This window comes from Anaerobacterium chartisolvens (assembly GCF_003337415.1).
GTDB lineage: Bacteria > Bacillota > Clostridia > Acetivibrionales > DSM-27016 > Anaerobacterium > Anaerobacterium chartisolvens.
In genome coordinates this window covers 57,672-115,342 of the sequence record NZ_QPJT01000009.1, presented here as the reverse complement: position 1 = coordinate 115,342, position 57,671 = coordinate 57,672, and the positions used below count along the sequence as shown (strand labels likewise).

Here is a 57,671-nt window from a genome sequence, read left to right as displayed (position 1 = left end):
ACTTCCTTCATACGTTGTTTAAAAAGCTGTAAATTTGCAGGCTTGTAAGCTCCGCCATATCCTGTTTCTGATGCCATGACCTGTACCACTCTACCGTTTTGTCAACAGCGTCATGGATTGTCCACACCGGCTTCCACCCTAAAGCAGCCTTGGCCTTGGAGCAGTCAAGCTTTAAAAGGGAAGCCTCATGGGGCCCGTCAATGCCGGTGCTTTCCCATGTCTGTCCTGCCCCCCATTTCCGGCAAAACATACCGACAAGCTCTCCTGTTGTTATACAGCACGTATCATTGGGGCCGAAATTATAGCTTCCCGCATATTTATTCTTGTCCTCATACTGCTTCTGTGCTAAAAGCATATACCCATGCAGGCATTCGAGAACATGCTGGTAAGGTCTTGTTGAATTGGGGTTTCTTACTGCAATTGTCCGTTGCTTATGAGCCGCTCTTACGCAATCGGGTATAATTCGGCCGGGGGAAAAGTCTCCTCCTCCTATTACATTTCCAGATCGCGCGGTAGAGATTGCCGCTGCTTCGTCAGCATAAAAAAATGAATCAATATAGCTGCGCGTAACAAGCTCGCTGCAGGATTTACTGTTTGAGTAGGGATCGTGCCCACAAAGCCGATCATTCTCTCTGTAGCCCCAGTGCCATTCTTTATTTAAGTACACCTTATCGGTCGTGACGTTTACGATAGACCTTGCTGTACCGTAAATACGCGCACATTCCAATATATTTACCGTCCCCATTACATTTGTTTCATAAGTATAAACGGGGCTTTTATAGGACTCTGTGACAATGGGCTGTGCGGCAAGGTGAAAAATTATCTCGGGGCTTGAGCTTAAAAATACTTTTTTTAATGCATCTAAATCCCTTATATCTCCTGTTACGGAGTTAATGTGACGGGATAAATTCAAAAGCTCAAAAAGGCTGTCTTTGGTGCAGGGCGCAAGGGAATAGCCCGTTACGTCGGCACCGGCATCAAGCAGAAGGCTCGAAAGCCATGATCCCTTAAAGCCGGTATGTCCCGTCAAAAAAACTTTTTTACCCTTCCAGAAATGCTTATCAAGCATTTTAACCTCCCGGTGCTTTTTCTATGTTTTTCCGTTAAAACAGCTTTTACAGCTTCCAAGGCGCGGTGCCGTTTTTCCACAGCTCTTCTAGGTAAAATTTATCCCTTACGGTATCCATGGGGCTCCAGAAGCCGTGATGCTTATATGCCATGAGCCTGCCTGTAGAGGATATCTTCTCTAAGGGATCATGCTCCCATATTGAGTCGTCTCCGTCTATATAATCAAATACATCGGGCTGGCATACAAAGAAGCCTCCGTTTACCCAGCCCATATCCCCCTTTGGCTTTTCTCTGAAGGAGGTGACTATGCCGCTAGAGTCCACGTCTATTGCGCCAAAGCGTCCTGACGGCTGCACGGCTGTGAGGGTAACAATTGCGTTGTGCTGCTTATGGAACTCAACCAGATCGTTTAAATCCACATTGGAGAGTCCGTCTCCGTATGTAAGCAAAAACGGCTTGTTTTCGGTATATTTGCATATGCGCTTAATACGTCCTCCCGTCTGGGTATAAAGACCTGTATCTATAATGGTTACACGCCATGGCTCCGCAATATTGCGGTGAACCGACATGTTTCCGCTGTAGCGGAAGTCAAAGGTTACATCGGAGGTGTGGAGAAAATAGTTTGAGAAATATTCCTTTATTATGTTTGCCTTGTACCCGCAGCATATGATGAATTCGTTAAATCCATAATGCGAGTAATATCTCATAATGTGATGAAGTATGGGATACTCGCCTATTTCAATCATGGGCTTGGGCTTAAACATTGATTCCTCACTTATTCTTGTACCGTATCCTCCCGCCAGTATTACAACCTTCATACCTTTACACATCCTGTCTTTACACATTCTGCTGCATAATTAAGATACTATGAGCTTAAGGATCTCATAATATCTTTAAACCCATTTTATGCAGCGGCAGGTTAAAGAGTTACAATGTTTTATTTTTATATCAAACACGCGGGGAAAGTATAGACTTAACTAAAATAAATACGGCCCTCCCGTTAGGGAAGGCCGTATTTATAAGTGTTAGGAGATTGGGATTTCTTCAATTGCGGAACCGATTATCACTCCATCCTCTATAAGTGCCACAGCCAATGTCAGTGATGATCCGGGAGGAGCGGCCAGCACCCCTATGGAGATTTCTCTTACCGGAGGTACTATGGGAAGATTGAAAATGAATCCGGTGCTGCCGGGGCCTGCTATAATTTCTCCATCCGCAGGACCAACATCGGGATTTCCGTTTTCAATAATCTGAATTGTCACTCCCTCAGGAATATACAGTGTGATATATAACGGATCTATTGCGCCGCTTTCTTCCGATCTTGTGAATGAAAGGACTTCCTCAAGCCATGCCTCTTTGTCGAATGAGTCGGAATCTATGACATGAGCCTCAAACTTTCCTGCATTCACTACTACCTGGGCAGGCCCTACTATTGTAGTTGTACGTGTTCCGCATTGATTTAATACAGAGTCTACGGTCATATTATTGCCTCCTGTTTATAGGTTTCATTACATAATATAAAAAAACACAAAATATAGTTACATATTATTGAGTATTTACATAAAATGTTACTGAGCTTATGCTCCCATGGATAGCGAGGCGTGTAACAAACAAATTAGATTGACATAATATGGATTAGGGTGTTGTTTTTATAGCATAAAACTAAGGAAAGGATAAGTAAAATGATGCCGCCATTTGTTAACTATGTCACATTTAACAGACTGGGCCTTACGGAGAGGAGTCTTAGATCCATACTGAATACTCCCGAGGATTTTGAGATGCATATAATCGACAGCAACTCAAAGGATGACACATGGAGCTATATTCAGTCTCTTTCGGACAGCCGCATAAAGTCTAAAACACGATTTCCTCTGAACAACGGCCCCATCCTGCCGTCTAATTTCAACCTTACTAAAAGAAGGCCTGAGCAATATTTTATAACAATTGACAGCGATGTGTATATGAAAACTCCCAACTGGATATCCAAATTTATGGAGGTTTTCAATGCCTTTCCTGAGGCAGGTCTTCTCGGTGTGCACAAAGGGCCTCCGTATTGCGAAAAGGGGCCCGAGGTTATTGCCCGGTACAGCAACGGAATATCGTACCTTGAACTCAAGCACGGCAAGCTGGGAGCCCCGCTTGACTTTGTTCCGGGCTGCTGCCAGTGTCTCCGGCCTGAGCTTATAAGGGAAATGGGGTATTGGAGTGAAGAAAACGGCTATGGAGACGCTGAGCTGTCTTTGAGAGTAAACAACCACACTTCCTTCAGGGCAGGCTTTGTAACGGGAATTCAAATAGATATGACTCAAAAAATACATTGCAGCGAATGTCGTGCAAAGCAGTGGTGCAAGCTTGACCGCAGCAGTAACACATGCTTTACAATACACCAGAAGGGGCATAAGAATATTGAGGCTGCACAGCTTTTCATGCCTAAATATTATGCCACCTTTAAAGAACTTGAGGAGGGAAAAAGGACTGCCTACTGCGCGTCGATATTTGATCCCAAATCGTATGAAACCCATTTCTACAACATGGAATGGGCTATGGAAAACTTTAACTACTTTATACAAAATACCAATTAATTATTTGACACCAATTTATATGAAAGGAATGATAAGATGACACCTCCATTTATTAATTATGTTACCTTTAACAGAGTGGGCCTGACAGAGAGGAGCCTCGGTTCTATTCTCAGCACCCCTGAGGATTTTGAAATGCATATCATCGACAGCAATTCAAAGGACAATACCTGGGACTATATACAAGGGCTGAATGATCCCCGTATTAAGTCCAAGACAAAATTTCCTTTAAATTGCGGAGCCATTCTGCCTGCCAATTTTAATTTGCTGAAAAGGAGGCCCGACCAGTTTTTTTTCAACATCGACAGTGATGTGTATATAAAAACTCCCGACTGGATCACAAAGTTCATGCAGGTATTTGATGCTTTCCCGGAGGTGGGGCTTCTGGGTCTTCAAAGAAGCTATCCGTATCCGCAGTATTTGCCCCCTGTCATTGACCGGGTGAATGGGGATGTTAGCTACCTGCAATTAAAGAATGGATTTGTCGATACCATGCTTGACTTTATTCCGGGGCACCTTCAGTGCCTGAGACCCCAGCTTATAGAGCAGATAGGCTATTGGAGCGAGGAAAACTATTATGGAGATGCTGAGCTGTCAATAAGGGTAAATAATTACACCACCTTCAAGGCTGGCTTTATGAAAAATATAGAGATTGATATGGTACAGGAAATACCCTGCCAGCAATGCAAGGTAAGGCATTTATGCAAGCTTGACAAGCAATTGAACACATGCTTTACAATACGTAACAGGGGGCATAAAAATGAGTCGGCAGCCGATAAGTTCAAAGTCAAATATCTGGCTACCTTCAACGAGCTTGCAAACAGACAGAGAAGTGCCTACTGCGGATCGATTTATGATGCGGCGTCGCAGAAAAAGAATTTATTCCATTTGGATTGGGCGCAGGAAAATATATTGTTTTTCATCGAAAATGGCAACTGATTCTGAGACGTATAATTATCATATTTCAAATATCCTTTTAGTCAAAGCAAAAGCAGCCTGATCGGCTGCTTTTGCTTTGACTAAAGACTTTATTCCTTAAACCAATCGGGATTGCTTTTATACCACCTGACACAATCCGTAAGACCGTCTTCTAACTTAATCTTGCTTGACCAGTTAAGGTTGCTTTTAATTTTATAGCTGTTAAGGGCATAGCGCTTATCGTGCCCCGGCCTGTCTTTGACCATGCGTATAAGCTCCTGGGGCTTATCGAGTATTTTTAGGATTCTTGCCGCCATTTCAAGGTTGGATACCTCTTCCCCGGTGCCTATATTATATATTTGCCCCGGCTTTCCGTAAAACAGCGCACGTATTATGGCTATACAGTGATCCTGCACATGTATCCACTCTCTGACATTTGTGCCGTCTCCGTAAATGGGTATTGAGTTGTCCTGCAATGCGTTTAAAACACAGGTAGGTATAAACTTTTCACTATACTGGTACGGCCCGTAATTGTTACAGCATCTTGTAATTATGACAGGCAGTCCATAGGTCTTTGCAAAAGCACCCACCATGAGATCCGCCCCTGCTTTGGAAGCTGAGTAAGGGCTGCTTGGGTCGAGGTTTGATTCCTCCAAAAAGTAATCGTTGCTGTTGTCTAAGCTTCCGTACACTTCATCTGTGGATACCTGAAGAAACCTGTTTCCCTGAAAACCGTGCCTGCCCCATAAATGTCTTGCCCCCTCGAGCAATGTCATGGTTCCTAATATGTTTGTGCTTACAAAAACGGAAGGGTGGCTTATACTCCTGTCAACATGGGATTCTGCGGCAAAGTTTATTATGTGATCGGGCTTATATTTTCTGAATACATAATTCACCAGCTCATAATTGCAGATATCACCTTTTATAAAATGATATCTGGGATTGTTTTCAATAGATCTTAAATTGTTAATGTTTCCCGCATAGGTCAGCTTATCTATGTTTACCAAAATATAATTTTTATTCCTCTTTAAGAAATAAGTTATAAAGTTACTGCCTATAAAGCCTGCCCCCCCTGTAACCAGCAAGACCTTCATTCTGAACATCTCCTTTCCTTAAAGCTATTTAAATTCCCTCTGCAAAGTTACCCCTGCTTCCCGATTGTATATATATTTCGCTGTTATCTCCGATTAAAAAGCATATTGAATCGGGCCTTTGGGAGGTTCCCTTTACCACTGTATTTTTTCCAATAAGGCTTCCTGAAACTCTTTTGCCTATATTACGCAGCTTTGAGCCTTCCATAATTATGCTGTTTTCAACCTCACAGCCGTCTACCTTCACAGAGCTGCCTATAGAGGCGTAGGGGCCTATATAGCTGCCCTTTATTATTGAATTGCTTCCGATTGCAACAGGGCCTCTTATAATACTGTCAGTGATTAAAACACTGCTGTCGGCAATGATTTTACCTGTACATAAACAATCATTATTTCTATTAATATACGTGGAACTTTCCAGCCCGTCAAGCATTAATTGATTGGCCTCCAGCAGATCAGGCAGCTTTCCTGTATCCTTCCACCAGCCCTTTGTAATTTCGTAGCATATGCTTCCCCCCATATCAAGCATTACCTGCATGGCATCTGTGATTTCAAGCTCTCCTCTTTTTGAGGGAGCGGTTTTGGCTATTGCATCGAAAATCGTTTTATCAAATGCGTATATCCCTGTGATAATGAGATTGCTTATGGGCTCCGGGGGTTTTTCGACCAGCCTCACAATATGGTTGTTTTCAACCACTGCCACACCAAAGCCTGCCGGATTATCCATCCTGTGAAGCAGAACCGAGGCGTTTGACCCCGAGGCATAAAACCCGTCAATGAAGCTGCCAAGACCCATATCAAACAGGTTGTCTCCTAAAAGCATTATGAAATCACTGTCGCCTATAAAATCCGCAGCCGTTTTGACAGCGTGCGCAAGTCCGAGCGGCTCCTTCTGATGAATGTAGCTGATACGCGCATTCCACCTGCTTCCGTCTCCGACTGACGATTGAACCTCCTTATGAGTGCTGCCCACAATTATTCCTATATCGGATATGTTGGCGTTTACTACCTTTTCTATTATATAAAACAATGCAGGCTTGTTTGCGACGGGTATAAGCTGCTTGGCATTGGTATATGTCAGCGGCCTCAGCCTGGAGCCCGTTCCTCCGCTTAAAATAAGTGCTTTCATCATATATTCCTAAAAATCTTTATGTCTACTATATAGTATTTTAAACGCTCTCCGATTGTGTACATAAAACCCAAAAAACTAATTAATGCTCGTACGGTCAGGCCCCTGTGCCTGACCGCGCCCCTGTGCCCATATATCAAATAATACGGTGTCAACATATCGGGTGCATTGACATAATATAAAAGAGGCAATTTTAATAGAGAGGCCGCAGGCGATATTTATGATACCTCCTCTAGTCAGCTTCGTGGCATGGAACAGGCTTGGGCTTACGGCAAGAAATCTGATGGCACTTCTTGCTACGCAGGATGATTTCGAGCTGTATATTATTGATAATAATTCCACCGATAACTCCTGGGATTTCATTTGGGACTTAAGGGACGAAAGAATAAAAGGCAGAAAAAGGTTTGAGCTTAACAGAGGCCCTGTCTATGCCTCAAACTATAATCTATCACTAAGAAAGCAAGGACAGTATTTCATAACGGTTGACAGTGATGTAAATATACATACCCCCAATTGGGTAAGTGTTTTTTTGAACGCCTTCTCGCAGTTTCCCGAGGCCGGGCTTCTGGGGGCGGTGAGCAAGGAGTATTACGACAGGTATAACCAGACTATTATAAGGAAGGAGGGGAGAGGCATTTACTATTTGCAGCTTGTAAGAGGGTTTGTAGAGGGCTGCTGCCAGTGCCTGCGGCCTGAGCTTGTTGATATCCTGGGCTATTGGAGCGAGGAAAGCTGCATGGGTGATACCGAAATTTGCAGCAGGATATGCACAGGCACCCCCTATAAGGCGGGCTTTCTTCCCGCTGTTGAAATCGACCAGCTTCAGAAGGTGGATTGCAATGAGTGTGCGGCACAAAAATGGTGCCGTCTCGACAGGGACAAAAAAACCTGCTTTGACATAAGGAATGAAAAGTATTCCAATCCTCAGTTCCGAGCCGTAAACGGATGGAAGAACAACAAATGCATAAAGGAAATAGAGCAGGGCAGAAGGCCGGTATTTTGTCCGTCTGTACATGATGCCCAGTCTCTGGAAGCGGCCTTTTACAACAGAGGTATGGCAGAGGAAAATTTTCGGTTCTATGAGCTGCATGGTAATTGATAATATACATATGTAGCGATAAAGATTTTACATGGAGGATATAGTTTGATGGAAGAAATTTTTTTGACCCGTAAGGAATACATCTAAGAAAAGCGCCTGATGACATACCCGGGAGACATTTCCCCGCAAGGCGTCTTTTCGTTGCTATTAAAAATTTCTGTAAGCAATTATATCCTCTATGTTTGTAAAATCTTTATCGCGTCCTATCTACATAAAAAACAATTTAAAACTTTAAAGGATGTGTTTTTATGGCTAAAGCAAAAGCATTTTCGCAGCCGGTATATGTCACCAGCCCCCTGCTGCCTGACCTTGACGATATGAATAAAATGCTTTCCTCGATATGGCGGAGCGGACAGCTTACAAACAACGGCAGTATGGCTGTGAGGCTTGAAAAAGAGCTTGCAGACTTTCTGGGGGCGAACAACCTCTCTCTGTTTTCAAACGGCACTGTTGCTCTTCAGCTTGCGTGCAGGCTTTTGAGACTGTCGGGAGAGGTAATAACCACACCTTTTACGTTTGCGGCCACCTGCCACGCCCTGTCATGGAGTAATCTCACTCCTGTTTTCTGTGACATTGAGGAGGATACCTTTAATATAAATCCCAAGGAAATAGAAAAGCTAATAACCGCCAATACCACTGCCATAATGCCTGTGCATGTTTTCGGCAACCCCTGCAGAGTGGAGGAAATTCACGGTATTGCAAAAAAACATGGGCTAAGGGTAATATACGATGCTGCCCATGCCTTCGGTGTTGAGGCAGGAGGGAAGCCTATAGGCTGCTTTGGAGACATATCCATGTTCAGTCTTCATGCGACAAAGCTGTATCATACCATAGAGGGCGGTGCCTTAACCTTCAATGACCCATATTTGAAGCAGAGGGCCGACTCGCTTAGAAATTTTGGGATATTAAACGAGGAATTGATAATTGAGCCTGGAACCAACGCCAAGCTGAATGAGGTTCAGGCCGCAGTTGGAATATTACTTCTTGCGCAGGTAGATAAGGAAATTGAAGGAAGAAAGGCAATTACCGGCATATACAGAAGCCTTCTTAAGGATGTGCCCGGCATCAGGTTTTTTGAAGAAGCAGAGGGAGTAAAATACAACTATCCCTATTTTGTTATAGAGGTAAACGAGAATGAATTTGGCATATCACGCGACATGCTTTACGAAAGGCTAAAGGAGCATAACGTTTTTGCAAGAAAATACTTTTATCCCCTCTGCAGCCGGTTTCCATGCTATAAAAGCCTTCCTTCTGCAGCTCCCGGAAGGCTTCCTGTGGCTGAAAAAATTGTTGAAAGGGTAATGTCGCTGCCTCTTCATGGCAGGCTGCCCCAGGAGTATGCCGAAAGAATATGTGCAATAATAAAAGGAGTGTGATGATTCGTTCCTCTGCATTATATATCTGTATTATATATAAAATGTAAAAAATAATTGACAGAATATTTGGTAAAGGTTATTATTAAAACAGTCAAATATACTTAAGTATACCATGAAAGGAATGAGTTGCCATGAAAAAAATACTCGCATTTACATTGGCGGCAACGCTGATGCTTGGTTTTACAGGGTGTAACAATTCTAAACCTGTGGGAGGAGAACAGAAAGGCATAAAGGTTGGCGTGGCTATGCCCACAAAGTCTTTGCAGCGCTGGAATCAGGACGCTGAAAACATTCAGAAAAAGCTGACGGACAAAGGCTATGAGGTTGATATTCAGTTTGCGGAAAACAAAGTAGACGCTCAGGTTTCACAAATTGAGAACATGGTTACAAAGGGTGCTAAGGTGATTGTGGCTGTTGCCATTGACGGAAGTGCACTTTCTTCCGTGCTGGATGACGCTAAGGCCACGGGTGTGAAGGTGATATCATATGATCGTCTGATTATGAATACCGATGCTGTGGACTATTATGCTACCTTTGATAATTACAGCGTGGGACAGATTCAAGGACAGTACATAGAGGAGAAGCTCGGACTGAAGGAAGGCAAGGGGCCGTATAATTTCGAGATTGCAACCGGTCCTCTTGATGATAATAATGTAGTGTATTTCTTTGGCGGTGCAATGGACGTTCTGAAGCCGTATGTCGATAAGGGGCAGCTTGTTGTCCGTTCAAAGCAGACGACCAGAGAGCAGTGTGCCACTCCGAACTGGGAGGAAAACAAGGCACAGGAGCGTATGGACAATATTCTAACGGCAAATTACACATCTGAGAGGCTGGACGCCGTGCTTTGCTCCAATGATTCCGTTTCTCTGGGTGTGCAGTCGGCATTAAAGTCGGCCGGTTATGGCACTTCTGACAAGCCTATGCCTATTCTGACGGGTCAGGATGCCAATATTGCAAATGTAAAGGCAATTGTTGCAGGGGAGCAGTCCATGAGTGTGTTCAAGGATACCAGAGCGCTTGCCGACAAGGTGGTGGAAATGGTTGATGCTGTCGTACAGGGAAAAGAGCCTGACGTAAACGATACCAAAAGCTACAATAACGGTAAAAAGGTGGTTCCTTCCTATCTTCTCAGGCCGGTCGCGGTTGACAAGGATAATTATAAGAAGCTTTTGGTGGAGTCGGGCTATTACACCGAAGATGAACTGAAATAACGGTCATAGAAAGTCCGCGGTTTTGAACAACAGGCAGGGGGCGGAGTATGAGCAGGATTTTGCTGGAGATGCAGGATATCGTAAAGGAATTTCCAGGCGTAAGGGCACTCGACCATGTAAATATTCAGGTTGCGGAGAAAAGCATACACGCGCTGGTAGGAGAGAACGGAGCAGGGAAGTCTACCCTGATGAAGGTTCTCAGTGGAGTTTATCCATATGGTACATATGAGGGAAGTATTTTATATGACGGCATAGAATGTAAATTTAATAACATCAGGGAAAGTGAGACGAAGGGCATTGTTATTATCCATCAGGAGCTGGCCTTAATCCCGTATCTTTCCATTATGGAAAATATTTTCTTAGGGAATGAGCAGGCGGTACGCGGAGTTATCAATTGGGATAAATGCCGTTGTGAGGCCATGCGTCTGATGGAGGTTGTCGGCCTGAACGAAAGGCCGGAAACGCCCGTTAATAAAATCGGCGTTGGAAAGCAGCAGCTTGTGGAAATCGCAAAGGCACTGTCTAAGAACGTACGCCTGCTGATTCTGGATGAACCGACTGCGGCATTGAATGATGAAGACAGTGCCAAGCTGCTGGATTTGATTCTGCGCCTGAGAAAAGAGCGCGAAATGACCGGTATTATTATATCTCACAAGCTGAACGAGGTGACCAAGGTTGCCGACAAAATTACAGTTATCCGTGATGGAGCTACCATTGAAACGATTGACTGTCATATGCAACAAATTACCGAGGAACGTATCATCAAGGGTATGGTTGGACGCGAAATTACTAATCGTTACCCGCGCCGTGAGAATAAGGCGGGCGAGGTTCGCTTTGAGGTAAAGGACTGGGTAGTGCATTCCCCTGAGTACAGGGAACGGTTAATTGTTGATCACGTTAGCTTTCAGGTTCGCCGCGGGGAAGTAGTGGGAATCGCGGGGCTTATGGGTGCGGGCCGTACCGAGCTGGCTATGAGTATTTTTGGACGCTCTTACGGCGCAGGGATTAGCGGCAGAGTGTTCAAGGACGGTAAGGAAATACAGGTGCGCAGCGTGTCGGATGCCATTGAAAACGGCATTGCCTATGTTACTGAGGACAGGAAGTCACAGGGCTTAATCTTAATCGACAGTATCCGTGCCAATATTACGCTTCCCAGCTTAAAAGCACTCTCCAGACTTGGCATTGTTAATGAAAATGAAGAGGTCAAGGTGTGTGAGGAATATTTTAACAAGCTGGTAATTAAGGCGACGGATATACACCAGCTTACAGGAAACCTTTCGGGAGGCAACCAGCAAAAGGTTATGCTGGCGCGCTGGATTTATGCCGACCCCGACGTGCTTATTCTGGACGAGCCGACCCGCGGCATTGATGTGGGGGCGAAATATGAAATTTACTGTATTATTAACGAATTGGCTGAAAGCGGGAAATCGGTAATCGTAATATCCTCCGAGCTTCCGGAAGTGCTTGGTATAAGCGATCGCGTTTATGTTATGAATGAAGGGCGATTTGTCGGTGAGGTTTCAGGAGAGGAAGCAACTTCGGAAAATATTATGCATTGTATTATGCAAAGCAACTGTTGAGCCTTCGGCCAACAGTTGCTTTCATCTATGTGAAAGGACGGTCATTGGAATGCCAACCATAGAGAGAAAAGTGGTTTCATTAGAGAAGAAAGCCTTTTCATTGGATATTAAGAAATACGCCATGTTTATTGCACTGATTGTCATTGTTCTGTTTTTTCAGGTGACAACCGACAAAATTCTTTTGGTGCCGATGAATGTATCCAAGCTGGTGATGCAGAACAGCTACATACTTATTCTGACAATAGGGATGCTGCCTTGTATCCTTACAGGGAATATCGATCTTTCGGTTGGCTCTATTGTAGCTGTCATCGGCGCCGTGTCGGGAACCATGATTATTTCAATGCACCAGCCTGTGTGGCTCGCAGTATGTGTCTGCCTGCTGCTGGGGATTGCCATTGGCGCATGGCAGGGCTTGTGGATTGCATTTGTACGTGTACCTTCGTTCATTGTGACTCTCGCGGGAATGCTGATTTTCCGCGGACTGACTATGGTAATCCTCGACGGAAACACGCTTGGCCCTTACCCGGCCTCGTACCAGTTTGTTGCGCAGGCTTTTCTGCCTGATATTCCCGGCACTGAGGGGCATATCACTACTATGCTGATGGCAATACTTCTGGCGGCGGGTTTTGTATTTTTGGAATTCAGAAAAAGAAAGCAGCAGATCAAATACGGAATACAGGTTGGGGGAAAGATAGCTTTTTCCTTTCGTCTGGCGGCCATGGCAATAATTATTCTGTTCGTATCCTATTGGCTTACACTGTTCAGAGGAATGCCCATTATACTTGTTCTTTTGGGTGTTCTCATAATATTTTATTCATTTGTAACGACAAAAACCGTTATTGGGCGGCATATTTACGCTCTGGGCGGGAATGAGCGCGCCACTGAGCTTTCGGGAGTAAAGACAAAATGGGTTAAATTTGCCGCCTATGTCAATATGGGACTTATGGCGGCGGTTGCCGGACTGGTGTTTTCCGCCCGCTTAAATTGTGCCGGTCCGACTGCGGGAAACGGCTTTGAATTGGATGCAATTGCCGCCTGCTATATAGGAGGGGCTTCTGCTACCGGCGGTGTTGGGACTGTTGTTGGGGCTATTGTCGGAGGACTTGTTATGGGTGTGCTGAACAACGGCATGTCCATTATGGGCATCGGCATTGACTGGCAGCAGGCAATCAAGGGCTTTGTGCTTCTTGTCGCCGTAGCTTTTGATATTTACAATCAATCAAAGAAATAATGTGATGCAAAGGACGGCTGCCCTGCCCCAATAAGTTGGAGCAGGACAGCCGTCTTTTGCATCGCCCGGTTTAAACCAAATTTGACAACCAATTTTAAAAGGAGTATCATATAGAACGTGGTTTTAAAATTGGGGGTCAGGTTATGCCTTTAGACGATATAGCCCTGTTTTCAGGGTATGAATATATATTTGCAGCTTTGCTTATACTGTATTTATCGGGTGCCTTGCTCAGCTTGCTGGTATGCAGGAGCCAAAAGGGCTCTAATGCTGTTGCAAATGTTGCAGCCGCCGCAGCTTCTTTAACAGGAATAATATTCTGTGTCTGCAAGCTTTTGATATATAATGGGAGATCCTTTGATATAAATCTGAAAACGGGGATTTATCCTATATCAATAAGCTTTCACATTGATAACCTTTCTGCCTTTTTTGTACTGGTAATATCTCTTCTGGCCTTTGTGGCTTCAATATATTCTATGGGTTACCTGAAGCATTATTACAATAGCAGGAATATAGGGGTGTTCGGGTTTCTTTACAATCTTTTTATAGCGTCCATGATTATGGTTGTAACCTCAGGGAATATTTTTTTCTTTTTGGTTGCATGGGAAATCATGTCTATGGTTTCGTACTTTCTTGTTGTGTTTGAAAATGAAAAGCCCGAGACGCAAAGAGCCGGTACTATTTATATAATTATGACACACATAGGCACTGCATTTATTATAGCGGCTTTTGTTCTCATTTACCAGTATACGGGAAGTGCAAGCTTTGCGGAAATAAATGCCTCCGGCATACCCTATGCTGTAAAAAATGTCATATTTATATTTTCACTGATAGGCTTTGGCACAAAGGCGGGAATAATTCCACTGCATATATGGCTTCCAAAGGCCCATCCCGCTGCACCCGGAAACATATCGGCGCTTATGTCGGGGGTTATGATAAAAACCGCTGCCTACGGCATTATAAGAATAGTTTTCGATATACTTGGGGGAGGGTATCTGTGGTGGGGCACGGCAATACTTTTACTGGGCGGCATTTCCGCTATTGTCGGTATAGCCTTTGCATTTATGGAAATCGATATAAAAAAGCTACTGGCATACTCCAGTGTAGAAAACATGGGTATTATATTTATAGGCATCGGCCTTTCTTCAATTGCCTGTTCAAATGGAAATACAGTGCTGGCAGTGTTCTCGCTGACTGCTTCTCTTTTACACATTTTTAATCATTCAGTCTTTAAAGGGCTGTTGTTCTTAGGAGCGGGCTCGGTTCATTATTCAACCGGAACCAGAAATATGGAGAGGCTGGGGGGATTGATAAGGAAAATGCCGTACACCGCCATGTTTTTCCTTGCGGGGGCATTATCCATATCGGCACTGCCCCCATTTAACGGCTTTGTAAGCGAATGGGCCATATATCAAGCATTATTTGCCTCTGCCGGAACAGGCGGCTCATGGATGAAGATTATTATTATCGTCACGGCGGCACTTCTAGCAATAGCAGGTGTTTTGGCGGCGGCAAGCTTTATAAAGACCTTTGGCACGGCATTTCTCGCACTGCCCAGGACAAGCGCGGCGGAGGAAGCGAAGGAGGCACCCCGGACAATGCTTGCGGGGATGGGGATTCTGGCGGCGCTATGCCTTGCCGCAGGAATTTTTCCTGTGCATCTGTTAAAATTGCTGGACGGAATTAATAGAGAAATGCTTAACGCTTCAATTTTCCAAGGTGCGGCGGGATATTCAAGCCTTGTATTGCACTCGTATGAGGGAAATACATCAATATCTCCTGCGGCACTTGCAATAATAGGCTTGCTGTTAATACCGGCGGTGCTTTTGGCGGTAAGGTATATGAGCAAAAATTCAAGCTTCAGAAATTATGGAACGTGGGACTGCGGATACAGACGGCTTGACTCCAGAATGCAATACACCGCCACAGGCTTTTCCAAGCCGGTAAGAATTGTTTTCAGGGCTTTTTACAGGCCGCAGAGAGAGCTTCAGATAGAACGGGGAAGCAGCCGGTATTTCTTTAAGAGGGCCAGATATAAGGTGTCTACCGTATCTGTTTTTGAAAAGTATCTTTATGAACCAATTGTAAGAAGTGTTGTAAACTTTGCAAGAAGAATGAGGCTGCTGATACAAACAGGCAGCATACATACATATTTGATTTATATATTTGTCGTGGTTATAGCCATGCTTATTTATTATGCGAGGGCATAAATTTTTATACGAGGGCTTGAGGTGCGGGAATGTTTCAGGGAATTGTGAAAATTGTTGTGCAGCTTATTATAACGGCTGCATTGGCTCCATTGGTAAGCGGCATTATAAAAAAGCTCAAGGCGAGGGTCCAGCACAGAAAGGGCGCATCTGTATTTCAGGGGTACTTTGATTTGCTTAAGCTTTTTAAAAAGGATGTTGTTGTGTCACATAATGCCTCGTGGATTTTTACCGCTACACCGTATATTTATTTCGTGTCTATATTGGCTGCATCCCTGTTTGTGCCAGCAATACCGCAGCTGTTTTCCTTTGGCTTTATCGGTGACGCCGTGCTTGTGGTTTACCTTATTGCCATAGGCAGATTTTTTATGGCACTTTCGGGAATGGATACCGGGAGTACCTTCACAGGAATGGGCAGCAGCCGTGAAATGATGATTTCCGCATTGATAGAGCCATCCATGATGCTTGTGCTGTTTACCGTCGGCTTAAATCCCCTTGTCGGCTCATTGAGCTTTCAGGCCATATATAAGGGCTTTGCAGCTCCGGGCTGGGGCTTCGTCAGTCCCAGCTACCTGCTGCTGCTTATATCCATGCTTATAATTGTTATTGCCGAGACTGCCAGAATACCTGTGGATGACCCGTCAACCCATCTTGAGCTCACTATGGTGCATGAGGCAATGCTGCTTGAATATTCAGGGAGGCATCTTGCACTGATGGAGATATCGGCATCAATCAAGCAGCTTCTGTTAATTACTGTTATTTGCAATGTTTTTATTCCGTTCGGGAGCAATGCAGGCGTTATACAAGCACTTGGACTATACGTTTTAAAGGTGTTGGTTATTTCCGGCGTAATAGCCGTTATAGAAATAAATTCCGTTAAGCTCAGGCTTTTCAGTGTGCCTAATCATGCGGCACTGGCATTTATACTGGCTGTTTTGGGCTTTATGTCTTCATTTGTATTCGGGAGGTAGCTGTAATGTTTAAGCTTGAGGAGATTTTGAATATACTGTCCATGCTGATTTTAATTTCGGCTTTTATCCTTGTTGCCAATAAGAGGGTTAATTCCTATATAAAAACCTTCAGGCTTCAGTCAATGCTGCTTGCCGCAGCTGCAGGCACCCTTGGGATTTACCACATGGCAGCCGAACGGAAATTTGACAGTGCCATAATAATGTGCCTGCTTATAATATTGCTCAAGGTTATATTTATACCGGGGATGCTGAACAGGATATGCAAAAGGGTGGAGTACAAGGTTGAAAAGGATTTCTTCATCAATATACCGATATCCATTATAATATGCTGCGGGCTTGCAATACTGGTGTGGTATGTTATATCCCTGATACCTGACATAAAGGGGGCATATGAAATCATGTTCCTCACCAATTCGATATCCCTTGTTATGATAGGGCTGTTTTTTATGATTAGCAGGAAAAAGGCCATAGGCCAGATAATAGGCTTTCTGGTTATTGAGAACGGAATGTTCATGGCTGCGCTGCTTACAACCTTCGGTATGCCTATGATTGTTGAGATAGGAATATTTTTTGATGTGCTTGCGGCTGTGCTTATAATGGGTGTGTTTGTTTTCAGGATAAATGAGAGCTTTGATTCAATAGACATTGATAAATTAAGGAACTTGAGGGGTTAATTATGTATATTCTGCTTCTTATGATTATACCGCTTATTTCTTGCGGACTGTTCTGGACTACGAATAAAAAAAATGTTATCAACACAATAAATGCTTGCGGTGCTGCCTCTCTTCTTGTGGTATCAATAATTGTTATTTGGGATGTGCTCCGAAATGAATTTGTTTCGCCCGCTTTTTTCAATAACATTTTTTACATTGACGCTCTCAGTGCTTTAATTCTTTTTGTCACTGTATCGGTAGTATTCCTCGCATCTGTTTTTTCAATAGGGTATATGAATGAAGAGCTTAAAAGAGGCGTGATAAATATAAGAAGGCTGAAGCTGTATTATTCTTTGCTCCATGTGTTTGTTTTTACAATGATATTGACTGTGTCAACACAGAATATGGGCTTAATGTGGATTGCGGTAGAGGCTACTACCCTTGCGTCAGCGTTTCTTGTGGGGTTTTACAGCAATAAGAAATCCATAGAGGCGGCATGGAAATACATAATAATATGCTCTGTAGGAATAGCCTTTGCCATGCTGGGGACGGTTATGCTTTATTATTCATCGGTGCATTCTCTGGGGGAGTCTGCGCAGGGGCTTAACTGGCAGTACCTTTTTCAGAGCTCGGACAGGCTGCAGGGAAGCATTTTAAGGATATCGTTTATTTTTATTCTTGTGGGGTTTGGCACAAAGGTGGGTTTAGCACCTATGCACACCTGGCTTCCGGATGCACACAGCCAGGCGCCTTCTCCCATAAGCGCGCTGCTGTCAGGAGTGCTTCTGAATACAGCAATGTACAGCATTATAAGGGTAATGGCGATAGTAAACAGAAATGCAGGCAGCAATATGTTTACCGGAAGGCTCCTTATGGCGCTTGGAATTATTTCTATAGGAACTGCCGCCGTATTCATACTGGTACAGAAGGATTTTAAGAGAATCCTTGCTTACTCAAGCATAGAGCATATGGGAATTATAGCACTGGGGCTGGGAATGCTTTCCCCGTTAAGTGTATTTGGCGCATTGTACCACGTATTAAATCATGCCTTTACAAAGTCAATGCTGTTTCTGGCTTCGGGAAGCATATACTTAAAATATGAAACCAAAATAATTAATAAGGTTCAGGGCATATTTAAAATCATGCCGGTGACAGGAACCGCATTTATGCTGGGGCTGTTTGCAATTACAGGAATGCCGCCCTTTGGCATATTCAGCAGCGAATTAAATATAATAATGGCATCCTTTAACGGAAAGAAATATATAATCGCCGGTCTGCTTTTGCTGTTTCTGGCATTAATTTTTGCAGGCTTTGCCGCCCAAATGTTCAGAATGTTCTATGGCAGGCCTTTGAGCAAGGAAACACATCAGGGGGAAATTAACTGGCCGGGGACAGCGGTACTGGTTATACTGCTGCTTATAATAACCGTGACGGGGCTATACCTGCCTTACCCTGTTAATGAGCTTATTAACCGCGCAAGGGATATTATACTGCTGCCGGCGGGAGGCTGAAGAATTGACAGGTGAGTTTATCGTTAAAAGGGGGAGTGAAGGGCCAATGATGCTAAAGCTTATGGATTCTATTAAAGAAGGCTTTTGTAAAGACATAATAAAGACCTATACTGTTAACAAAAATGAAACCTATATAGAGGTATCTAATGAAGCTGTAAAACGACTGTGCATGTTTATTTATAAAAATATAGAATGTTCTCTCATAAACCTGTTTGCAAATGATGAAAGGGAGGTTAACGACGGATTTTCCGTATACTATTCCTTTGCGGCAAAGAAAGAGGGCGAGTTGATTACAGTAAAAACCACTATCAGCGACACAAGCGTCATTATACCGTCCGTCACTCTTGAGATACCTGCCGCCAACCTCTATGAAAGGGAAATCCGGGATATGATGGGGATAGTATTTGAAGGACATCCCGACATGAGGGAATTTGTGTTTCATGAGAATTGGCCTTGGGATCTCCATCCCCTGCAAAAGGACTTTAGTGCATCCCGAAAGCCTCCGTTTGAAAACAGAAGGCAGGATTTTGTCAGGATAGAGGGCTCTGGAGTTTTTGAAATACCTGTGGGGCCTGTACACGCCGGAATAATAGAGCCTGGGCATTTCAGGTTCAGTGTTGCGGGAGAGCCTGTTATAAACCTTGAGGCCAAGCTCTTTTATGTGCATAAGGGAATTGAAAAGCTTTGCGAGGAAAAGCATTTTGAAAAGGTGTTTTTTATGTCCGAGAGAATATCGGGGGACGAAAGCTTTTCAAATTCTCTTGCGTACTGTCAGGCCATTGAAAGGATTGCGGGAATTTATGATGTTCCCGAAAGAGCGGCATATGCAAGGACAATTTTTTGCGAGCTGGAGAGGCTGTATAATCACATCGGAGATATTGCCGGAATATGCTTAGATGTTGCTTACATATTTGCAAACGGGCAGTTTGCAATGATGAGGCGGTGGTGCCAGATGCTTAATGAGGAGCTGACGGGAAGCCGGTTTTTAAGGAGCGTGAATTTTCCCGGCGGGGTACGGCGGGAGTTTATTAAGGATAAGGAAAAGATAGTCCTGCCTGCTATGGACAGGCTTGAAAAGGAATTTTCTGAAACGGTTGACATAATTAAATCCAACGCTATGTTTATAGACAGGGTAGAGAATACTGGAGTCGTAAGCCATACGCTTGCGGTGGAGCTAAACTCTGTAGGGCCTGCTGCCCGTGCTGCGGGAGTGCATGATGACGCAAGAGTAAATTTCCCGTATGCAGCCTATGACAAAATAAAGTTTGAAGTACCCAACCACAACAACGGGGATGTTAACTGCAGGATGAACACAAAGATTGAAGAGGTGGCGCAGTCAATAAGCATAATAAGGCAGGCTGTGGAGCTTATGCCCTCAAGCGGAGGCATAATTGAGCCTGTGGAAAGCCTTGAGCCGTATAAGCATGCCTTTGGGATAACCGAGGCTCCCAGAGGAGAAAACTGCCATTGGGTGATGTCGGGGGAGAATAATAAAATATTCAGGTATAAGGTCAGAACGCCGTCCTTTTGCAACTGGCCGGTTTTATGCCATGCCGTCAAGGGGAACATAATTCCTGATTTTCCTCTTATAAACAAAAGCTTTAATCTTTCTTATTCGGGGAATGATTTATAGAAATAATAACAGCCTTAAGGAGCAATAAGCATGTTTAATATTATAAAAAAGTCCATACAGCATGGAGTTGTTACTGTCGACTATCCTAAAAAGCCCATAAAAACCGACTTTATCACAGGTAAGCCCGAAATAGACATTACAAAATGCAATGTATGCGGACAGTGCATAGAAAGATGCCCTAGCGGAGCGATTGTGAAGTATTGCCGCCGTGACGGACAACAGTCCATAGGGATAAATGTGGATGAGTGTATATTCTGTTCTTTGTGTGCCGATATATGTCCCCAAGGGGCTATTGCAATGTCAAAGGAATTTGAGCTTGCTAAAAAATCCAGAGACGAGCTGAGGGTAACAGAGGCCGGTATTAAAGCGGGTGACGAGAGGAAGGATTGTGAGCTTATAGGAAAGCAGCTTAAGCATAATATAAATAAGTATTTCGGAAGGAGTCTTAATATAAGAGAGGTTGATGCCGGCTCCTGCAACGGCTGCGATAATGAGGCCAATGCTCTGAACGGTCCGTACAATGACATAGAAAGGTTTGGGATAAGCTTTGTAGCATCTCCCAGACATGCCGATATGCTGCTTGTTACCGGGCCTACGACCCGAAATATGGAGCTTGCGTTAATTAAGACATACAATGCAACCCCTGATCCAAAGCTGGTTGTTGCGTTGGGTGCATGTGCATGCAGCGGGGGCATTTTTAAAGACAGCTATGCAACAAGGAATGGAATTGACTCTATAGTGCCTGTCGATGTGTATATACCCGGCTGCCCTCCAAGGCCCCAGGCTATAATATACGGAATACTGAAGGCTGTGGAAAAACATGCTCGCCTTTAAAAAAATAACCTTCACTTGGTTTATTACCATTAAATTCCTGTATTAGAGTATTTATTATTTTACTTTTGGATTTGGACATATTATAATTATGGTTAATACTATATATAGGACGGGATAAAGATTTTACAAACATAGAGGATATAATTGCTTACAGAAATTTTTAATTACAACGAAAAGACGCCTTGCGGGGAAATGTCTCACGGGTATGTCATCAGGAGCTTTTCTTAGATGTATTCCTTACGGGTCAAAAAAATTTCTTCCATCAAATTATATCCTCCATGTAAAATCTTTATTGCATCGTATATAATATATGAAAGAGGGATGCTGGTAATGGATGATTGGTGTCAACTGTATGACAGAGAGTGCATTGATTGCGGAGAGTGCGAGATATGCGATCTGGACAGCAGTAAGAGATGCGACAACTGCTGCAGGTGTATTGATGAAGATATAGAAAGCCATAGAAGCCTCAATATAAAGGAGTTTATGGACAGGGGAAAGGATTTGGACAGGTTTAAGAGCAAGGGCGTATAGTGTAAAAGCAGGCAAATGCTTTAGTGAACAAGCACTTTTAGCCGGTATGCTCTTTATTTAACTGAGGTAGTTAGCTTTTTATCAATATCCTCAAGCTTTTTCTTTATATCCTTGCTGTCATTATAATCGTTATACTCCAAAAACCTTTCATAATAGAATTTGGCATTTTTATAATCCTCTTTCTCACAATACAAATTTCCGAGGGCTTTTAATATAAATGTGGACTTATCATTGACCTTGTAGCCGTCTAAGTATTCATCAATGGCTTTATCGGGTTCATTCAGCTTTTCGTAGGCGGAGCCTAAATTAAAGTATGCATACTCGGATTTTCTTATGCGGTTGGTTATATTTGCTTCATCTATGCACTTTTGATATTCCTTTTTTAAGAGATACACCTTTGAGAGGTTGCAGTGGGCGGTATCATTCCTGGAATAAAGCTCAATTGCCTTATTAAACTCCTTTTCGGCTATATCGAGATATTCAAAGGTGTCGGGGTCTTTTTCGTCATACGCATTCATATAATTGGTTGCCAGAACACAGTGCGCGCGGTCGCTCCTCGGAGCCTTGTTAACCACGTCGCTCCACAGCCTTATACCGCTGCCAAAAATATAATTCCTGTGCAGGGTGAGGGCTGAGTTCATGGAGATATAAAAGGTCATCACAACGATAAAAAACAAAACGGGCTTTTTAAAATTATATCTTCCCCTCCCCCCACGGGACCGTGAAAATATAATTCCTGCAATAGCCATTATAAAGCCCGCTATAGGGAAGTAAAGCCTGTGCTCAAAGTACACATCCTTTATTGAAATAAACGAAGATTCAACTGACAGGCCTATAAAAAACCACAATATCCCAAAGGATAAAAGCTTGTTTTTCCTTACATTGAGCAGCGAAATAAACCCTATAAATAAAAGAATCAGAAAGGATATATATGAGTTGTTTTCCCATATGGTTTTAGATACAGGGAAGTCGTTGCTGTAGTCAAAGTTTAGGTCGTCGGGTATAAACAGCAGCTTTATATATTTTACTATCACATTCATTTGAGTATAAAAATAGTGAAGCCTGTCCATTGAGGTGCTGGCCTTGAAGCTTACATTAGGGTCACTCTGGCTGTAGCCTCCCCAAAAAAGTGTTGTGGACGGTATGATAGGTATTGTGGCTAAAAGTATAAAAATAAATAGAAGCCTTTTTTTCCAGCTCGTTTTTCCGTCCTTTAAGAAAAACATAAGCTCAATTAATATAAGCATAAATGGAATTGTTATAGTATTTTCCTTTGTAAACATTGCGAGGACAGTAAACAGAAGAGTAAGTGCAAAGTGGCGTATCTTGTCATGAAGCCTGAATTTGATAAAGAAGAATACCGCTATCATGTAAAACAGCGAGGCAAGAGAGGCGGTACGCTGAACAATATAGGTAACGGCATTGACCTGTATGGGATGGGTTATAAATGCCGCGGAGCATATCACAGAAATTATATTGCGGTATTTCCCCGGTATTTTCTTATTGAAAAAGCCAAGCCCCAGTATGCTCCTGATAATCAGAAGCACAAAAAAGCCGTTTAAAATGTGTATCAAAAGGTTTACTATATGATAGCCCACAACACCTGTCTGATGTATAAAGTAGTTTAGCGAAAAGGTAAAATAGAGGACAAACCTGTTGGAATAAAACTTCCAGATAGCCGCTATGTCCCACGGGTGACGGATGGAGATGTTGTTGGAAATAGATCCGAAATCGTCCAGGGTAAAGGGAGCGGTGAAGCTGTTTGAATACACAATCAGAGCCAGTGCCGCAATTATACCCAGAGCTATTAACTTATTTTCAAGCCTTTTGTCAATCTTCTGTATCATCTTTTCCACCGGATAAATTTAGTATTTGCTGCCATACATCAAGATATGCACCCTTTTCGATATCGCCGTCATAGTCGGGGATATTCCCAAGTCGCCACAGTGAAATGCCGTATATTCCAAACATGTTTGCAAGCTTTATTTTTGCATGTACGCTTCTGCTGTCCTCATACCATATTCTATTATATACATTGTCCTTTGGATTAAGGTATGTAATATATGGGTTTTCACTTGAGGCAGAATAATTGACCCTTAAGTCCTTCATGCCGTCACTGTTTAAAACCCTGTCTCTTATTTTGTCAGATGAGGTGGTGTACACCCTCTTATTTATAACCTTATTATCTTTGGACTGCCACTGCGCGGTTCCAAAGGAGATTTGAAGCCATATTTTGCTTGTGTCCTCCACCCCTGAGGCTTTGTCGGTTATGGTTTTTAATGCATAGTATACCTGATCGATAGGGGTAACGGGAGTAAAGGTGACATTCCTGTCCATGTCCGACTGCGTAAGCACCATTGCGTTATAGTCATGGGCCATTAAAATTACCTTATCGGCAAGGCTTCCTATTGTTTTATAGTCGTATCCGTCATAGCAGACCTGATTTTCCACTCTTGGGTGTACTGCTACATACAGCTTTTTCTCAGTCTGTGAAAGCTCCTTTTTCAGTTCCGCAAGAAAGGTGTTTAAGCCTTCGGAGGAGGCTTCTCCCTTTAGCCCCTCAAAGTCGATAACCACACCGTCAAAGGATATGGATTGCCCGTTTTGAGAGTATGTTGAGGAAAGCTTCTTTATAATGCTGTCTATTATTGCTTTCCGTCTCTGCGGCTTGCTTGTTACGAAATCAACTATGCCCACATATTTTTGCTTTTCCTCCTCCCACACACGTGTGTCCTGAGATGCGTATACATTAAGCTGTGTGGAGACACCGGCCTTAACCGCTGTATCTATAGGATCTTTAAAGCCTGTGGGAAGATAGAAATCTGCGTTGTTTTTATTACTCATACTAAGCTCTACCCTGTATGCCTGCTTATTGTATTCAAGGCGGCTCCATCCAAAGCTTACGGAATCCAGCCTGTTTATAAGCTCCTTCTGGCTATATGCTCCCAGCGCATAGAAGGCGTGCAGCTCATCAATACGGATGTTTAGCTTGCTGTGCATCCTCATAAGCCACAGCGCGGCATCCTCTTTTTTGACAGGCTGCTTAGGGCTGAACAGGGATTTTTCGGAGGCTGATACAATCCCCAAATCTCTGGCGATTACTATATAGCCCTTGCTGTCCGAGACATCCTCATAAGGCTTATACTGAAGCGAGGGCTGCGCCGCAAGCGTATTGTACCCCATACACCGCACAAGCATAACAGCGGCTTCTTCTCTGGTTATATAGTCCGAGGGCCGGAATTTTTCGGCATCCCTTTTTATCACACCTTTACTGAGCGCGGTTTCTATGTATGCATAATAAGCCGAGGACTTGCTGGTGCTATCCGTAAAGCTTGCCTTTTCAGGGGTTAAAAGCTCCCATTGCATCAGTGAAACAAGATACATAACAAACTCGCTTCTCTTTAGAGGCTTTCCGTACCCAAACTTATTTTCCCCTGTGCCCTTTATTATATTTAATTCTCTGAGGCTGTTTATGGCATCATACGCTGGCGAGCTTGCGGGAACATCTGAAAACGGCCTTGCCTCCGTCGATTCCGCGAAGACGGGGAGGGCATAGGCCAATATGGCTAAAACTATCAATGTGCTCATTAAGAGCGAGCTCACTAAGCGCGAGCTAACTTTTCCTTTAAGCTTTGTAATCACTTTAAATGACCCCTTATCTATTTGATTAAGTTTAATTTATAGTTGCTTTTATGCAATATATTAATATAGACGAACCTATCCATACTTTGTTCCACTATAGTCTATCATGATGCCTTTTGCGTTGCAATAGCGTGTGGCTTTCAAAAGCTATTGAGATATTTGCCTCAATACAATATAATGTAAGCGGCGCTTCAAAAAAAACGCTGATGACTAAAATCGCTGTATTATGTTAAAATAATTAGTATTGCTTTAACAAGTGCCCTGCAAGTGCTGCAACATTTCATTTGCGGGGCTATTAGAATCAGAGGCGGGGAAATAATATGCAAAGGCAGATATATCTGGATAACAGCGCGACCACCAGGCCGTATGACGAGGTGCTTCGGTATATGAACCATGTGGCGGGAGAGGTGTACGGAAACCCATCTTCAATGCATTTCATGGGCATAGAGGCCGAAAGGCTCGTTAAAAAGGCAAGGGATACAATAGCTGGGTCCATAGGAGCTCAAAGCAGGGAGGTTTATTTCACTTCAGGAGGAACCGAGTCGAATAACCTCGCTATAAGAGGGTATTTAGAGGCCAACCCCAGACGGGGAAATCACATATTAACTACAAAAATAGAGCACCCGTCGGTGCTTGAGGTATTTAAATATCTTTCCGATAAGGGATATGAAACAGAGTATGTGGATGTATCCTCCGAGGGAATAATAGACGTTGAGGATTTGAGGAAAAAAATCAACAGCCGCACAGCTCTCATAAGCGTTATATACATAAATAATGAGACGGGAAGCGTTCAGCCGGTTGATGAAATAGTCAATATAAGGAACTCTGTAAACAAGGCGGCAGCATTACACATTGATGCCGTTCAGGCATACGGGAAGATTAAATTTTCCCCCGCAAGAATGGGTGTTGATCTCATGTCGTTAAGCTCACATAAGATACACGGTCCTAAGGGAGTGGGGGCTTTATACGCAGGCAGGCATGTAAAGCTCCGGCCATTGATATTTGGGGGCGGACAGGAGGCATTAATCAGGTCGGGAACTGAAAACGTACCCGGTATTTGCGGCTTTGGGCTTGCCTCCGAAATTACCTTGCGGAATCTTGAAGGGAATTTTCAAAAGGCGGTACGAATAAAAAACATGCTTAAGGAGCTTATTCAGAGCGAGCTTACAGGGTATAAAATTATTTCGCCTGACGATGCCTCACCCTATATACTGTGTGTTTCGTTTGAAAACATAAAAGCGGAGGTTTTGCTGCACCACCTTGAGGAAAGAAATATATTTGTTTCTACCGGGAGTGCATGTGCCTCAAGAAAAGACCTGCACAGCCACGTTCTCCGGGCAATAGGGCTGGAAGCGTGCTATATGGACGGGCCGGTGCGCTTCAGCTTTTCATCCTTCAATGAGGAGGAGGAGATAAAGGAGGCGGTACAGGCCATAAAGGATATACTGCCTAAAATACAGATACATAAAAGACGCGGAGGAAGGATATGAAAAACATAATTCTTGTCAGGTACGGAGAAATAATATTAAAGGGCTTAAACAGGCCGGTTTTTGAGGAGAAGCTTTCATCAAATATAAAAAAGTCTATTTACAGTCTGGGAAAAGTCAGCATTATAAGATCGCAGGGGAGAATATTTATAGAGCCCCATGACGAGGGCTATGATTTTGAGGCTGCCGTCGAAAGGCTTGTAAAGGTATTCGGAATAGTTTCGGTAAGCCTTGTATGGAAAATAGATTCGGAATTTGAGACAATAAAGGAATATTCGCTCAAAATGGTGCGGGAGATGATGCTAACAAAACCACACTCATCCTTTAAGGTGGAAACAAAAAGAGGAAATAAGCGGTTCCCCATGCAGTCTCCCGAGATAAGCCGCGAAATAGGGGCGCATATTTTGTCCCAAATCCCTTCCTTGAGAGTGGATGTTAACGACCCCGGCTTTATACTTTATATTGAGGTCAGAGAGGATACCTATATATATTCCGAGAAAATACCCTCCAACGGGGGAATGCCTTTAGGCACAAACGGAAAGGCAATGCTTCTGCTTTCGGGAGGCATTGACAGCCCTGTGGCGGGATGGATGATGGCCAAAAGGGGAGTGGAAATTGAGGCGGTTCACTTTTACAGCTACCCTTATACCAGTGAAAGAGCGAAGGAAAAGGTTATTGATCTTGCTAAAATAATGGCGGGCTACTGCCTGCGCATTAAGCTCCATATAGTTCCGTTTACAGAAATACAGGTGCAAATCAACGATACTTGCCCTGAGGAACAGCTTACAATAATAATGAGACGGGCTATGATGGTAATTTCAGAAAGGCTTGCCGCCAGAGAAGGCGCGCTGGCGTTGATAACGGGAGAAAGCATGGGCCAGGTGGCAAGCCAGACAATACAAAGCCTTGCGGTGACTAATGCCGCGGTAAAAATGCCTGTATTCCGTCCCTTAATAGGAATGGATAAAAATGAAGTTATAGAGATAGCCAGAAGGATAGGAACCTTTGAGACGTCCATACTGCCATATGAGGATTGCTGCACCGTTTTTGTGGCAAAGCACCCCAAAACAAGGCCACAGCTCCAAAAGGTAATTGAGCTTGAGGACGGCCTAGGGCTTGAGAGCCTGATAGACAAGGCTATAGAGGATACAGAGGTAATTGAAATTAAAGCTCCCTATTAATAGTACTATGCCAGTTAGGAAAGTAATATCTTCCGGTCCAGAAATTACTTTCTGCTATCACTGTAACAAGGTGCTATTAATTTGTTTAAAGTGAGTAATATATATCCTGCCAGAAATAATATTAATATAATAAGAGATTTTGTAAAGGAGGCTCTCCGGCGGGTATATTATGAAAATTAGCCACTTAAAAAGCAATAGGGCTGTGAAAGCAGCTTTGATTTCCATAGCGGCCTTGCTTGTGCTTTTGGTGCTGCTGTGTATACGGCTCCTTTTACCCGATACAATTTATAAGGGGGTTATGATAGACAATATAGATCTTTCAGGCATGAGCAGGTCGGAGGCAAGAGAGGTTATAGGACAGAGAGCCAGACATTTTACTGAAAATGAAAGGATTGTTTTAAAATATGGAGACACCGTCTGGAGCTTTGCCTTAAAGGACATTTCGTTTGCATTTGAAACGGAGCAGGCGTTGAATGAGGCCTTTAATATGGCAAGGACAGGAAATATATTTCAAAGGATGCATAAGGTGCTGCTGCTGAGATTTAAAGGCAGAAACATTGAACTGAAGTCCTCCTTTAAAAGAAGCAGGCTTTTGGAAATCATAGACAATATAAAGCTTAAAATAGACAAAAAAGAGAAGAGTGCCAGCGTTATTTACCAAAATGGAAGTATAATTATTGGAGAAGAAGTTATAGGAAGACTTGTGGATGTTGACAGCAGCCTGAAATTGGTAGAAAATTGTATATTGGAAAGAAATTTTAAAGCAATAGAGTTAGTGGTTGAGGAAAGAAGGCCGGAGATATTGTCCCGCGACATAGATAAAATAGACACTGTGCTTGCTTCGTTTTCCACAAGCTTTAATGCCAATGATACAGACAGGACTCAGAACTTAAAAATATCCTGTGATAAAATAAGCGGAACCATATTGTTTCCGGGAAAAGTATTTTCAATGAATGAAAGGCTTGGCCCCCGGACAGTTGAAAATGGTTTTAAGGAAGCTAAGATTATTTATAAAAGTGAATATATAAACGGAGTGGGCGGAGGCGTGTGCCAGATAACCACAACCTTATACAATGCGGTGCTTAAGTCGAGGCTTAAGGTTGTGGAGAGAACGCACCACACCCTGCCCTCGCTGTATGTGGGTCCTGGACAGGATGCCACAATAGCCGAGGACTATATAGACTTTAAATTCAAAAATGACCAGCATTATCCTGTTTGCATAAATGCAGGTATTGTCAAAAATCAGGTTGTTATATCAATACTGGGCAAACAACAGAAAAATAAATACACTGTCAGGCTTATTCCTGATATAATAGAAGAGTATCCTCCCACGGAGGAGGAAATTATAATAGATAACTCGGTGCCTGATAACAGCGAGGTGATTGCCCAAAAGCCAAAGAACGGGTACAGGGCGGTGCTGTATCGTGAAATTTATGATGAAAATAATAAGCTTATACTTAAGGAAAAAATCTCCGATGATATATATAAGCCGTTAAAGGCGCAGGTGAAGGTTAACCAAAGTAATCCAAAGGCCCAAAAAGCCCAAAAAGGGCAGGACAAATAGACATAGAGACGTTTAAGAGGGGGAAGCGTAGTGAATAATGCGTTATATAACAAGGAAATACAATGCCCGGTATGCTCAAGAAAATTTGAAATAACAAAGGTAAAGTCGAAGGTATGTAAGGTTGCGTCCAGAGATTCAGATTTTTGTGTGCATTATGAAGGGCTGAATCCTATTTTTTATGATGTGCTGGTGTGTGAAAATTGCGGCTATGCCGCGTTTGCGGACAAGTTTGAGGAAATTTCCAAAAAGGATGCCACAAATACATTGAAGAATATAGGAACAAAATGGAACAGCAGAAGCTTTTCAGGAGAGAGAAGTATTGAAACGGCTATAGAGGCGTTTAAGCTTCTTTTAATAAACCTTCAGGTTAGAGGCGCAAAAACCAGCGAGCTGGCAAAGACATGCATAAGAATAGCCTGGATGTATAGATATGCTGAGGATAATGAAAAGGAAAAGGAATTTTTGAGGTTTGCATTAAAGTTCTATGACGAGACATATCAAAAGGAAAGATTTCCCGTAGAAAAGCTTGATGAGGCTACATGCATGTATATGGTTGCGGAGCTGCACAGGAGAACGGAAAATATTGAGGAATCGATAAAGTGGTTCAGCAGGCTTATAAGCTCTCCGGAGGGAAGAAGGAACCCTAAACTGATAGAAGCGGCGAGAGAGCAGTTTCAGCTTGTCAAGGAGCAGTCAGGAAAGTTGGCAAAGGAATAGCTTGTTTTAAGCTTTAGGGGGGACTTTGTGTGGAAATAGGCAAACTGCCTAACGATATGCTTCAAAATATTATATTAAATAAAATAAAGCATTTTAGAAACGACATTCTTGTGCGGCCGGGGATAGGGGAGGATTGCTGTGCCATAGATTTTGGCGAGTATTCCTGTGTCATGTCCTCCGATCCAATAACGGGAGCGTCGAATGAAATAGGCCGCCTTGCCGTGCATGTTTCATGCAATGATGTGGCAACCTGCGGAGTTGAGCCTTTAGGTCTGCTGGTCACCATACTTGCTCCGGTATATGCCTCCGAAAAGGAGTTTGATGAAATAATGGGGCAGATTTGTGATACCGCAGCGTCAATAGGGGTTGATATACTTGGAGGGCATACCGAGGTTACGGATGCCGTAAACCGCTTCGTTATCACCACTACCTCTGTTGGAAAGGTACTCAAGGACAAGCTGGTTGTATCCTCGGGTGCCAACCCGGGAGACGACATAATTATTACAAAATCTGCCGGAATTGAAGGTACCGCCATAATAGCTCATGACAGGGAGGACTTTTTGCTTGAAAGGCTTGATGCCCATGATATTGAAAGGGCAAAGGGTTTTACCGGCAGCCTCAGTGTTGTAAAGGAAGGTGTCATAGCCGGGAAATTAGGAGCATCCGCAATGCACGATGTGACGGAGGGAGGAATACTGGGCGCCGTCTGGGAGGTAGCCACGGCCTCGGGCCTTGGGGCTGAGATTTACCGTGAAAGCATACCGGTGGAGGATATTACCCAAAAAATATGCAATATTTTTGATATAGACCCTTTAAAATTAATTTCAAGCGGTTGTATGCTTATAGCCTGCAAAAACGGGAATGAGATGCTAAAGGCACTTGAAGCCTCGGGCATAAAAGCTTCAAGAATCGGAAAAATGACTGAGGATAAAGAGACGTTTATAATATCTCGGGGCAAAAAGGAGCTTGTGAGCCAGCCGGGAACCGACGAGCTTTATAAAGCCACATAATAGCCCCATAAGCTGCGGAAATTCGATAAATTTTTTATATATAATTGACATACATTGTAAATACCATTATAATTTGATTGAAAAAGCCAGTGCCCTGTGACGGAAATTTTATCCGGCGGGTGATTTGCAGGCTTTGAAATACTCCTTCAAGACTATTTACGGCGAAATGTATCAAGCTGTTTTCAGTGTTAGCGGTTGATTGTTACAAGGGAGTCAAATCTTTTAGAAAGGTTTGGCTTTATTATTGTTTAGCAGTATCAGAATATACTTTAGGAGGATTACTGTATGTACAGTCTGAATGAATTAAGCAAAGTCGACATGGAGGTTGCAAAGGCTATTGAAGATGAGGTTTCACGCCAGAGAAATAAAATTGAGCTCATTGCTTCCGAGAATTTTGTCAGTCCCGCCGTTATGGAGGCTTTAGGCACCCCATTAACAAACAAGTACGCCGAGGGCTACCCCGGCAAGAGATACTATGGGGGTTGTGAGCATGTTGATGTAATAGAAAAGCTCGCAATAGACAGGGCAAAAGAGATTTTCGGAGCGGACCATGCCAATGTCCAGCCTCATTCCGGCGCTCAGGCAAATATGGCGGTATTCTTTGCTGTGCTGAACCCCGGAGACACTGTTCTCGGAATGAATCTTGCCCATGGAGGACATTTAAGCCATGGGATGCCTAAAAATATTTCAGGAAAATACTACAACGTTATACCCTATGGTGTTAGAAAAAATGATTCCAGAATTGACTATGACGAGGTAAGAAAGCTTGCTAAGGAGCATAAGCCAAAGCTTATAGTAGCAGGTGCAAGCGCTTATCCCAGAATCATTGATTTTAAAGCGTTTGGGGAGATTGCCGAGGAAACGGGGGCATACCTGATGGTTGATATGGCGCATATTGCCGGACTTGTAGCCGCAGGACTTCATCCCAATCCCGTGCCGTATGCTCACTTTGTTACCACTACAACGCATAAAACTCTCCGCGGTCCGCGCGGCGGCATGGTGCTTTGCAGGGAGGAGTTTGCCAAGGTGATTGACAGTGCCGTGTTCCCGGGACTTCAGGGAGGGCCTCTCATGCATGTTATAGCGGCAAAAGCGGTAAACTTCAAAGAGGTTTTGTCCAAGAACTTCAGCCAGTACCAAACACAGATTGTAAAAAATGCAAATGCTCTGGCTAATGCTCTTATTGAAAAGGGCTTTGAGCTTGTATCCAACGGAACCGACAATCACCTTATGCTTGTAGACCTTACAAATATGGGGGTTACAGGAAAACAGGCGCAGCATATGCTAGATGAGGTATTTATAACGGTAAACAAAAACGGCATACCCTATGATACCCAGAGCCCGTTCGTAACAAGCGGCATAAGAATAGGCACTCCTGCTGTTACCGCAAGGGGAATGAACGAGGAGGATATGATACAGATTGCGGAAATTATTCATATGGCAATAACTGATTTTGAGAACTCAAAGGAAAAGGTTGTTGAGTCTGTAAAAGCACTCTGCGGCAGAAATCCGTTATATTAATAAAGGCTTTGTTTTATGGGGCACCCATGCCGGGCTGCCCTTTTGTTGTATAATACTCTTATTATTTTGGAATATACATGATATAATCTAATATGACAGTATTTTTTAGAGCTTTATTATTTTGCACCAGAATTTGGAGGAGCATCTGATGAAAAAAAGACAGGCATGTGTTATAGCAACGGCGGTGTTAGCAGCTTTATTCATAGCTGTACAGCCGGTAAATTCATTAGCTTCAGGCATAAGCATATTCGTAAACAATGAGCTTATCGGTGAAGCCGGACAAATTAACGGGGAGCTGTATATTCCGGCGAAACAGCTTGCGGATAGGCTTGAAGCGAATATGAGGCTGTCCGCCGATAAAAAAGCATTGTATATTGAAAGAAGTGAAAATAAAAACACAACAGCTCAGGTGATAAGCAAGGTAAGTCCTTCTGTCGTCGGAATAATAGGAAACGTCAAGCCCGGCAGCAGCTCATGGGAGGATGGAAGCGGAGACGGCATGGCTTTTGGGACAGGTGTTATTTTTAAGTCCAACGGATATATTATAACGAATGCCCACGTTGTTCAGGATATGGAAAACATAATTGTAGTGCTGTCCAACGGGAAGGCTTATCAGGCGCGTCTTAAGGCACTGGATGACAGGACTGATCTTGCCGTTATAAAAATTGATAAAGGTGCTCTTACTCCTGCAGTGCTGGGAGATGTATCGGATATACAGGTGGGAGAAGAGGTTATTGCAATTGGAACCCCTCTGTCCCTTTCGTTAAGAAATTCCGCTACAAAGGGCATAATAAGCGGACTGAACAGATCAATACAGAGCGATTATAAATTCATCCAGTCGGATGCGGCAATAAACGGCGGCAACAGCGGCGGGCCGATAGTTAATATGCAGGGAAAGGTTATCGGAATAAACAGTGTAAAGTATACCGGCATCGGTGTTGAGGGGCTTACCTTCTCAATACCCGTTGATACCGTTAAATATGCAATAGATCATTTTATGAAGTACGGAGAGATAAGAAGGCCGTATTTAGGGGTGTTATTTATGGAGGGCATAGCCGCCAGGTACGGGCTTCCGTCTATGGAGGGGCTGACTGTAACCGAGGTTGAAAAGGGCTCCCCTGCTGAAAAGAGCGGGCTTATGGCGGATGATATAATTCTTAGCATAGATGGAGAGGATATTACTGCAATTGTAGATTTTAATGAGAAAATGAAAAGCTATCTTCCGGGCAGCACCTGTGTTTTTAAAATAAGCAGGGATGATGTGCAGTCGGAAATAAAAGTGACCTTCGGAGATGAGAAGGCCGGCGCTAAATAATTTTTAAGAGAGGAATACTATATTTATGAAAAAAATAATTTCATTTGCAGTCTGCCTTTTCATGCTGTGCCTCTGCATTATGCCTGCGGCGGCAGAAAGCGGCGATATTCTGGAGATAAAGCTTCAGCTCGGAAGTGATAAGCTGTTGATAGACGGACATACATACCCATGTCAGGCTCCGTATACAAAAAACGGGGTGTTTTTTGTTCCTCTGAGGTCTGTTATGGAGGCTTACGGCGCAGAGGTTAATTTCCTGGGAAAAGGGAAAGTAAATATTGTATACAGGGATGTAATGCTGGATATGCTTGTGGGCAGCGCCGATTACAGTGTGAACGGAGCCGGGAAAAAGCTTTCTTCAGCTTCCGAGTACGTAAACACTATAGCCATGGTTCCATCGGAGCTTGTGACTGAGAATTTCGGAGGGCGGATGGCAGTGGCAAAGGATAACAAAAGCTTTACGTTTATTCTGGAGGATGACGGAGCAATAAGCGATTTTTCGACTGTTATAGGGAGCATTTCAAAGCCCAGGATTGGAAACAGCTATTTCGGCTGGAGCATGAGCATACCCAAGGGCTCTCAGATAGTCAGCACAAGCTTTTCCTCAAGGGATATCTCTGTAGCAAACCAACAGAGGGGAATTGCAATTGATGTTTCTGTAGGTGTTGACAGGGGCAAAAAGCTTGAGGATATTGTAAATGATATAAAGCTTCAAAAGAAGAGCTATGGCATGGGAGGCGAAAAAAAGGTTGTTGACTGGTCGATAAACGATACCGCAGCACCATCTTATGCGGAAATACTTGCAAATAGCCACTATAAGGGCTCAGTCCTTCAGAGAATATATATATCGGGGGGATATGTCTACAGCCTTGAAATTTCCTCGTATGAGGAGATTAATCCGGGAAGGCTTAAGGAAAATGTGTTCTGTAAGTCTGTGGTGAATTCCTTTTCACTTGGATTTAAGGGGGACGAAAAGGATGTCTACGACACCTCGAGAGTATCCGGCGGGACAGCGAGGCTTGAAGACTCTGTTTACGGATTTTCAATCGACGTGTTCCCCGAATGGGACTACATTAATGACAGGTACTTGTATGACCCTTACTCATTGATGGTGGGCTCTGATATGAAGGAGTATATGTCGATATCGCCTCTGTCTGTGGGTAAGGTTGAAGATATGAATAAATATATAGAGGAAATAAAGCAGGGCTACTCTTCTAATTTTAATTCCAAATATTACAGGTTTATAAAATCTGAAGAGCTGGAGCTTGGGGGTCTGAAAGTAAACAAGCTTTGCTATGAGATTGACTTTAATGGAAACAGGTATGTTTTTGAGGAAAACCTGTTTATGCAGGGCAATGTGCTGTTCGATATTGAAATAAAATGCCCAGAAAGCAAGTATCAGACTAATAAGAACAAATATAACAGCATGATTTCATCCCTTAGGTATAGTGCAAAGAACAGTGAAGAGGATATAAGCAGGATTATTAATTCTAATGAGGACTCCGATTCCATAAACAGAGTGGGAAAGAATGATGACATTACAAATTACGAGGACAAGAGCGGAAATTGGAAGCTTAAGCTTCCCGGATACTGGACGGCCTCGGAAAGCTATGACGAAATGTCTGTGACATTTGGAAACAGCAGGAGTAATATATATATGTCGGTTGAGTCTATAAAAAACACTGCAATTACAAGAAATCTTGAGGATGAAAACAAATTCAGATCGGTGTCATATTTTACGGCGGACAAGGATAAAGTCAAGCTTGTGGGCAAGAAAACTATAAGTCAGAAGGGTGCTTCTATCCGAAATTATACTTACAGGTATCAAAATGATACCGATGAGGTATACGCGGATGTTGAAATTTATGTTATGGACGGAAAGGATTATTCCTACTGCCTGTACTATATGGTGCCCGACCTCTTTGCCTCTGAAAAGAATGTGAAGGAAATACAGGATATATGGAGCTCCTTCAGCTTCAAGTAAAAACCGGCTATATAATTAATGTGTTTTAAGGTGAAAACTATGATTGACAGAAAAGAACCCTTGGCCTATAGGATGAGCCCTCGCACAATAGAGGATTATGTGGGGCAGCAGCATATTATAGGCCCTGGAAAGATGCTCTACAGGATGATTAAGGCCGATCGCATATCGTCAATATTGCTTTATGGCCCTCCGGGAACGGGCAAGACATCTCTCGCAAGGATTATTGCCTCTACCACCCGGGCAAACTTTGAAAAGCTCAATGCCGTAACGGCAGGAGTTGCCGATATTAAGAGAGTTGTTTCGGATGCCCAGAATCCTTTGTTAAATCCCAAGGGAAGGACTGTGCTGTTTATAGATGAAATACACAGATTTAACAAGTCGCAGCAGGACGCACTCCTCCCATATGTAGAAAACGGGACAATAGTGCTTATAGGAGCCACTACCGAAAACCCTTTCTTTGAGGTCAACAAGGCGCTTATATCAAGATCCTCTGTTTTTATGCTGAAGCCATTGACTGAGGAGGATATAAAAAAAGTGCTGAAGAATGCCGTTTGCGATGCAGACAGGGGCTATGGCAGCTATGATATAAATTTTGACGAAAATGCTCTTTCATACCTTGCCGCAGTGTGCGGCGGGGATGCCAGAATAGCGCTCAATTCCCTTGAGCTTGCCGTTATGACGGCTCATCCCGACAGTACCGGTGCAATTTGCATTAACTTAGAGACAATTGAGGAGTGTGTGCAAAAAAGGGCGGTGACGTTTGATAAGTCCGGTGAGAGCCACTACGATAATATAAGTGCTTTTATTAAGTCCATGCGGGGAAGTGACCCTGATGCGACGGTTTTCTATCTGGCAAGGGCTATTTATGCGGGAGAGGATGCTGAATTTTTGGCCAGACGGATTATAATTTGCGCCTCCGAGGATGTGGGAATGGCAAATCCCAATGCGCTTATGGTGGCCGTTTCCGCCGCTGAAGCCGTACGCATGATAGGAATGCCCGAGGCAAGAATAATATTGTCTCACGCGGCGGTGATGGTTGCGTCGAGCCCTAAATCCAACTCCTGCTATGTGGCTTTAGACAATGCCCTTGAGGATATAAAGTTAAAGCGCACGGGGGAGGTTCCCATGCATTTAAGGAATGCGGCGGCAAAGGGAATGAAGGAGCTTGGGTATGGAGAGGGATATAAGTACGCACATGATTATCCGGGGAACATAGTGCATCAGGAGTACCTTCCGGAGGAAATGAGGGGTACGGTTTACTACAAGCCCTCCTCAAACGGCTATGAAGCGAGAATAAAGGAATGGCTGGACAAAAGAAGGAGCTTTGGAAAGGGAGAAAAGGTATGATAAGAAGAATTGCCGCATTTGTGCTGTTAGCAGGCTTTGTGCTGCTCATTGTCAATATTTTGTTTATAGGATATCACAGAACAGCAAGTCTCACTGTCTATGCCATAGTCGCAGTGGCATTTATAATTTCAATAAGCATATTCCCAAAAAATAAAAAATGATTTTGAATACGACAGTTATGTTCGGCTAATAACTATAAATACATGCATTAGCCGGAGGTGGTATTTATAATTATTGCCGTTCAGAAGCATTTAAAGGATGTTATAGAGGGGCTTAAGCTAAAAGGGCATCAGGTAGTTGATCCTGAGAGCTATAATTATCCCATAGACGCAGTGGTGTATCAGGGAAGCTCATTTGAGATGTCATACATCTCAACAAACAACATGCCTCAGCAGAGCATGGGACAGAGGACCAGCTATGGAGTGTTCATGCTGAACTGTCAGGGCAAGAGCATTGAAACAATAGACAAAATGCTGCGAATGCGGTGCTATGAAAGCCTGATTTAAAGGGGCCTTGGTGCGCCCTCGTAGGGAATGCCCCCCGTGGCATTCCGCCTTAGTGCGCCGTAACACCCGCTGGGGGCACGGAACGCCACAGGGGGCGGCAGGCTGTGTGAAAACTATTTTGAATGAAATTGTAAAGCTTTGTCCTTGCAGAAAAACAGCGGAGGAATCTTGGGGACGGATCTTATGCTTCCGTAGCGCAGCGTAGGACTGAAAGGAAAGCAGAAGAACCGTACCCCATGATGCCGCAGCGGTGGCAAGCTGCAATTTTCCAAACAATTTTAGGGTTTTCACACAGTCTGGCGTTCCGTACGAGTAAAAGATGAAATTCGGTATTGACAAGTAATTAACATAGTGCTAACCTTATAACATGAATCCCAAGTATTATACTTGGGATTGAAAAGAGGGCCTCAATATTTAACATTATTTTATAAGCTATAGCTTTGCTTTGGATACTAGGAGGGGTGAAAATGAAGCTTTCCACAAAGGGAAGATATGGACTTAAGGCTATGCTGGATTTGGCACTGCACGATTCGGAGGGTCAGGTGGCCTTGAAAACCATTGCTGAGAGACAGGGACTTTCGGAAAATTACCTGGAACAGCTTTTTGCAATTTTAAAAAAGGCAGAGCTTGTAAAAAGCATACGGGGAGCACAGGGGGGGTATATCCTTTCGCAAACTCCCGATAATATAACCGTAGGATCTGTTTTAAGGGCTCTGGAAGGTTCTCTTGCCCCTACCGAGTGTGTTACCGACTCTTCCGAACCACTCTATTGCAGCAAGTCGGGAAAATGTGTTACAAAGCTTGTATGGGAAAAGATAAGGGACAAGGTCAATGAGGTGGTGGATTCCATGACTCTGGCCGACCTGCTTGAGGATTATAGAAAAGCAAACAGTGGTGATGAATTTTTCACCTATTATATTTAAATATACCACTGTAAAAACTGTCGTATAAGAAGCTCATTTTAGTGTTTAGCTGTCTTATATGGCGGGAATAAATAGAACAAAACAAAGATGGGTTTAAGCAGCTTAATATTTTTTTAAGGAGAATATATATGGAGGATAAATTTATTTATTTTGATCACGCGTCAACAACTCCTGTAAAGCCTGAGGTACTTGAGGCCATGCTTCCATACTTTACCCATAAGTTTGGAAATGCGTCTTCGATATATTCTATAGGGAGGGAGAGCAAAAAGGCTATTGAAGAGGCAAGAGACAAGGTGGCGGCGGCGATTGGGGCTCAGCCCAGAGAGATATTTTTTACCGGCTCGGGTTCCGAGTCCGACAACTGGGCAATAAAGGGAGTGGCATATTCAAACAAGAGCAAGGGTAATCACATTATAACCACTGCGATAGAGCATCACGCAGTGTTGCATACCTGCCAGTACTTGGAAAGCGACGGCTTTGAGGTTACCTACCTGCCGGTGGATGAAAACGGGCTTATAACCGCAGAGCAGGTGAGGGCGGCGATAAAGCCTACAACTATACTGATAACGGTAATGTTTGCAAATAATGAAATAGGGACAATACAGCCCATAGCTGAAATAGGCAGCATTGCAAGGGAAAAGGGAATTTATTTTCATACCGATGCTGTACAGGCAATCGGTAATATCGACATAAAGGTTAATGACATGAATATTGACTTGCTTTCCCTTTCAGCGCATAAGTTTTATGGGCCGAAGGGCGTAGGTGCATTGTATGTAAGGAAGGGTGTCAAGCTTGCCTCTTATCTTCACGGGGGAGCACAGGAGCGAGGCAGGAGGGCCAGCACGGAAAATATTGCGGGGATTGTGGGCATGGGCAAGGCTATAGAGCTTGCGTCAGCTAACATTGAAGCTTATAATAAAAAGCTTGTTGATTTAAGAGACAGAACAATAGACGAAATTACTAAAAAAGTTCCTTTTATAAAGCTTAACGGTGACAGGAACAAAAGGCTTCCCGGGAATGTTAACTTTTCTTTTCAGTACATTGAGGGAGAGTCGCTGCTGTTAATGCTTGATCTGAAAGGTATTGCTGCCTCAAGTGGATCTGCTTGCACCTCAGGGTCTTTAGATCCGTCTCATGTGCTTCTTGCCATAGGGCTGCCGCATGAGATTGCTCATGGCTCCCTGCGGATAACCTTTGGGGAGCAAAACACCCATCAGGATGTCGATTACCTTATGGAGGTGCTTCCAATGATTGTGGGACGCTTAAGAGAGATGTCTCCTCTTTATGAGGCACTTGCAAATAAGGCTTAAGCGTTGATTAAGCCTACTTAAATGAATATAGAAAGAAGGAATATTATGTATAGTGATAAGGTCATGGATCACTTTATGAATCCAAGAAATGTAGGAGAAATAGAAAATGCCGACGGAGTGGGTCAGGTTGGAAATGCAAAATGCGGAGATATAATGAAAATGTATCTTAAGATAGAGGATAATATAATCACAGATGCAAAATTCAAAACCTTCGGATGCGGAGCCGCCGTTGCAACAAGCAGTATGGCTACAGAGCTGGTTGTAGGCAAGACTGTGGATGAAGCACTTATGATCACAAATAAGGCTGTAGCTGAGGCTTTAGACGGTCTGCCTCCTGTAAAAATGCATTGCTCCAATCTTGCGGAGGAAGCAATACGTGCCGCCCTTGAGGATTATAAGAAGAAAAACGGGCTGCTTGACAGCTCCACGGAATCCACTGCCTGCAGCAGGAGATGCGACGACATACACCATCACCTTGAAGAAGAAGACTGATGATAATTTGGGCTACGGGATGCGGGTATTGTAAATAATATATTTGAAACGGAAGATATATAATGGCAAAGAAAAGTGTTATGGTTGGTATGAGCGGCGGCGTGGATAGTTCTGTAGCTGCCGCTGTATTATTGCAAAAGGGTTATGAGGTTATAGGAGTAACAATGCAAATATGGCCTGATATGGACGAGGAGGTCCAAAAGAGCGAGGGGGGCTGCTGCTCTCTCTCTGCTGTTGATGATGCCAGAAGGGTTGCGGACAGGCTTGGAATACCCTATTATGTTATGAACTTCAAGGATGTATTCCAGCGCAGGGTTGTGGACTATTTCAAGGAGGAGTACATAAAGGGGCGGACTCCTAACCCGTGCATAGCCTGCAACAGGCATGTCAAGTTTGACGCAATGCTTAAAAAAGCTGGAGCCATGGGCATAGACTACATTTCTACGGGTCATTATGCTAAAATTGAGTACTGTGAAAAGCGGGGGAGATTTCTTCTGAAAAAGTCGGTTACAGATAAAAAGGATCAGACCTATGCCTTGTACAACCTTACGCAAGCTCAACTGGCAAGGACGCTGATGCCCATAGGTGACTATACTAAGGACAGAATAAGAGAGATTGCTGCCGAAATAGGACTTGCTGTAGCCTCTAAGCCCGACAGTCAGGAAATATGCTTTGTAGAGGATAATGACTATGCTTCATTTATAAGCAAAAACACCCAGCACAGAATTGTGCCGGGCAATTTCGTAGATGTTTCGGGAAATGTCTTAGGAAAGCATAGGGGAATAGTGCATTATACAATAGGGCAAAGGAAGGGGCTTGGGATTGCCTTTGGGAAGCCTATGTTCGTTGCGGAAATAGATGCCGCGTCAAATACCGTCGTATTGGGTGATGAATCAGAAGTTTTTTCTACGGGGCTTATAGCAGAGGACATGAATTTTATTTCAATTGACGGCCTGACGGATGAGATGAGAGTAAAAGCCAAGGTAAGATATTCGGCATCGGAATTATGGGCAAGCATTTACCCTATGGAGGGCGGGAGAGTAAGGGTAGTGTTTGATGAGCCTGTAAGAGCCATAACTCCCGGCCAGTCGGTTGTGTTTTATGAGGATGATATTGTGGTGGGCGGAGGCACTATTTTGAGCAGGGCACATTAAAAGCACGCCTGCTTTTTTTGCCCTATGGGGCAAGGATTACTCTCTAATTACTCTCTATCAAAGACTGGTTTTAGGTCAATATTAAGGTCTGGGAAAATTGATACTGTGATTTTATTTTCCTCTGAGTATATCTCAGGTCTGCCATAACTGCCATTTGACTGTAGGATAAATACACTTACAAGCTTTTGATCAGGCTCTACAATCCAATACTCTTTTACTCCGGCCTTTTCATACTTATTGAATTTTATAAGCTTGTCGATTTTGCCTGATGCCGGAGACAATATCTCAATAATCATGTCCGGTGAGCCGCTGCAACCTCGTTCATCAAGCTTTGAACTGTCGCAGACAATTGTTATATCAGGCTCAACCACATTCTTAATATTGCTGTCAGCCTTTTTTACATCTAACCTCACGCAAAAGGGTGCAGCAAAAACACGGCATGTTTTGCCCTTTAAATAAGTATGAAGCTGTGTGGATAACTCCATTGATATTTCCTGATGTATTCTCAAAGGTGCGGCTTGCATATAAGGCACTCCGTCAATAATCTCCCATCTTTCACCTTCAGGCCACGTTAAATAATCGGCATAAGTATATTTTCTTTCTTGATTTGGTAATGGCATTGTTAAACACTCCTTTCATTCACCGTTTTTAATATTTAATGGATTGAAAATATAAGCTTTATATATAATGATATTTTACCCAATCTGCTGCTGTGGCACAACATAATTTATATACGGTCAAACACAGCCCGCCTCTTTTCAAAATGAGCTGTATATTTAACTCCCAGGCTCTGAAGAGCGGCTTTTACAGCCGGAAAGCTGTGCCCTATGTGCTCTCGGCAGTGGGCGTCAGACCCTACCGAAATTATTTCTCCCCCAAGCTTAATATAGCGCTCCACGATGTCATAATCAGGAACTGGAGAGCCAAGCCCCACTCTGTAGCCCGAAGAGTTTATTTCTATTCCTTTTCCGGAGGAAATAATTGTCTTAAGTATCTCGTCAAGTATTTCGTGGTAGTCGGAATATCTTAGCGTCTTGTCGTCATAACCACCATATCTTCTGACATAGCCTATATGTCCTGCAACATCATAATCCTTAAAGCTGGAAACGCAGTGCAACACCGCCTGTAAATACCTCATAAACGCCTGTTGTCTTGTTTTTCCGTTGAAGTAATCTCCATAGTAAGGGTCCTGACCATCTATTACATGTACTGAGGATATAACAAAATCGAAGTCATATTTCCTCACTATTTCCAGCGACGGCTCTATTGTATGTGGCTGTATTCCCACCTCTATACCCTTTAGCACCTTAAGCTTTTTGCGGTATCTTTCCTTTACCGAGTCCATGCAATGAGAATATACTTCAAAGTCTATGTCAAAGTCGGGGCTCTGGTGCGGATAGTCAATGTCAAGGTGATCTGTAAAGGCAAGACCGTCAAGGCCTGCTTCCATAGCCTTTGTGCAGGCATCCTCCACAGGCATTTCGCTATCTCCCGAAAAATTGCTGTGTACATGGCTGTCAATCATCAAATACCTCCGATAAATATTAATAATTGTTATTGCATAAAATAAATACTTAAGGACTGCTATTTATATGTTAGCATTTTTGGAGGGGCAATCTCAACAAAAACAATTTATTTTAATAAAAATATCTGGTAAAATTATAGTCAACGCACTCTAAAACTCAATATAAAATTTCGTTAAGAGTGCGTAGAGTATATGAGATAACGAACCTTTAGATAAAAGAAAATGTTTAGTTTTACAGTTCGTTATCTATATTTATAATAAATTTTGGAGGACATGATAATGAAGGAAAATAAAACCAAGGGACAGGAGCTGCAGGAAAAGCTGGCTCATAGCTTTGAAAACGCGTGGGAAAAGCAGAATAAGAATGATGAGAAGAAGGTTTTTGAGTTCTCTGAAAATTATAAGAAATTCCTTGACATAGGAAAGACAGAAAGAGAGTTTGCTGCGGAGGCCGAGAAGTCTGCCATATCCGCAGGCTTTATATCAATTGATAAGGCAGTGGGAGACAATAATGCCTTAAAGCCGGGAATGAAGGTGTATGAGGTTATAAGGGGAAAATCCATAATGCTTGCCATAATAGGGTCAAAGCCCCTGCGTGAAGGTGTTAATATAATAGGAGCTCACATAGATTCTCCCAGAATTGATTTAAAGCAGAATCCCCTATATGAGGATACAGGCATGATATTCTTAAAAACCCACTATTACGGGGGAATAAAAAAATACCAATGGGTGACAATTCCTCTGGCGCTTCACGGTGTAATAATTAAGGGTGACGGCTCATGTGTAAGCGTAAATATAGGCGAGGACGAAAAGGACGAGGTTTTCACTATTACAGATTTGCTCCCGCACTTGGCGGCGGACCAGATGCAGAAAAAAATGAGTGAGGGAATAACGGGGGAGGGCTTAAATGCACTGGCCGGCTCCATTCCCTATGAGGATGAAAAAGTAAAGGATAAGATAAAGCTTAATGTGTTAAGGCTTTTAAACGATAAATACGGTATAACCGAAGAGGACTTCATTTCAGCCGAGCTTGAGCTTGTGCCTGCATTCAAGGCCAGAGACGTTGGCTTTGACAGAAGCATGGTGGGGGCATACGGACAGGATGACAGGGTGTGCGCATACGGTGCCCTTATGGCTCTTTTAGATACCGAAAGCACGGAAAAAACGGCGGTATGCATACTCACCGACAAGGAGGAGATAGGCAGCATGGGGAATACCGGGGCGGAGTCGGTTATATTTGAGAATTTTATTGCCTCCCTGTGCTTTTACACCGATAACAGCTATTCCGATATTGTGCTTCGCACATGCCTTAAGAACTCCCGTATGCTTTCGGCGGATGTAAATCCCGGGGTGGACCCTAACTATGAAGGGGTGCAGGAAAAAAGAAACGCCTCATATTTAGGAAAGGGCCTTGTTGTGCAAAAGTATACCGGCTCCCGGGGAAAATCGGGAGGAAGCGATGCAAATGCCGAATATGTAGGGTATGTAAGAAGGTTATTTAATAGCAACGGGATAATATGGCAGACCGGGGAGCTTGGAAAGGTTGATCAGGGAGGGGGAGGAACAATAGCTCAGTATATAGCCAATCTGGGTGTGGAGGTAATAGACTGCGGAGTGCCCATATTGTCTATGCACGCACCCTTTGAGATAACAAGCAAAATAGATATATTCATTAATTACAGGGCGAACAAGGTATTTTACACCGCGAAGGAATAATTTTATCCCTCCGGACGTCAAACTGCCCTCTATCCTTAATGGACAGAGGGCAGTTTGACGTCCGGCATACATTTCTAGGCTTTGGGCTTAGGGGACTTTTTTATACTGGATTCACTGTTTGAAGGATTGTTTTTTGTGTAGCTCTTTTCTTCAGAGGGCTCTTTAGCCGTGCCGGTATAGCCTTCATAATAGCTGCCGCCTGTTACGGGCTTGCTTGCGTCAAATACTCCCTCTGCATTGAAGCTTTCAACCATCATATTGCCTGTCTCATACCTGTCATGTATATAATAGGAAATGGAATCTATGTACTGCGCTTCGCCGGGGAGAGTAAAGAAGCTGACGTTTTCCGGCTTAAAACTGTTTATATTCTGTGCAAGGCTTAATATCTCACTTAAGGTCATGTTGGTTTTAAGGCTGTCAAAAATTTTCTCTAAAACAGAATTGAATTTATGTATATAGAGTATTGATGCTTTTTGCCTTATAAGCTCATTTATAAGGTTTTGCTGCGCCTCAATCCTCTTTATGTCGGAGCCGTCATAAAACGCGTTAACCTTGCGGTTGTATCCCCTGTATCTCATGAATTGCTCTGCCTTTTTTCCGTCTAAGTTCTGTATTCCGCGCTTGAGATGAATGTGCAGCCCCTGAGTATCATCGTCATAGTCCATATCTGCCGGAACATAGAAATCCTGTATGCCACCTAGCTCATCAATGATGTTTCTGAAAACTGCCGTATCTATATACACAAAATACTTTACATTAACGTTAAGGAGATTCTGCACGGTGTCTACAGCGGCTTCAGCCCCTCCGCTGGGATAGGCAAAATTTATTTTTCTGTGATACCCCTTATAAACAACTCTGGTGTCCCTAGGAATGGACAAGATACTGGTCTTTGTTGTATTGGGGTCAAAATTTACAAGCAGTATGGTATCGGTGTTGCCGTTTACCTTATCTCCTCCCATCACCAGCACATTTACAGGCTCTCTGGCTTTTGCCATTCCGCTCATAATACCTCCTAAGCCCGACGACTGAGTTAAATCTCCTTCGGCAGAGGTGCTTTTTGAACTGGTGTTTATGTACCCAATCATTATAATGCCTACAGCAAAAAGAAATGTCATAATTATTGTTGTTGTAACCAGAGAAAATTTTGTTAAGCTCATATCAAACCTCTTATGTCGTTAATTTATAAATGCATTACATATAATTTTAAAAGCCATTTTAAGTATAGACCAAAAATAAAATAAATTGTTTAACAATTTATTAATTTTTTATGGTTTTGTCTTGGACTGCGTCTTTATGCTTGACTGCACATTTGACGGGTTTTTCTTTGTATTGATTTTAGAGGTGCTGCCAGAGGCTGCCTCCTCAGAGAAGGCAGCCTTTGAACCTGTGTTGACAGTATTTGAAAATTCTCCTGCTGCTTTGAAATATTCTTCCAGAACATCTTCGGCATTAAAGGTGTCCTTTGTAGAGTTATTAATTATTTTTCCGTTGTACACGTAATACCACGCTCCGCCTGACATGCGATCCTCTCCTAAAAGCTTAAAGGTGGTAACGGCATCAGGCTTTACTGAGGTTATGTTATTTGAAAGACGCAAGGCATCATTTATTGAAACATTCGTTTCCAGCTTATCAAAAACAGTATTAATAATTGAATTCAGCTTGGGAAGATAGGAAATATTGGCCTTTTGCCTTATGACCTCCTTTACAAAGCTTTGCTGCGCATCAATTCTTTTAAGGTCACTTCCGTCATAGTATTGCTTGAACTCGGCATCACTGCTTTTGTAAGAGTTGGGCTTTCTGAAGCGCATAAAACCTTCGGCATCCTTTCCATACAAACGCTGCTGCCCCTTCTTCAAATTTATATGGAGATTCTGAGTGGGGTCATCATATTTCATATTCACGGGCACGTTATAATCAATGCCCCCTAAAAGGTCAATAACCTCACGGAAAACAGAGGTATCTATATAGACATAATAATTGATGCTTATATTAAGCAGATTACTTATGGTTTTAACAGCCTGCTCTATTCCTCCGTGAGGATAGGCATAATTTATTTTGCGGGATCTTCCGTTAATATTAACCATTGTATCTCTCGGAATGGAAAGTACGTTAATCAGTGAGGTAGAAGGATTATAATTGACAACCATAATGGTATCGGTATTTTTATTTACCTTATCTCCACCCAGCACAAGAACATTTACCGGGTCCTTTCTTACAAAAAAATCTCCCAGTATGTTTCCTCCGGGAAAGGCTTCGGCAGAAGCAGTGCTTCCTATATAAGCGAGTATAAGCATACCTGAAATAAATAAAAAGGTAAGTATACTGAAACTAAGCGTAAAATAGAACTTTCTGGCATTCATAAAAAATAACCTCTGTTATGTTTAAATAATTTGTGTTTAAATCCCTTTACAAAAACTGCTTACAAAAAATTGCTCAAACCTTAATAAGTATATACCACACAAATATTTTTTGTCAAATGATATATGTAAATATATGGATTTAATCTGTTTTATTTGACTTATCGGCAGGAGAGATGGAAGAGAGAGGATTGCTCTCAACTGCTGCCCTTAGCTGCTGGCTGTCAACATGCGTATAAATCTCCGTTGTAGATATGCTTTCATGGCCTAATATTTCCTGCAAAGCTCTTATATCGACATTTCCATGCTTGTACATAAGAGTGGCGGCGGTATGCCTCAGCTTATGCGTGGAATACCTTTGAGGATCAAGACCTGACTGCTTTATATATTTTTTCACAATATACTGTACCGTTTTATTGCTTATTCTTCTTTTCCTTTCGCTTAAGAAAAGAGCATTCCTGTCAAAAACACCTTCCTTGGGGCGAACCTTTAAATACGCATATACAGCATTCTCACATGCACTGTTTAAGTATATGGTTCTTTCCTTTCCGCCCTTTCCTATTACAGTTAACACGTCATCCTTAATATTGCTGATATTTATATTTACAAGCTCCGACAGCCGAAGCCCGCAATTGAGAAAAAGAGTAATGATACAGTAGTCTCTTTCCTTATGCTCTCCGGATATTGCCTGCAAAAGATGTACGCTCTCTTCTATATTCAGATATCTTGGAAGTCTTTTTAATATTTTGGGAGACTCAAGCTCGGATGCCGGATTGTAGTCAAGTATTTTGGACTTATTCGTCAAATATGTAAAAAAGGATTTTATGCTGGCTACCTTTCTGGCTCTTGAGCTTGCGCTGTTGTTTCTTTCACGGCTTATGTACGACATATACGAATACAAGTCACTAAGGGTTATTGATTTTATAAGCTCGTCTGTGACATCATCTATTTGAATTTCGTCAAGCACCTTTTTTTCCTTAACCACACCCTTATGAATTTTTATGAAACGCAAAAAAAGGCGGAGATCAAAAAAATACTCCTTTACGGTGCTTTTTGATTTACCCTTAATAGTTTCCATATAGCTTAAAAAATCCTTTAAAATCAACGGAGCCTCATCCATTTATATTTTCCCCCTAAAAGCGGCATTCTCCAAATATTATATAATGAATTTTAGCAAAAAAGTCTCGCCGTTTCAATAGCATCCAATAAGCGGAGTTCAGAGCGGAATAATCAGCTCGCCTTATTTTTAAGCGTATAACAATGCTTTCAATATGTATATACTAAAATTTATAATCATTAATATTTAATAAACATTGAACAGGTTATTTGAAGTTGTATGCAGAAACTGGTATAATGAAAATGCTTACTTTAGAAATACCATTTTTAGTTTGTATAGAAACTTAAACAGAGTTCAAAAGGGAAGGTAAATGTATATGAATATTGGAATTTTTACCGATTCTTATTACCCTGAGATAAGCGGACTTGTTACTTCAATTGACATACTTCAGAGTCAATTAAAGGAAAGGGGGCACAATGTATATATTTTTACGACCTCCAATCCCGGCATAAGAGGTAAAAGACGAGGAGTATTCAGGCTTCCCAGTATGCCTTTCTTATTCCTTAAGTCCAGAAGAGTAGGCTTGTTCTACACTCCGAGGGCCGTTAAATGCGTTAAAAGATTAAATCTGGATATAATTCATACCCAAACAGAGTTTTCCCTGGGGATATTTGGCAAGATAATGGCAAAAAAATTGGGGATTCCCGTTGTGCATACTTATCATACTCTTTATAAGGACTATGTTCATTATATCTCAAAGGATAAGTTTAAAAGGCTTTCAAATGATTTGGTAAAAATTTTAAGCAGAAATTTTTGTAATGGGTGTGACGCGGTTATAGCACCTACACAAAAGGTTTATGACCTGCTTATGGACTACGGGGTAAAAAAGAGTATAAGCGTTATTCCTACCGGGATTAGACTTTGTAAATTTAATAGTGGAGGCCATCCTGAAGTGAACGCAGAGGAGCTAAAACAAAGTCTTTCCATAGGCAGTAACGATCCCGTCATACTTTTTGTCGGGAGGCTTGCAAAGGAAAAAAGGGTGGACATCATCATAAGACAAATGCCATATGTGCTTCAGAGCTTGCCTGACGCAAAGCTTCTTATAGTGGGGGACGGAGCTTTGAGAAAGACCCTTGAGTCTTTGGCCGTCCAATTGAATGTCAATAAATCTGTGATTTTTGCGGGAGAGCAGGCATGGGATAAAATTCATATATATTACAAGCTTGGAGGCGTATTTGTTAGCGCTTCAGTAACTGAGACACAGGGACTTACCATAATAGAGGCAATGGCTTCCGGCATTCCTGTAGCCGCCATAAGAGACAGGAACATTGAGGATTTGATAAAAGACAGGTGGAACGGCAGAATTTTTGATTCTGAGCGGGAGCTTGGTGAAGCAGTGGTAGAGACTCTTTCCGATAAAACGATCTCACAAATGTATGTAAAAAATGCCAATGACACTCTTTATGAATACTCTTCTCTGAAATTCAGCATGAAGGTAGAGGAAGTTTATACAAAGCTATTAAGGGAAAAAATATTAACTTAAAGAGGGTATAGCCACAGAGATATATTCAAAGACTTATAAGAAGCTCAATATAAAAATTTCGTTAAGAGTTAAGACTTTTTACAAAAGTCTTCGTAGAGTATATGAGATAACGAACCTTAAGAAAAAGGATATTTAGTTTTACAGCTCGTTATCTATAGATGTAAGGAAATATAAAAATTTTGATTAGGGTGGCATATAATGATTTCTATAAATATGATATCATCGGCTGTAAAGGTTAAAGGGCAGGGAGTAGGATCGGCTTATATAGAGCAGGTAAGACTGGTAAACGAAGGCCTGGGCTCGGGGTATAAGGTTTATGAAAACAAGCCCGTTTTAGCAGATATAATGCATTATCATACCATAGATTTAAAGCATTTTTTTATAGCTCCGTTCGCAAGAATAAAGGGTGTTAATGTAGGTTATGTCCATTTTTTACCTGAAACTATTGAGGGAAGCATAGATCTCCCTTCCTCCGTTAAAAAAATTTTTTATAAATACATCATCGCTTTTTACAAAAGCATGGATTATCTGGTTGCCGTAAACCCTTATTTTATTAAAAGGCTTTCCGAATACGGTATTGACAGTAAGCGCATTGCTTATATCCCCAATTTTGTGTCGGGTAATTTTTTCAGACGCATGATCGATGGGGAAAAGAAAGTTTTGAGGAAGAAATACGGTATAGGAGAAAGAGACTTTGTTGTTCTGGGAGTGGGTCAGGTACAGACAAGAAAGGGTGTAGTAGATTTTATAAATGCTGCGGAACAGTTAAAGGATGTTAAATTTCTTTGGGCAGGCGGTTTTTCATTCGGAAGAATAACCTCCGGGTACAAAACACTTAAGGGCGTTGTGGACAGCCCTCCTCCTAATGTAAAATTCATGGGTATAGTTGAAAGAGAGCATATGAACGAAATATATAATATCGCGGATGTTTTACTTCTTCCGTCTTATAGTGAGCTGTTTCCCATGGCGATCCTCGAAGCGTTTGCCTGCGGCATTCCCGTGCTTTTAAGAGATCTCGACATATACCCTGATGTGTTTTTTGACTACTATATCAAGGGCAATACCAGCAGTGATTTCGCCGCTGCGATAGAAAGACTGAAAAATGACAGGGAATACTATGGCTTTTGCAAGGCGCAAGCATATAAAGGTCATGAATATTACTGTGAGGAGAATATACTTTCCATGTGGAGGGAATTTTACGGCAAGGTGAGTAAAAAAATAAATTTAGCAGAGGATTTTTTGTGAAAAAGAATATATTTAATTTTTTAGTTGTTTCAATATCTTTAATAGTGCTTGTTACATTTGTTTTAAGCACTCAGGGAATAGGTGCGTTTATGCTGCAGGTATCCGGCTTAAGCTCCAGATGGATAGCCGCCGCACTTTTTCTGATGTTTTTATACTGGCTTTTTGAGGCCCTGAGTACTTATGTTATTGCGCATTTCTACAGAATAAGATATAACATGATTGAGTGCTTTGCAGTAACCATGGTGGGACAGTTTTTTAATTCAATTACCCCGTTTGCTTCCGGCGGGCAGCCGGCGCAGGTAGTTTATATGATGAAAAAGGGTACTGAAGCAGGGGATGCCGGTTCAGTGGTGATGATAAAATTTTTTGTTTTTCAGACAATGCTTACATTGTATTCGTCAGTAATAATAGTTTTTTCCTTCACGTACTTTAAAACAAAAATTCCCCTTTTGTTTACTATGACATTTATTGGTCTGGCTGTAAATGGGTCAATGATTGTGCTTTCAATATTATTTGCCCGCAACAGGGCGTTGACGGAGAGAATACTGAAGTTCATATTCATGCTGGTTAAAAGGATGAGATTTATTAAAATGACTGAATCTACTGAAAAAAATGTTGAGAGATCTCTTCAAAATTTTCATGATAATGCGGCCCTCTTAAAAAATAACCCCGTACTTTTGCTTAAAACCTCAATACTGGTAGTACTTCAGCTTACGTTCTTTTTTGCCATTCCGTACTGTGTATGTGCCAGCTTTGGAGCTCCCATAGAGAGCTTTTTCATTATATTTTCAGCAACGGTTTTTGTTGTTACAATAGTTTCCATAGTGCCCTTACCGGGAGCATCAGGCGGGGCAGAGGGCGGATTCTATCTTTTTTTCGGACTCTTCTTTAAAAGCAGCTTTCTGGTAACGGCAATTCTTTTATGGAGACTCATTACATATTATTCATGCATAGGATTGGGCTCTATATTTACCATTGCGTTTCCCAAAAGAACCAAAATGCCTTATTAATAAAATAAATCAATTTGAAAGGAAGTGGATATATGGGTAATTCTATAGGCATTGAGATTGATGAAGGCTTTCTTGAAACACTGAGTGATCTGGCAAAAAAAAGCAGCCTCATTAATCCTGAGCTTTACAGCCGGTATGAGGTTAAAAGAGGCTTAAGGGATTTGGATGGAAGAGGGGTATTGGTGGGGCTGACGGAAATTGGAGATGTTCGCTCGTACGTTGTTGATGACAGCGAGCTTATCCCTATTCCGGGCAAATTGATATATAGGGGAATAGATATAGTCAATATTGTAGACGGCTTTACTAAGGACAACCGTTTTGGGTTTGAGGAAACGTGCTATTTGCTGTTGTTCGGAAAGCTTCCCGACAAAAAGCAGCTTAGTGATTTTGAAGGGCTTTTGTCGCAGTACAGAAAGCTGCCCGAGGATTTCGTAAGGGATATGATACTGAAGATGCCAAGCAACGACGTAATGAACTCGCTTGCAAGAAGTGTGCTGGCATTTTACAGTCTTGATAAAAAAGCTGATGACATTTCTATAAAAAATGTACTAAAGCAGTCTCTTAATATGATAGCCTGCTTTCCATTAATTGCGGTATACGGATATCAGGCTCTTTCGCATTATCACGGGAATAAGAGCTTAATTATTCACAGCCCAAGGCCGGATCTTAGCACTGCCGAGAATATTTTGCATATGATAAGGCCGGACAGCCAGTACACAGCTCTTGAAGCAAAGCTTTTAGATCTTGCGCTGGTGCTTCACGCAGAGCATGGAGGAGGAAACAATTCTTCTTTTGTTACTCATGTTGTAACATCCTCGGGTTCTGATACATATTCAGTAATAGCGTCGGCTCTTGGTTCGCTTAAAGGGCCAAGACACGGAGGCGCAAACATTAAGGTTATTGAAATGTTTGAGGACATGAAGAAAACTCTGGGGAATTGGGAGGACAGGGGAGAGATTCAGGATTACCTTGTGAAGATACTTAATAAGGAAGCATTTGACCGTTCGGGCTTGATATATGGAATAGGACATGCTGTTTATTCAATATCCGATCCCAGAGCTATAATTTTGAAAAAATATGCTGAAATGCTTGCAAAGGAAAAGGGCTTCGAGAGTGAGTACAATCTATATGCGGAGGTAGAAAGGCTTGCGCCTGAAGTAATAGGAAAAGTGCGTAAAATGTATAAGGGTGTAAGTGCAAATGTTGATTTCTATTCTGGCTTTGTATACAGGATGCTGGACATTCCGCCGGAAATGTACACACCGCTGTTTGCCATTTCAAGAATAGTGGGATGGAGCGCGCACCGGATTGAAGAGCTTGTAAATGCCGGCAAAATTATCAGACCCGCATATAAGAGTGTTTCTGAAACACAGGAATATGTTACGCTGGATGAAAGATAAACTTATAATCGCCCCCTGATTATACAAAATAATAATTTTGTATAATCAGGGGGGTTTTATTTGAAATGCAATTTTAAATAAAACCCCCCTTGCCAATCTATTTAATATGCTTATTTTTTCTGAACCGATTATATATTAATCCGAACAGCAGCACAGGCCACATCAATATCATTCCAATGCCTGCAAGGCCTATATTTCTGCTGTTTGCAAGGAGCATCCCCAGATCATCCGAAAAAGGGTTGTCTGTAACCTGATAAGTCCAGGTTGACGCCGGTGCCTTAATCCCCGCCCCGCTTAGGTCAACTCTCCCGCCGGAAAAATCCATTTGATTGAATGCATTTATAGCTTCATCATCAATCATCTGGTTTAAATTCCGATATTCTTCAATAACGATCCTGTTATATTCTTCAAGTGGGTTCATTCCTCCGATATTAACCAGATGTATACCCTCCCGTATGCAATTTACCCGGGCTAAATATTCCGCCCAGCACTGGTCTATGTGGTAAAGAAAAATATATTTTTCCACCTTTTTTAAAGCACTGGCATCCACATATTTCAGGGCAAGCCTGTATTGCTCGGGAGCCATTTCTTCAAGCAGGTAAATACCTACTCTGCCAAACAAAATATCCCGGCGTCTTTTATATATGATTTTGCGCTGCTCCTCAATAATATAGGAATACCTCCAGAGAAATCCCCTAATACTGGCATTCTGTCCTTCAGCAACCTTTTGAACCTTCTCCGTCGAACGCAGGTATATCGGATTATCAATGGGACCCTCCTGCTTTTTCATACGCCGCATTGATGAAATAAGCGTGCTGTTGCCATATTTCTTAAATAAATCGTCCTCCAGACTAACAAAGAACCTTGACGAGCCCGGGTCGCCCTGCCTGCCGGCACGTCCCCGGAGCTGGTCGTCTATACGCCTGCTTTCGTATTTATTTGTTGCTATGACGTATAAGCCTCCCAGGCCTACTACCTTCTCCCGTTCCTTCTCCAGATCTCCCCCTAAGCGTATGTCGGTGCCGCGTCCGGCCATATTGGTTGAGACGGTTACAGCCCCAAGAGTCCCTGCTTGGGCGATGATTCCAGCCTCCAATTCGTCGTTTTTTGCGTTGAGTACATTGCATTTGATTCCTGCCTTTTGCAGTGTGTCGGCAAGTTTTTCAGATTCCTCTATACTGGCCGTACCCACCAGTATGGGTCTGCCCGTTGCATGAGTCCTTTTTATTTCCGCAGTCAGCGCCTCATACTTTGCTTGTAAATGGGTAAAAACAGCGTCTTGATAATCTATTCTGATACAGGGCCTGTTTGGGGGAATAGCAACAACATCCAGATTATAAAACTCCTTAAACTCTCCCTCAGATGTTTTTGCCGTAGCCGTCATTCCGCATATTCTACGATAATTTTCCATAAAATGCTGTACTGTTATTGTTCCCAGAATTCTGCCCTTTGAAAAGCTCGTTATCCCTTCCTTGGATTCTATTGCTGCCTGCAGTCCGTCAGGCCAGACGCGTTTATCAGCTACACGGCCTGTAAGCTCATCCACAAGCTCAACCCTTCCGTCTTGAACTATGTAATCCACATCACGCCTTAACAGTGTGCCGGCATGAAGTGCGCAATTCAACTCAATCAATAATTCATAATTTTCTTCGGCATATATATTTCCGCACCCCAGAAGCTTCTCCACCCGGTTTGTTCCCTGATCGGTGAGGTAAACATTTCTTGAAGCCTCATCGGTATCATAATCAACACCGGCTTCAAGCATTCCCACTATGTTTGTAATCTCCTCGCGTGTTCCCTGGGCCACAGGGACATTCTCTGATATTATAAGGGGAATACGGGATTCATCAATAAGTATGGAATCTGCCTCATCCACTATTGCAAAATTAAATTCACGCTGTACAAGCTCATTTACCTCATAGCACAAGCAATCTCTAAGGTAGTCAAATCCCGCTTCCTTGGCAGTAATATAGGTTATATCGCAGGCATATGCCTTTCTCCGCGCCTCTTTTGCCATACCCTCGTTAATAAAGCCCGTCGTCAGGCCCAGAAAGGTGTATACAGGTCCCATCCACCCTGCATCCCTCCTAGCCAGATAGTCATTTGCAGTGAGGACATGTACACCTCTGCCGGTAAGGGCGTTCAGATATGCGGGAAATACTGCCGCCAGAGTTTTCCCTTCCCCTGTCTGCAATTCTACAAGCTTTCCATGGTGCATGGCAGCTCCCGCTATAATCTGTACATCAAAGGCAGTGAGGCCCAATACCCTTTTTGCCGTCTCGAATACCAGCGCATAAGCTCTTGGCAGCAGATCATCAAGATGCGTTGCCCAATCCCGTGCCTGATTTAAAATCTCTGCGGATATTTTTTTTAATGAGCTGTCGCTTTCACTCTTTAGATTTGTTCTCTTTATATCCTCCAACAGCTCCCGGTAATCTATAATATCATAATCGGAATAGTTGATTCCGTGAGCGTTCAAAGCAAGCTTATCCATATTCATTTTTTTCAGCATCTGTCTCAAAACCTCCATTATATTTTTCCTTCATTGTATTATGAGCTTTCGCTCTGCTTTTATTGCCTGCTTTCGGCTTTCCATTTACCCAGTCGCCTAAAAAACGCAGACAAAATGACTACGGAATTTAACGACCGCTTTATGTGCATCGCCAACAAAAGCACCTGATTATTCAATTACTTAAATGATAAGCATCAGACAGATTTGAATGGTATTTTAATGTTTTGAAATAAAATAAGAATTAAGGTACTGAATAAAAAAATAATCTCAAGAATCAAATATATATTAATGGTAATGCATAACAAAAACAACGATAATATACCAGCAAAGATAATTAACGCTGTATATATGCCGGGGCAAATACATTCGATAGCCGACTTTATGAATACCTGCTTTTCGTAAAACAGGATATCTGCAATAGAAACTAAAGCTGCTGTAAATAAGGCTAAAGCCAGCTTTGTAAAATCCACTATTGATTTTGTTAAGGGCCTAATTGCAGTCCGAAATAACGCAAGCATATAAAAATTAACCCTTCAGAAAAATATATCCCAAATTTTATTTAATTCCATATTTTATATAATTACAGTACAATTATACTATGCCGTTGGTAAGTTTACAAGACATTTACAATGCATTGCAATCAAAATTAAACATAAAGGCTGTAGGCCTTTGCGCCTGTGAAGTATTCACAGCTTTCTACAGCCATTTTGATATTTTTATGTCCTCGGTCATGCTTTCATTGCTCCTTATGACTCTTCCTGAAGTCCTTTGGAGTTATTCTCATGGCCTTTTTAAAAATATAGCTAAAATAATGCGGATCACTGTACCCAATGATATATGCAATTTCAGATGATTTTAATGAGGTGGTTTTTAACAGCTCCACTGCCTTTTTAACTCTTACTTTTGTCAGGTATTCTATGAACGTTTCTCCCGTCTCCTGACTGAATATTGTACTGAAATGACTTGGGCTGACATTTACATAGGACGCAACTGAATTAAGCGAAATGCCGGCGTTGGAAAAATTATTGCGGATATATTCCTTTGCTTTATATATTGTACTGTCATACTTTTTTTCCACCTGAGTATTCCTGAATTCAAATACTCTGTTTAAAATATTTTCTGTCAGCTCTTTAAAATTATCTATTGAATCAATGCGCGTAACAAAGCTTTCCAGGCAAGCCACCTCCGGAATAAATTCTTCAACCTCGCCTCCAAGCTCATTTATAAATCTTGAGGCGTTCAATACAATGTCTAAAAAAACATAATATATATAGATAAGCGAATTCATTTCCACTTCGCTTAAATCATTTATATATTGCTCTACGAAGAGCTGGACATCAGTCTTAAGCCCGCACTTTAAAAAATCATAGACATCGTTTTTTCTTACCTTTATAAAGTCTTTTTTGCCTCCCGGAGTGGGCTTAATGTCATTTATGCCCAAAATTTTGCTTTTTCCGTATATATATCTGTAATGCTTTATTGTATCGGCTTCCTTATAAGATTGCGAGATTCCCTGTAATCTTTCCTGTACGCT

47 protein-coding genes and 1 pseudogene (1 of these 48 only partly in view) are annotated in these 57,671 nt (G+C 42.5%); 34 read left to right on the top strand and 14 right to left on the bottom strand.

The features are described from left to right. Window positions 1–7 precede the first annotated feature (7 nt). The 3 genes from rfbG to DFR58_RS09520 form a co-directional block, all read right to left on the bottom strand. Window positions 8–1,069, bottom strand: a complete 1,062-nt coding sequence (gene rfbG, locus DFR58_RS09530; RefSeq protein WP_114297611.1) for a CDP-glucose 4,6-dehydratase — start codon at window positions 1,067–1,069, stop codon at window positions 8–10. 46 nt (window positions 1,070–1,115) lie between these two features. Continuing rightward, window positions 1,116–1,886, bottom strand: a complete 771-nt coding sequence (rfbF, locus tag DFR58_RS09525) for a glucose-1-phosphate cytidylyltransferase (protein WP_114297610.1) — start codon at window positions 1,884–1,886, stop codon at window positions 1,116–1,118. A 207-nt stretch (window positions 1,887–2,093) separates the two neighbouring features. After that, window positions 2,094–2,549, bottom strand: coding sequence for a hypothetical protein (locus DFR58_RS09520; protein WP_114297609.1), 456 nt, complete (start codon window positions 2,547–2,549; stop codon window positions 2,094–2,096). A gap of 207 nt (window positions 2,550–2,756) precedes the next feature. Between DFR58_RS09520 and DFR58_RS09515 the strand changes: the two are divergent. Further along, window positions 2,757–3,650, top strand: a pseudogene (locus DFR58_RS09515) (glycosyltransferase); the annotation flags it as partial. 36 nt (window positions 3,651–3,686) lie between these two features. Next, entirely contained in the window at window positions 3,687–4,586 is a 900-nt protein-coding gene (locus tag DFR58_RS09510) for a glycosyltransferase family 2 protein (RefSeq protein ID WP_114297607.1), read from the top strand. 89 nt (window positions 4,587–4,675) lie between these two features. Here the strand turns inward: DFR58_RS09510 and rfbB are convergent, their stop codons facing one another. Next, a complete protein-coding gene (gene rfbB / locus DFR58_RS09505; protein WP_114297606.1) occupies window positions 4,676–5,659 on the bottom strand; it encodes a dTDP-glucose 4,6-dehydratase in 984 nt (327 codons plus the stop codon). A gap of 28 nt (window positions 5,660–5,687) precedes the next feature. Beyond that, window positions 5,688–6,788, bottom strand: a complete 1,101-nt coding sequence (locus DFR58_RS09500; protein ID WP_242987514.1) for a glucose-1-phosphate thymidylyltransferase — start codon at window positions 6,786–6,788, stop codon at window positions 5,688–5,690. A 217-nt stretch (window positions 6,789–7,005) separates the two neighbouring features. On the opposite strand from DFR58_RS09500, the gene DFR58_RS09495 reads away from it, so the two are divergent. From DFR58_RS09495 to DFR58_RS09440, 12 genes are all read left to right on the top strand, one after another. Continuing rightward, complete coding sequence (locus DFR58_RS09495) at window positions 7,006–7,884, top strand: glycosyltransferase family 2 protein (protein WP_114297604.1); 879 nt, start codon at window positions 7,006–7,008, stop codon at window positions 7,882–7,884. A 248-nt stretch (window positions 7,885–8,132) separates the two neighbouring features. Then, on the top strand, window positions 8,133–9,260 hold the full coding sequence (locus DFR58_RS09490; RefSeq protein ID WP_114297603.1) for a DegT/DnrJ/EryC1/StrS family aminotransferase: 1,128 nt from the start codon (window positions 8,133–8,135) through the stop codon (window positions 9,258–9,260). A gap of 131 nt (window positions 9,261–9,391) precedes the next feature. Then, complete coding sequence (gene chvE, locus DFR58_RS09485) at window positions 9,392–10,471, top strand: multiple monosaccharide ABC transporter substrate-binding protein (RefSeq protein WP_114297602.1); 1,080 nt, start codon at window positions 9,392–9,394, stop codon at window positions 10,469–10,471. A gap of 47 nt (window positions 10,472–10,518) precedes the next feature. Next, window positions 10,519–12,051: a multiple monosaccharide ABC transporter ATP-binding protein gene (gene mmsA, locus DFR58_RS09480; protein WP_114297601.1), complete on the top strand. Its 1,533-nt coding sequence runs from the start codon at window positions 10,519–10,521 to the stop codon at window positions 12,049–12,051. Between the two features lie 49 nt (window positions 12,052–12,100). Then, complete coding sequence (gene mmsB / locus DFR58_RS09475) at window positions 12,101–13,282, top strand: multiple monosaccharide ABC transporter permease (protein WP_207659200.1); 1,182 nt, start codon at window positions 12,101–12,103, stop codon at window positions 13,280–13,282. Between the two features lie 143 nt (window positions 13,283–13,425). Next, complete coding sequence (gene hyfB, locus DFR58_RS09470) at window positions 13,426–15,489, top strand: hydrogenase 4 subunit B (RefSeq protein ID WP_114297600.1); 2,064 nt, start codon at window positions 13,426–13,428, stop codon at window positions 15,487–15,489. Window positions 15,490–15,533: 44 nt separating this feature from the next. Further along, window positions 15,534–16,457 (top strand): respiratory chain complex I subunit 1 family protein, encoded by a 924-nt coding sequence (locus DFR58_RS09465; RefSeq protein ID WP_242987511.1) that lies wholly within the window; start codon window positions 15,534–15,536, stop codon window positions 16,455–16,457. 5 nt (window positions 16,458–16,462) lie between these two features. Next, entirely contained in the window at window positions 16,463–17,131 is a 669-nt protein-coding gene (locus tag DFR58_RS09460; protein WP_114297598.1) for an NADH-quinone oxidoreductase subunit K, read from the top strand. Between the two features lie 2 nt (window positions 17,132–17,133). Next, on the top strand, window positions 17,134–18,621 hold the full coding sequence (locus DFR58_RS09455) for a hydrogenase 4 subunit F (RefSeq protein WP_114297597.1): 1,488 nt from the start codon (window positions 17,134–17,136) through the stop codon (window positions 18,619–18,621). A 4-nt stretch (window positions 18,622–18,625) separates the two neighbouring features. Beyond that, window positions 18,626–20,254 (top strand): hydrogenase large subunit, encoded by a 1,629-nt coding sequence (locus DFR58_RS09450; protein WP_242987508.1) that lies wholly within the window; start codon window positions 18,626–18,628, stop codon window positions 20,252–20,254. A 30-nt stretch (window positions 20,255–20,284) separates the two neighbouring features. After that, a complete protein-coding gene (locus tag DFR58_RS09445) occupies window positions 20,285–21,088 on the top strand; it encodes an NADH-quinone oxidoreductase subunit B family protein (protein WP_114297596.1) in 804 nt (267 codons plus the stop codon). Between the two features lie 330 nt (window positions 21,089–21,418). Further along, window positions 21,419–21,619: a hypothetical protein gene (locus DFR58_RS09440; RefSeq protein ID WP_341457395.1), complete on the top strand. Its 201-nt coding sequence runs from the start codon at window positions 21,419–21,421 to the stop codon at window positions 21,617–21,619. A gap of 53 nt (window positions 21,620–21,672) precedes the next feature. Here DFR58_RS09440 and DFR58_RS09435 read toward each other — a convergent pair whose 3' ends face one another. Next, on the bottom strand, window positions 21,673–23,466 hold the full coding sequence (locus DFR58_RS09435) for a tetratricopeptide repeat protein (RefSeq protein ID WP_114297595.1): 1,794 nt from the start codon (window positions 23,464–23,466) through the stop codon (window positions 21,673–21,675). Further along, window positions 23,450–25,207: an S-layer homology domain-containing protein gene (locus DFR58_RS09430; protein WP_147273162.1), complete on the bottom strand. Its 1,758-nt coding sequence runs from the start codon at window positions 25,205–25,207 to the stop codon at window positions 23,450–23,452. Before DFR58_RS09430 ends, DFR58_RS09435 begins: the two co-directional genes overlap by 17 nt. Window positions 25,208–25,581: 374 nt before the next feature. Here DFR58_RS09430 and DFR58_RS09425 point away from each other — a divergent pair, with 374 nt between their 5' ends. From DFR58_RS09425 to mnmA, 15 genes are all read left to right on the top strand, one after another. Next, window positions 25,582–26,751: a cysteine desulfurase family protein gene (locus DFR58_RS09425; RefSeq protein ID WP_114297593.1), complete on the top strand. Its 1,170-nt coding sequence runs from the start codon at window positions 25,582–25,584 to the stop codon at window positions 26,749–26,751. Beyond that, the gene (gene thiI, locus DFR58_RS09420) at window positions 26,748–27,929 is read left to right on the top strand and encodes a tRNA uracil 4-sulfurtransferase ThiI (RefSeq protein WP_114297592.1); all 1,182 of its coding nucleotides are present in this window, start codon (window positions 26,748–26,750) and stop codon (window positions 27,927–27,929) included. The genes DFR58_RS09425 and thiI overlap by 4 nt, the downstream gene beginning before the upstream one ends. A gap of 169 nt (window positions 27,930–28,098) precedes the next feature. Further along, window positions 28,099–29,493 carry a VanW family protein gene (locus DFR58_RS09415; protein ID WP_114297591.1) on the top strand — a complete coding sequence of 465 codons (1,395 nt, stop codon included), beginning with the start codon at window positions 28,099–28,101 and terminating at the stop codon, window positions 29,491–29,493. A gap of 30 nt (window positions 29,494–29,523) precedes the next feature. After that, window positions 29,524–30,210: a DUF2225 domain-containing protein gene (locus DFR58_RS09410; protein ID WP_114297590.1), complete on the top strand. Its 687-nt coding sequence runs from the start codon at window positions 29,524–29,526 to the stop codon at window positions 30,208–30,210. A 29-nt stretch (window positions 30,211–30,239) separates the two neighbouring features. Then, complete coding sequence (locus DFR58_RS09405) at window positions 30,240–31,220, top strand: AIR synthase family protein (RefSeq protein WP_114297589.1); 981 nt, start codon at window positions 30,240–30,242, stop codon at window positions 31,218–31,220. A gap of 285 nt (window positions 31,221–31,505) precedes the next feature. Continuing rightward, window positions 31,506–32,741, top strand: coding sequence for a serine hydroxymethyltransferase (locus tag DFR58_RS09400; protein ID WP_114297588.1), 1,236 nt, complete (start codon window positions 31,506–31,508; stop codon window positions 32,739–32,741). 148 nt (window positions 32,742–32,889) lie between these two features. Continuing rightward, the gene (locus tag DFR58_RS09395) at window positions 32,890–34,056 is read left to right on the top strand and encodes a S1C family serine protease (protein WP_114297587.1); all 1,167 of its coding nucleotides are present in this window, start codon (window positions 32,890–32,892) and stop codon (window positions 34,054–34,056) included. A 25-nt stretch (window positions 34,057–34,081) separates the two neighbouring features. Next, on the top strand, window positions 34,082–36,037 hold the full coding sequence (locus tag DFR58_RS09390) for a copper amine oxidase N-terminal domain-containing protein (protein ID WP_114297586.1): 1,956 nt from the start codon (window positions 34,082–34,084) through the stop codon (window positions 36,035–36,037). Window positions 36,038–36,076: 39 nt separating this feature from the next. After that, complete coding sequence (locus DFR58_RS09385; protein ID WP_114297585.1) at window positions 36,077–37,384, top strand: replication-associated recombination protein A; 1,308 nt, start codon at window positions 36,077–36,079, stop codon at window positions 37,382–37,384. Further along, window positions 37,381–37,545: a hypothetical protein gene (locus DFR58_RS21830; RefSeq protein WP_170138100.1), complete on the top strand. Its 165-nt coding sequence runs from the start codon at window positions 37,381–37,383 to the stop codon at window positions 37,543–37,545. The genes DFR58_RS09385 and DFR58_RS21830 overlap by 4 nt, the downstream gene beginning before the upstream one ends. A 57-nt stretch (window positions 37,546–37,602) precedes the next feature. Beyond that, window positions 37,603–37,890 (top strand): YkuS family protein, encoded by a 288-nt coding sequence (locus DFR58_RS09380; RefSeq protein WP_114297584.1) that lies wholly within the window; start codon window positions 37,603–37,605, stop codon window positions 37,888–37,890. 467 nt (window positions 37,891–38,357) lie between these two features. Further along, on the top strand, window positions 38,358–38,813 hold the full coding sequence (locus DFR58_RS09375) for an RrF2 family transcriptional regulator (protein WP_114297583.1): 456 nt from the start codon (window positions 38,358–38,360) through the stop codon (window positions 38,811–38,813). Between the two features lie 128 nt (window positions 38,814–38,941). Next, the gene (gene nifS, locus DFR58_RS09370; protein WP_114297582.1) at window positions 38,942–40,123 is read left to right on the top strand and encodes a cysteine desulfurase NifS; all 1,182 of its coding nucleotides are present in this window, start codon (window positions 38,942–38,944) and stop codon (window positions 40,121–40,123) included. Between the two features lie 42 nt (window positions 40,124–40,165). Continuing rightward, window positions 40,166–40,615 (top strand): Fe-S cluster assembly scaffold protein NifU, encoded by a 450-nt coding sequence (nifU, locus tag DFR58_RS09365; RefSeq protein WP_479722736.1) that lies wholly within the window; start codon window positions 40,166–40,168, stop codon window positions 40,613–40,615. Between the two features lie 62 nt (window positions 40,616–40,677). Beyond that, the gene (gene mnmA, locus DFR58_RS09360; RefSeq protein ID WP_114297580.1) at window positions 40,678–41,769 is read left to right on the top strand and encodes a tRNA 2-thiouridine(34) synthase MnmA; all 1,092 of its coding nucleotides are present in this window, start codon (window positions 40,678–40,680) and stop codon (window positions 41,767–41,769) included. Between the two features lie 47 nt (window positions 41,770–41,816). Here the strand turns inward: mnmA and DFR58_RS09355 are convergent, their stop codons facing one another. Continuing rightward, window positions 41,817–42,389 (bottom strand): Uma2 family endonuclease, encoded by a 573-nt coding sequence (locus DFR58_RS09355; RefSeq protein WP_114297579.1) that lies wholly within the window; start codon window positions 42,387–42,389, stop codon window positions 41,817–41,819. Between the two features lie 107 nt (window positions 42,390–42,496). Next, on the bottom strand, window positions 42,497–43,294 hold the full coding sequence (locus DFR58_RS09350) for a histidinol-phosphatase HisJ family protein (protein ID WP_114297578.1): 798 nt from the start codon (window positions 43,292–43,294) through the stop codon (window positions 42,497–42,499). 279 nt (window positions 43,295–43,573) lie between these two features. Here DFR58_RS09350 and DFR58_RS09345 point away from each other — a divergent pair, with 279 nt between their 5' ends. Next, window positions 43,574–45,010, top strand: a complete 1,437-nt coding sequence (locus tag DFR58_RS09345) for an aminopeptidase (protein WP_114297577.1) — start codon at window positions 43,574–43,576, stop codon at window positions 45,008–45,010. Between the two features lie 74 nt (window positions 45,011–45,084). Here the strand turns inward: DFR58_RS09345 and DFR58_RS09340 are convergent, their stop codons facing one another. From DFR58_RS09340 to DFR58_RS09330, 3 genes are all read right to left on the bottom strand, one after another. Further along, the gene (locus DFR58_RS09340; RefSeq protein ID WP_114297576.1) at window positions 45,085–46,167 is read right to left on the bottom strand and encodes an LCP family protein; all 1,083 of its coding nucleotides are present in this window, start codon (window positions 46,165–46,167) and stop codon (window positions 45,085–45,087) included. Window positions 46,168–46,275: 108 nt separating this feature from the next. Further along, window positions 46,276–47,370: an LCP family protein gene (locus DFR58_RS09335; protein ID WP_114297575.1), complete on the bottom strand. Its 1,095-nt coding sequence runs from the start codon at window positions 47,368–47,370 to the stop codon at window positions 46,276–46,278. 139 nt (window positions 47,371–47,509) lie between these two features. Then, window positions 47,510–48,487, bottom strand: a complete 978-nt coding sequence (locus DFR58_RS09330; protein WP_114297574.1) for a tyrosine recombinase XerC — start codon at window positions 48,485–48,487, stop codon at window positions 47,510–47,512. Between the two features lie 313 nt (window positions 48,488–48,800). Between DFR58_RS09330 and DFR58_RS09325 the strand changes: the two genes are divergently transcribed. The 4 genes from DFR58_RS09325 (at window position 48,801) to DFR58_RS09310 (ending at window position 53,625) form a co-directional block, all read left to right on the top strand. Beyond that, on the top strand, window positions 48,801–49,970 hold the full coding sequence (locus DFR58_RS09325; RefSeq protein ID WP_170138099.1) for a glycosyltransferase family 4 protein: 1,170 nt from the start codon (window positions 48,801–48,803) through the stop codon (window positions 49,968–49,970). A 198-nt stretch (window positions 49,971–50,168) separates the two neighbouring features. Next, a complete protein-coding gene (locus tag DFR58_RS09320) occupies window positions 50,169–51,215 on the top strand; it encodes a glycosyltransferase family 4 protein (protein ID WP_114297572.1) in 1,047 nt (348 codons plus the stop codon). After that, on the top strand, window positions 51,212–52,225 hold the full coding sequence (locus tag DFR58_RS09315) for a lysylphosphatidylglycerol synthase transmembrane domain-containing protein (protein ID WP_114297571.1): 1,014 nt from the start codon (window positions 51,212–51,214) through the stop codon (window positions 52,223–52,225). Before DFR58_RS09320 ends, DFR58_RS09315 begins: the two co-directional genes overlap by 4 nt. Window positions 52,226–52,257: 32 nt before the next feature. After that, the gene (locus DFR58_RS09310) at window positions 52,258–53,625 is read left to right on the top strand and encodes a citrate/2-methylcitrate synthase (RefSeq protein ID WP_114297570.1); all 1,368 of its coding nucleotides are present in this window, start codon (window positions 52,258–52,260) and stop codon (window positions 53,623–53,625) included. A gap of 97 nt (window positions 53,626–53,722) precedes the next feature. Here DFR58_RS09310 and secA2 read toward each other — a convergent pair whose 3' ends face one another. Next, window positions 53,723–56,137, bottom strand: coding sequence for an accessory Sec system translocase SecA2 (gene secA2, locus DFR58_RS09305; protein ID WP_114297667.1), 2,415 nt, complete (start codon window positions 56,135–56,137; stop codon window positions 53,723–53,725). 736 nt (window positions 56,138–56,873) lie between these two features. Next, a protein-coding gene (locus tag DFR58_RS09295) for a response regulator (protein ID WP_114297568.1) crosses the window boundary here: on the bottom strand, window positions 56,874–57,671 show its 3' portion. 810 nt of this gene lie beyond the right edge of the window; only the last 798 of its 1,608 coding nucleotides appear in the window; its start codon lies beyond the right edge, outside the window; its stop codon occupies window positions 56,874–56,876.

What these genes read in the sequence shown, in the direction of transcription:
- rfbG (WP_114297611.1), bottom strand. Translation starts at nt 1,069, where the DNA reads ATGCTTGATAAGCATTTCTGGAAGGGTAAAAAAGTTTTTTTGACGGGA.
- rfbF (WP_114297610.1), bottom strand. Translation starts at nt 1,886, where the DNA reads ATGAAGGTTGTAATACTGGCGGGAGGATACGGTACAAGAATAAGTGAG.
- DFR58_RS09520 (WP_114297609.1), bottom strand. Translation starts at nt 2,549, where the DNA reads ATGACCGTAGACTCTGTATTAAATCAATGCGGAACACGTACAACTACA.
- DFR58_RS09510 (WP_114297607.1), top strand. Translation starts at nt 3,687, where the DNA reads ATGACACCTCCATTTATTAATTATGTTACCTTTAACAGAGTGGGCCTG.
- rfbB (WP_114297606.1), bottom strand. Translation starts at nt 5,659, where the DNA reads ATGAAGGTCTTGCTGGTTACAGGGGGGGCAGGCTTTATAGGCAGTAAC.
- DFR58_RS09500 (WP_242987514.1), bottom strand. Translation starts at nt 6,788, where the DNA reads ATGATGAAAGCACTTATTTTAAGCGGAGGAACGGGCTCCAGGCTGAGG.
- DFR58_RS09495 (WP_114297604.1), top strand. Translation starts at nt 7,006, where the DNA reads ATGATACCTCCTCTAGTCAGCTTCGTGGCATGGAACAGGCTTGGGCTT.
- DFR58_RS09490 (WP_114297603.1), top strand. Translation starts at nt 8,133, where the DNA reads ATGGCTAAAGCAAAAGCATTTTCGCAGCCGGTATATGTCACCAGCCCC.
- chvE (WP_114297602.1), top strand. Translation starts at nt 9,392, where the DNA reads ATGAAAAAAATACTCGCATTTACATTGGCGGCAACGCTGATGCTTGGT.
- mmsA (WP_114297601.1), top strand. Translation starts at nt 10,519, where the DNA reads ATGAGCAGGATTTTGCTGGAGATGCAGGATATCGTAAAGGAATTTCCA.
- mmsB (WP_207659200.1), top strand. Translation starts at nt 12,101, where the DNA reads ATGCCAACCATAGAGAGAAAAGTGGTTTCATTAGAGAAGAAAGCCTTT.
- hyfB (WP_114297600.1), top strand. Translation starts at nt 13,426, where the DNA reads ATGCCTTTAGACGATATAGCCCTGTTTTCAGGGTATGAATATATATTT.
- DFR58_RS09460 (WP_114297598.1), top strand. Translation starts at nt 16,463, where the DNA reads ATGTTTAAGCTTGAGGAGATTTTGAATATACTGTCCATGCTGATTTTA.
- DFR58_RS09455 (WP_114297597.1), top strand. Translation starts at nt 17,134, where the DNA reads ATGTATATTCTGCTTCTTATGATTATACCGCTTATTTCTTGCGGACTG.
- DFR58_RS09445 (WP_114297596.1), top strand. Translation starts at nt 20,285, where the DNA reads ATGTTTAATATTATAAAAAAGTCCATACAGCATGGAGTTGTTACTGTC.
- DFR58_RS09440 (WP_341457395.1), top strand. Translation starts at nt 21,419, where the DNA reads ATGGATGATTGGTGTCAACTGTATGACAGAGAGTGCATTGATTGCGGA.
- DFR58_RS09435 (WP_114297595.1), bottom strand. Translation starts at nt 23,466, where the DNA reads ATGATACAGAAGATTGACAAAAGGCTTGAAAATAAGTTAATAGCTCTG.
- DFR58_RS09430 (WP_147273162.1), bottom strand. Translation starts at nt 25,207, where the DNA reads ATGAGCACATTGATAGTTTTAGCCATATTGGCCTATGCCCTCCCCGTC.
- DFR58_RS09425 (WP_114297593.1), top strand. Translation starts at nt 25,582, where the DNA reads ATGCAAAGGCAGATATATCTGGATAACAGCGCGACCACCAGGCCGTAT.
- thiI (WP_114297592.1), top strand. Translation starts at nt 26,748, where the DNA reads ATGAAAAACATAATTCTTGTCAGGTACGGAGAAATAATATTAAAGGGC.
- DFR58_RS09415 (WP_114297591.1), top strand. Translation starts at nt 28,099, where the DNA reads ATGAAAATTAGCCACTTAAAAAGCAATAGGGCTGTGAAAGCAGCTTTG.
- DFR58_RS09400 (WP_114297588.1), top strand. Translation starts at nt 31,506, where the DNA reads ATGTACAGTCTGAATGAATTAAGCAAAGTCGACATGGAGGTTGCAAAG.
- DFR58_RS09395 (WP_114297587.1), top strand. Translation starts at nt 32,890, where the DNA reads ATGAAAAAAAGACAGGCATGTGTTATAGCAACGGCGGTGTTAGCAGCT.
- DFR58_RS09390 (WP_114297586.1), top strand. Translation starts at nt 34,082, where the DNA reads ATGAAAAAAATAATTTCATTTGCAGTCTGCCTTTTCATGCTGTGCCTC.
- DFR58_RS09385 (WP_114297585.1), top strand. Translation starts at nt 36,077, where the DNA reads ATGATTGACAGAAAAGAACCCTTGGCCTATAGGATGAGCCCTCGCACA.
- DFR58_RS21830 (WP_170138100.1), top strand. Translation starts at nt 37,381, where the DNA reads ATGATAAGAAGAATTGCCGCATTTGTGCTGTTAGCAGGCTTTGTGCTG.
- DFR58_RS09375 (WP_114297583.1), top strand. Translation starts at nt 38,358, where the DNA reads ATGAAGCTTTCCACAAAGGGAAGATATGGACTTAAGGCTATGCTGGAT.
- nifS (WP_114297582.1), top strand. Translation starts at nt 38,942, where the DNA reads ATGGAGGATAAATTTATTTATTTTGATCACGCGTCAACAACTCCTGTA.
- mnmA (WP_114297580.1), top strand. Translation starts at nt 40,678, where the DNA reads ATGGCAAAGAAAAGTGTTATGGTTGGTATGAGCGGCGGCGTGGATAGT.
- DFR58_RS09355 (WP_114297579.1), bottom strand. Translation starts at nt 42,389, where the DNA reads ATGCCATTACCAAATCAAGAAAGAAAATATACTTATGCCGATTATTTA.
- DFR58_RS09350 (WP_114297578.1), bottom strand. Translation starts at nt 43,294, where the DNA reads ATGATTGACAGCCATGTACACAGCAATTTTTCGGGAGATAGCGAAATG.
- DFR58_RS09345 (WP_114297577.1), top strand. Translation starts at nt 43,574, where the DNA reads ATGAAGGAAAATAAAACCAAGGGACAGGAGCTGCAGGAAAAGCTGGCT.
- DFR58_RS09340 (WP_114297576.1), bottom strand. Translation starts at nt 46,167, where the DNA reads ATGAGCTTAACAAAATTTTCTCTGGTTACAACAACAATAATTATGACA.
- DFR58_RS09335 (WP_114297575.1), bottom strand. Translation starts at nt 47,370, where the DNA reads ATGAATGCCAGAAAGTTCTATTTTACGCTTAGTTTCAGTATACTTACC.
- DFR58_RS09330 (WP_114297574.1), bottom strand. Translation starts at nt 48,487, where the DNA reads ATGGATGAGGCTCCGTTGATTTTAAAGGATTTTTTAAGCTATATGGAA.
- DFR58_RS09325 (WP_170138099.1), top strand. Translation starts at nt 48,801, where the DNA reads ATGAATATTGGAATTTTTACCGATTCTTATTACCCTGAGATAAGCGGA.
- DFR58_RS09320 (WP_114297572.1), top strand. Translation starts at nt 50,169, where the DNA reads ATGATTTCTATAAATATGATATCATCGGCTGTAAAGGTTAAAGGGCAG.
- DFR58_RS09310 (WP_114297570.1), top strand. Translation starts at nt 52,258, where the DNA reads ATGGGTAATTCTATAGGCATTGAGATTGATGAAGGCTTTCTTGAAACA.
- secA2 (WP_114297667.1), bottom strand. Translation starts at nt 56,137, where the DNA reads ATGCTGAAAAAAATGAATATGGATAAGCTTGCTTTGAACGCTCACGGA.